We start from the raw sequence: 57,671 nt of genomic DNA on the forward strand, positions 1-57,671 counted from the left end.
TTGGCGGATTGAGAGAAGATTTTCAGCCTGATACAGATTAAATCAGAACGCAGAAGCGGTCTGATGAAACAGAATTTGCCTGGCGGCCTTAGCGCGGTGGTCCCACCTGACCCCATGCCGAACTCAGAAGTGAAACGCCGTAGCGCCGATGGTAGTGTGGGGTCTCCCCATGCGAGAGTAGGGAACTGCCAGGCATCAAATTTAGCGTGCTGATATGGCTCAGTTGGTAGAGCGCACCCTTGGTAAGGGTGAGGTCCCCAGTTCGACTCTGGGTATCAGCACCACTTTTTAGGTTAAAGTTCGGCAGATTAGAAAAGAATTTGTCTGGCGGCAGTAGCGCGGTGGTCCCACCTGATCCCATGCCGAACTCAGAAGTGAAACGCCGTAGCGCCGATGGTAGTGTGGGGTCTCCCCATGCGAGAGTAGGGAACTGCCAGACATCAAATAAAACAAAAGGCTCAGTCGGAAGACTGGGCCTTTTGTTTTATTTGTTGTTTGTCGGTGAACACTCTCCCGAGTAGGACAAATCCGCCGGGAGCGGATTTGAACGTTGCGAAGCAACGGCCCGGAGGGTGGCGGGCAGGACGCCCGCCATAAACTGCCAGACATCAAATCAAGCGAAAGGCCATCCGAAAGGATGGCCTTTTTGCTTTTCGAACTAACATTCAATTAATGGATCACCTGCGATAAAAATGCCCTCGTACGCTCTGATTTAGGATGCGCAAAAAACTCATCCGGTGCAGCTTGTTCCACTATCTCCCCACGATCCATAAAAATCACCCTGTCAGCGACGGTTCGTGCAAACCCCATCTCATGTGTTACACACAACATTGTCATACCCGACTGCGCCAGCCCAATCATCGTATCCAGCACTTCTTTCACCATCTCCGGATCGAGCGCTGACGTAGGTTCATCAAATAGCATGATCTTTGGTTTCATACAAAGTGAACGTGCTATGGCAACGCGTTGCTGCTGACCACCAGAAATCTGTCCGGGAAACTTCTGGGCATGTTCGGCAATTCTCACCCGCTCAAGGTAATGCAACGCCAGATCTTCAGCCTCTTTCTTAGGCATCTTGCGTACCCAAATCGGTGCCAGGGCACAGTTCTGTAGAACGGTCAGATGAGGGAAGAGATTGAAATGCTGAAAGACCATTCCCACTTCCTGCCTGACGCGCTCAATATTGCGGATATCTTCATTAAGTTCGATGCCATCCACCACGATCCGTCCCTGTTGATGTTCTTCCAGATGATTAATACAACGAATGGTTGTCGATTTACCGGAACCAGAAGGGCCACACAGAACGATCCGTTCTCCCGGTTGCACGGTTAAATTTATATTTTTCAAAACATGGAATTGCCCATACCATTTATTGACGTTTTCCAGCGTAATCATCGCGTTAGCAGGTTGCAGTAAAATTTGGCTCATAGTGTCCTCAATGCGGTGTACGCCCGGTGTTAAAACGTTTTTCCAGATGTTGGCTATAACGTGACATGCTGAAACAGAAGATCCAGTAGATCAGTGCGGCGAAAACATACCCTTCCGTCGACATACCCAACCAGGCGGGATCAACGGTTGCCTGCTGAACGCTACTGAAAAGATCGAACAACCCGATGATGATCACCAGGCTGGTATCTTTGAAGAGTGCGATGATGGTATTTACCAGCCCAGGAATCACCAGCTTCAACGCCTGTGGCAGAATAACCAGCCCCTGGGTTTTCCAGTAACCCAACGCCAGCGACTCTGCCGCTTCATATTGCCCTTTAGGCAGCGCCTGTAATCCGCCTCGCACGACTTCCGCAACATATGCTGACTGAAACAGGATCACGCCAACCAGCGCGCGGATCAATTTGTCGATACTGGTGCCTTCTGCCATAAACAACGGCAGCATGACCGAAGACATAAACAGAACGGTAATCAGCGGTACACCGCGCCAGAACTCGATAAAAATGACCGATAAGATACGCACAATCGGCATATGGGAGCGGCGACCTAACGCCAGTAAGATCCCCCACGGCAGCGCCCCCGCAATCCCAACTGATGCAATAATTAAAGTTAGCGTCAGCCCGCCCCATTGCCGGGTTTCAACCCGCTCAAGACCAAGAAACCCGCCATACATCAGCCACCAGACAATCAGTGGGTAAATCACCGCCCATACCGCAATATAGCGACCGCGATTCGGGAGTATTTTCCAGAACATTGGTGCGATCGACACAAGCCCAATCAGTAATGCGAGGTTAATTCGCCAGCGTTGGTCGTGTGGGTAAAGCCCATACATAAACTGACCAAATCGTTCGTGGATGAAGACCCAACAGGCACCGGCTTTTGTGCAGTCGGTACGCGTTGAGCCAACCCAGTTAGCCTGCAAAAATGCCCAGTTCAGCAACGGTGGAATCAGTTCCCACATCAACCATATGCAGCCAATAGTCAGCAGGCTATTGCTCCAGCTGGAGAACAGATTTTTTCGCACCCACACCATCGCGCGGCTTGAGTTATGGCTCGCCGGGCGCGGGGGATGAGACAGCAATACTTTTGTCATCATGACTCCTTAGCGTTCAACGATCGCGATGCGGCGGTTATAGATATTCATCAGCAGCGAGATAGTCAGGCTGATAATCAGATAGACCGACATGGTCATGGCTATCGTCTCGATGGCTTGCCCCGTCTGGTTCAGCACGGTGCCAGCAAACAGCGAAACCATATCCGGATAGCCAATCGCGGCGGCAAGAGAGGAGTTTTTGACGATGTTGAGATACTGGCTGGTTAACGGCGGAATAATCACTCGCAGTGCCTGGGGAATAATGACCTGGCGTAGCGTAACCGGATTGGGTAATCCCAGTGACCGAGCCGCTTCATGTTGACCATAAGGCACTGCCTGGATCCCAGCGCGGATAATCTCGGCGATAAATGCAGAGGTATAAACCGAAAGCGCCAGCGTTAAGGCTGCCAGTTCAGGAATTAAAACCATCCCGCCACGGAAGTTAAAGCCTCGTAGGGCTGGAACATCCCAGTGTAGTGCTGCGCCAAAAAGCCATTGCGCCAGTAAAGGCAAACCTATGATCAACATAACGGCGACCGGCCAGGTTCGGCGCAATTGTCCGGTCTTTATCTGGTACGTTTTATTAAAACGGAATAGTCCAACAGAAATGGCTATAGCAATAACAACAGTCACGATAAACGCAATAAATCCGTCTCCCAGCTGCGGCGATGGAATATAAAGCCCACGATTGCTCAAAAAGGCCAGATCAAACGCACTCACTGCCTGGCGTGGTCCGGGCAAATTGCGCAACACGGCAAAGTACCAGAAGAAGATTTGCAGCAGCGGCGGAATATTACGGAAGATCTCAATATAAATTGTGGAAAGCTTTCGTAGCAGCCAGTTATCCGAAAGTCGCGCCAGACCGATAAAGAAGCCCAGAACAGAAGCGAATACAATACACAATGCAGAAACCAGTAGCGTATTGAGTAAGCCAACAATGAAAACGCGTCCGTAGGTATCACCCTGCTGGTAATCGATCAAATGCTGGACAATACCGAAGCCAGCGCCGCGATCCAGAAAGGCAAAACCTGAAGTAATGCCACGATTACTGAGATTCGTCACAGTGTTGTGAAATAGCCAACCAACAATTCCGACAACAGCAACAACGGCAAAGATCTGGAATAACCAGGCGCGAACCGTAGGGTTGGCAAAGGAGAGTGAGCCTTTAACGGTTGAGCGGCGATGAGACATAGAAACCTCGGAAAGCATAACGCTGAAGAGAGCGCCGCCGTAGCGACGCTCGTTACCTCACACCGACTTAACGCACGGGCGGCGCGTACTGAATACCGCCGTTATTCCAGAGATTATTTTGCCCACGTTTAATTTTCAGCGGGCTTTCTGAACCTACGTTACGCTCAAAAATTTCCGAGTAGTTACCCACCTGTTTGATGATGTTGTAAGCCCATTTATTATCCAGCTTCAGATCCTTGCCGTAATCGCCCTCTTTACCCAGCAGATGTGCCATATCGGGCGTTGCTGGATTAGCCGCTTTTTCATCGACGTTTTGCGAGTTAACGCCCATCTCTTCAGCATTCAGCATGGCGAAAAGCGTCCAGCGTACAATTGAGAACCATTCATCATCGCCACGACGAACTACCGGCCCAAGCGGTTCTTTAGAGATAACTTCCGGTAAGACAATCCATTCAGCTGGGTTGCTTAATTTGATGCGCAGGGCATACAGTTGTGATTGATCCGAGGCCAACGTATCGCAGCGACCAGATTCCAGTGCCTTCGCTGATTCGTCAGAGCGATCGAAAGTCACTGGTGTGTACTTCATATTGTTTGCCTTGAAGTAATCAGCAACATTGAGTTCGGTATCAGTACCCGCCTGAATACAGACGGTAGCGCCATCCAGTTCTTTCGCGCTTTTTAGCCCCGCTTTATCGTGCGTCAGGAAGCCAATGCCGTCGTAATAAGTGACGCCAGTAAATGCCATTCCCATCCCGGCATCGCGAGATGAAGTCCAGGTCGTATTACGGGAGAGCAAATCCACCTCCCCTGACTGTAAAGCCGTGAAGCGTTCTTTTGCAGTGAGCGGGGTATATTTCACTTTCGTGTCGTCACCAAATACAGCTGCCGCAACACCACGACAAACATCTACATCAATACCTGAAAACTTACCGTCAGCATCGGCATAAGAGAACCCAGGTAATCCATCACTGATCCCGCATTGCACAAAACCTTTTTTCTGAACGGCATCAAGCGTCGCGCCAGCATGCGCCTGATTTGCAACGGCAAGCAGCACGCTGGCGGCAGCCAGTGTGGCTATCATCATCTTTTTCATAATGCTTCCTGTGAGGCGAAAATTATCGTTATAGGACGTTTGGGAAACGTCTTTTACCTGTCTGTGGCCATCCTCTTATAAGCAAAAGTAGTGCCAGTTTTTGCGCACGATTTCGCGTCGCAATAAGCTGAGTGTAGACAGGAAATAATAAAAACAGCGCCCCGCAATGGTGCGAAAATGAAACATGCGCCACATTTTGGCGCAAAATATTTACGCGTTTTTTACTAAGCAGAATAATGATTGTTAGCGTGAGTATAATTCTGGTGTGAAGTGTGAAAATTAAATTGATGCGTTATTTCGAAAGCAGCGAAATAACGCGATATAACATGCTAAATCAGCAGGGAATTAGCCAGCAGAATATAGCAATATTTTATCTTATGGTGAGATACTGTATCGTTAAACAGAGCGCGGTACTCCGCGCTCTGTTCAGTTATTTCGACAGCGCGATGATCCCCATCGTCAGGCCAGCAACAGCTGCTGCCCCGCCAGCAATAGCCCCAGCCGTTTCCCAGTTATCCTGAGTCGTGCCTTTCATACAGGTATTAGTGTGAACCAGTCGACCCTGATCGTCATAAACCGGAACGCAGGGCGAATCGTGAGCACAGCCCGCCAGCAATGCGGTGAGCAATGCCACAGGAATTAATCTTTTCATGGTGTTACCTCAGTAATAAACGCTAACGCTTAATAAGTTAACTCTCTTATTAACGAGCTGAATGCCATTTTATCACTGGAGGTTATAAATCTTGCGGAATGAATAATGACAAATTATGTGAATTGTAAAAATAGTGAAGGGAGCGGGAACTATAGAAAGTTTTTAAAAAGTGAGTAGAGGAATATCTTATTAATTTTTATGGGTTTCACTGGAAATAATAAAGGCACCCGAAAGTGCCTTTATGTTTCTGATTTATCCTTTAAAGCAACGGCGGATCACCACAAAGAACACCGGCACGAAGAAGATTGCCAGCAACGTTGCAGAAACCATCCCGCCCATTACCCCGATACCCACTGCGTTCTGCGCGCCACTGCCGGCACCGTTACTGATAGCTAGCGGTAATACGCCGAGAATAAAGGCGAGAGAGGTCATCAGGATAGGACGCAGACGCATACGTACTGCCATCAGTGTCGCTTCAACAACACCTTTACCCTCTTTCTCCATGAGATCTTTAGCGAACTCAACAATCAAAATAGCGTTTTTAGCCGACAAGCCAATTGTCGTTAGCAAGCCCACCATAAAGTAGACGTCATTTTTTTGATTAAAGAGTGTCGCCGCCAGTAGCACGCCGACAATCCCTAACGGCACGACCAACATAACCGAGACAGGAATTGACCAGCTTTCATAGAGTGCAGCAAGGCACAGGAAAACAACCACAAAGGAAATTGCTACCAGAGCGGGAGCCTGGTTTCCCGATAAGCGTTCCTGATATGACATACCCGTCCAGTCATAACCAATGCCAGCTGGTAATTGTGATGCAAGGTTTTCCATCAACGCCATGGCATCGCCGGAACTGGTTCCTGGCGCGGCTTCCCCCTGAATCTCCATTGACGGCAGACCGTTGTAGCGCTCCAGTCGCGGAGAGCCATACACCCAATGTGCAGTGGTAAAGGCCGAGAATGGCACCATTTCGCCGTTGGCGCTGCGGACATAAAGTTTATCGACATCTTCTGGCAGCATACGGAATTTGGCATCCGCCTGAACATACACCTTTTTCACGCGACCACGGTCAATGAAGTCGTTAACGTAAGTCCCACCCAACGCCGTTGAAATGGTCTGATTGATGTCAGAAAGTGAAACACCTAATGCCTGCGCCTTTTCCTGGTCAACTTCCAGTTTAAACTGCGCGGTGTCTTCCAGACCATTAGGACGCACGCTGACTAAGCTGGCAGGATGTTGCGCCGCCATGCCAAGCAACTGGTTACGGGCCTGGGTCAGGGCATCATGACCCAGCCCAGCCTGATCAATTAACTCAAAGTCGAAACCCGTTGCCGTGCCCAGTTCAACAATGGCTGGCATATTGAATGGAATGACAAAACCGTCGCGGATCTTGCCCAATTCCATTTTGGCACGATGGATTACCGCTTCCGCACTGTTTTCGTCACCGCTACGCTCTTCCCACGGTTTCAGACTGACGAAAGCCATACCGGCGTTTTGTGCCTGGCCGCTGAAGCTAAAGCCGTTAACCGTAAAGACACTTTCTACGTTCGCTTTCTCGTTCTTCAGATAGTAATCCGTCACTTGATCCAACACTTTTTGCGTTCGCTCTTGCGTCGCGCCAGCGGGTAACTGAATCATAGTCAGAAAGACACCCTGATCCTCTTCAGGTAAGAAGGAAGACGGAAGACGTAAAAACAACACCACCATTCCAGCAACAATTAGTGCATAGATCAGTAAATATCGTCCTGTGGAACCGAGGATTTTGCCGACGCTGTTGGTGTAGTGGTTAACGCTATGATCGAAGGTGGTATTAAACCAGCCGAAGAAACCGCCCTTATTTTCGTGATGCTCAGCAGAGACGGGTTTGAGCAGTGTTGCACATAACGCTGGGGTAAGAATCAATGCCACCAGAACAGAAAGCGCCATTGCCGAAACGATGGTGATAGAGAACTGGCGGTAAATTGCCCCAGTAGAACCGCCGAAGAATGCCATTGGAATAAATACCGCTGACAGCACCATCGCGATACCCACCAGTGCGCCCTGGATTTGCGACATTGATTTTTCCGTCGCTTCTTTTGGCGGGAGCTTATCCTCCATCATCACGCGCTCGACGTTCTCCACCACCACTATCGCATCATCGACGAGCAGCCCGATGGCAAGCACCATCCCGAACATCGTTAGTGTGTTGATGGAGTAACCAAAAGCGGCGAGGATGGCAAACGTCCCTAACAACACCACGGGTACCGCAATGGTGGGGATCAGCGTTGCTCGCATATTCTGCAAGAACAGATACATCACCAGGAACACCAGCATAATGGCTTCGAACAGCGTTTTTACCACTTCGTGAATAGAAAGCTGGACGAATGGTGTGGTGTCATAAGGGTAGAGAACCTTCATTCCCTGCGGGAAGAATGGCTGTAATTCCGCCAGTTTTGCCTTAATGGCTTTCGCGGTATCGAGAGCATTCGCGCCGGTTGCCAGCTTAATCCCCAGGCCCGCCGCCGGTTTACCGTTGATGCGAGCGATAACGTTATAGTTTTCACCGCCAAGTTCAACCCGTGCGACATCTTTCAGGCGTACCACCGAGCCGTCACTGTTTACGCGCAAGGTCACTTTGCCGAATTCTTCCGGATTTTTTAACCGCGTCTGAGCAATAATCGAGGCGTTCAACTGTTGCCCTGGTAACGCTGGCGTTCCGCCCAACTGTCCGGCAGCGATCTGATCGTTCTGTACCTTCAACTGGTTAATCACATCAACCGGCGTCAGTTTATATTTGTTTAGCAGATCGGCGTCCAACCAGATACGCATCGCATACTGTGCGCCGAAAAGCTGTACGTCACCGACGCCATTCAGACGGCTAAGCGTATCTTTAACGTTAGAGGCCACATAGTCCGATATATCGTCCTGTGTGGTGCCTGGGTTATCAGAGACAAAGCCCGCCACCATCAAATAGCTGCTACTGGACTTTTCAACACTGATCCCCTGCTGCTGAACCTCCTGCGGCAGCAACGGCATGGCGAGCTGGAGTTTGTTCTGCACCTGCACTTGCGCGATATCTGGATCGGTCCCGGACTGGAAGGTAAGGGTAATTGTCACGCTACCGGCGGAATCGCTGGTGGAGGACATATACATCAGGTTATCGATACCGTTCATATTCTGTTCGATAACCTGCGTCACCGTATCCTGCACGGTCTGCGCATCAGCGCCCGGATAGTTTGCTGAAACAGAAACCGCAGGCGGTGCAATGGTTGGATACTGAGCGACGGGCAATTGTAGGATCGCCAGTGCGCCCGCCATCATCAGAATAATGGCCAGCACCCATGCAAATATCGGTCGTCGAATAAAAAAGTTTGCCATGTCAGATTGCCTTACTTCGATGCAGAATCTGCGGGGGTATCGGTAGTGGCTTTAACCTGCTCTCCCGGACGCGCTTTTTGCAGGCCGCTGACAATGACTTGATCGCCAGATTTCAGCCCTTCGCTAATCAACCATTTATCGCCAATCGCCTGGCTGGCAACGACAGGGCGCGCTTCAACCTGACTTTTATCGTTAACAATCAGCACGGTTGCATCACCACGCGGTGTGCGGCTAACGCCTTGTTGCGGGATAAGAATGGCATCAGATTGGACGCCTTCATCAATCCGTGCGCGCACAAACATACCAGGTAAAAGCGTATGTTGCGGGTTAGGGAAGACGGCACGTAGGGTTATGGAGCCGGTGCTTTCATCAACGGTAACATCGGAGAATTGAAGAGTACCTTTCAGGGGATAGGTTTGACCGTTCTCCATGACCAACTCTACGTTGCTGGCGGCGTTTTCCTTATGCAGATTTCCTTGCTCTACGGATTGCTTCAGCCTCATAAAATCGTTGCTGGATTGGGTCACATCAACGTAGATAGGATCGAGCTGCTGGACAGTCGCCAGTTCGGTCGTTTGCCCATTAGTGACAAGAGCGCCTTCGGTCACAGTCGATTTGCCGATACGTCCACTAATTGGCGCAGTCACTTTGGTATAAGCGAGATTGATGCGAGCGCTTTCGACCGTGGCTTTTGCGGCAATCACGGCGGCATCGGCCTGGCGAGCATCAGCAATGGCCTGGTCGTACTCCTGCTGACTGATGTATTTCGTACCCACGAGCGGAACGTAACGTTTTACCGTCAAATGCGCGATGGCGGCGGCGGCTTCACTTTTCGCCAGTTCGCCTTTCGCGCTGTCATAACTTGCCTGATAGGTCGCGGGATCGATCTGGTACAGAGACTGGCCTGCTTGCACATCGCTGCCTTCAGTGAAATTGCGACTCAGTACGATCCCGCTAACCTGTGGGCGAACTTCGGCTATACGGTAAGCATTGGTGCGGCCTGGTAATTCAGTCTTAACTTCTAACGGGGCCGTTTTCACAATATGAACGGTAACCTGCGGTTCACCGACGTGAGCTTTCTCTTCTCCCTTATCGTTACAACCGGCGATTAAAGCCGCGGAGATCAGAATAAAGGAGGGCAGGAGGAAAAACCTGGCATGTTTCGTCATTACTATTCCTCAAAAAACCAAAAGCGCGTTATTTACCCAAAAAGGCAACGCGTTAACTCGCAGAAAGAAAAATACAGTTCGCTATCCTACAAATTATCATTCGTCGATGTAAGGAATAGTTATGAATACTGGCGTCTCAAGGCATATAAACACAAAAAAAGATTAATATTCTACTGTTTTATTTTGACGCGGGTTGAAAGAGGTAGAATCAAATCCTCGTAAATTGAAATATATATTTATAGAGTGAATGTATTTTAAGTAAATAATAAGTGTTATTTATTTGACGATTTATAGTAACTCAATATTAGCCTCTCGTATAAATACACATTAGGTGATAGATTAACCTTCGCTATTTTCTCATCCTGTGTCGAATATATTTATTTCCTGAATAATTAATCATGGCAAAAAGAACCAAAGCTGAAGCCCTGAAGACCCGGCAAGAACTGATTGAAACTGCCATCGCCCAGTTTGCGCAGCATGGCGTAAGCAAGACGACGCTCAACGACATTGCCGACGCCGCTAACGTTACGCGTGGCGCTATCTACTGGCACTTCGAGAACAAGACCCAACTGTTTAATGAGATGTGGTTGCAACAGCCTTCTTGCGGGAGTTAATCCAGGATCACTTGACTGCTGGGTTAGAGCATGACCCGTTTCAGCAATTGCGTGAAAAATTGATTGTTGGCTTGCAATATATTGCCAAAATTCCCCGCCAGCAGGCGTTGCTGAAAATCTTATATCACAAATGTGAATTTAATGATGAGATGCTGGCAGAGGGAGTGATACGCGAAAAGATGGGTTTTAATCCGCAGACTCTCCGCGAAGTATTGCAGGCATGTCAGCAACAAGGTTGTATAGCAAATAATCTCGATTTAGATGTTGTGATGATTATTATTGATGGTGCCTTCAGCGGAATTGTTCAAAACTGGTTAATGAATATGGCGGGTTATGATCTTTATAAACAAGCACCCGCACTGGTCGATAACGTATTAAGAATGTTCATGCCAGATGAAAACATAACGAAATTAATTCATCAAGCGAATGAATTAAGTGTCATATAAATTCACATTCTGTCCTGAAAATCCAGTTCGTCACAGTTAACCAGTTTTAGTGGATTAACTGAGTTCATATTGCGGCATTTGTCTGTTTCTGTTGCCAGCAGTTCAATCCACTGCATCAGTAAAGTATCAAACAGAAAAACGAAGACAGCGAAAACGACGAGCCACCAATACTTGCGAATCATTACCTGAGCCTGTGCATGTTTAACCAAGTCTGGCAGGAAATATACACGAAATGAATAATCTGAAAACCAGGCTTACACTTCCTTTACTTTGCAATGAGATCGGGGTCAACTTCGCTTAACCTGCTTCGTTTTGACAGGTTGCCGGTCTTTCTTTTTTTCACTTTCGCCAGTTCTTCCGCAGAGTAATGCGACGTGACATCCAGCCGTCGAAGCCCCATTTTGATGTACTCGCTGTTGATCTCAATACCAATGAATTTTCGCCCGCTGGCGACGGCTACGGCACCGGTAGTAAAGCTACCGGCAAACGGGTCGAGAACGATATCGCCTGGGTTGGAAGAGGCGAGAATAATACGTTTCAGTAAGGCTTCCGGTTTTTGTGTCGGGTGGTTTTCATATTCATCCATCAAATAACGCACGCGCGGAAAATCCCAGACGTTACCCGGTACTTTTTGATGATTGTAAGGCTGTGGAGGATTTTTGCGATAATCGATCAACGCGCGCTGCGATCCGGTTTTGGCTTCTACCAGAATAGCATCACCGTTGAATGTGTAGTTCTTTGCGTCTTTCACCATCATCAGGATGGGTTCGTACATGGAGCCGTAGTGTTTTTTCGCCTGCACTCCAGAACTGTCATATGACCAGACGATGCGACTTTTGATGGTAAAAAGCTTGCGGCACTGGAGATCGATAAAGGGCATGTTTTCCGTGCTGTTCATGATGTACATGCTGCCCTGCTTTTTCAGAACGCGGTGGCACTCTGCAATCACTTCAAACAGCCAGTCGATAAACAGATCTTCTTTCCAGGCTTCGATCAGACCATCAAAATTTTTACCGATGTTATACGGTGGGTCGGCAAAGATCAGATCGACACTTTCAGTAGGTAGCTTTTTAAGTTCGGCAAGCGCATCACCGTGAATAATGGTCTTAGCTTCATTACCAAACCGGGTCGGTTCACATCCTGTTCTCATGGTCACTCCCTTTGTGACACCTATAAAAAAGGCGCTTCCCCATGCCGAGTAGCGCCTTTTTAATCAAGCATTTAGCTAACCTGAATTAGTTCATGCCGTATTTTTTCAATTTTTTACGCAGCGTACCACGGTTGATGCCCATCATCAGCGCAGCACGGGTCTGGTTACCACGGGTGTATTGCATCACCATGTCCAACAGGGGCTGTTCTACTTCAGCCAGTACCAGCTCATAGAGGTCATTCACATCCTGACCATTCAGTTGAGCAAAATAGTTCTTCAGTGCCTGTTTAACCGAGTCACGCAGGGGTTTTTGGGTTACCTGATCCTGAGAGTTAACGGTAGAAACGGTCAGTACGTCAGAATTTACGCGTTGTTCGAACATAGTTCTGTCAGCTCTTTATTTCTGTTTACGCAAAATTTTCGAAGTATGCCTCCAACGCCTCCAGCTGTTCGCTGGCATCCTCAATGGCGTTGAATGTGCGCCGAAACTGGTCATTTGGAGCGTGTTCCTGGAGATACCAGGAAACGTGTTTACGTGCAATTCGGTACCCTTTTGCCGGACCATAAAAGTCATGCAGTTCCCGAACGTGCGCGCAAAGCAAGCGCTTAACCTCTGCCAAAGGCAGCGGGGGCAGCAACTCCCCAGTGTCCAGATAATGCTGGATTTCCCGAAAGATCCAGGGTCTTCCCTGAGCTGCGCGGCCTATCATCAGGGCATCCGCCCCTGTATAGTCGAGCACAGCTCTGGCTTTAAGCGGGTCAGTAATGTCGCCATTCGCGATAACCGGAATGGAAACTTTCTGCTTAACTGCCCGAATACTGTCGTACTCAGCTTCTCCATTGAACAAACAGGCGCGTGTACGGCCATGAATGGTCAGAGCCTGAATGCCACAGTCTTCAGCCAGTTGGGCAATCTCTTCGCAGTTACGGTGTTCCGGTGCCCAGCCAGTGCGAATTTTCAGGGTAACAGGAACGTCCACTGCATTGACGACCTCGGTAAGGATCGATTTAACGACATCCGGGTACTGCAAGAGGGCTGAACCTGCGAGCTTGCGATTCACTTTTTTAGCCGGGCAACCCATATTGATATCAATAATCTGGGCACCGCTTTCCACGTTAATACGTGCTGCATCTGCCATTTCTTTCGGATCGCTACCAGCAATTTGCACGGTGCGAATACCGGGTTCATCAATGTGCACCATCCGTAAACGAGATTTGTCGCTTTCCCAAACCTGTGGGTTAGAAGACATCATCTCGGATACTGTCAATCCGGCTCCCATCTCGTAGCACAACGTCCGAAAAGGTCTGTCTGTAATGCCAGCCATGGGCGCTGCGATCAGGCGATTTCTGAGCTGATATTGTCCGATGCGCATGAGTTAAGAAATGACCATACTGTGACTGCAAGGCGGCGTATATTACGCATTTTTTGCACGAGATGAAAGGCCAAACTTTGACCAATCCTCTGAGATGGATCAAAGAATTGCATTTAAAATGAGCGTGGCGCGATAATTACTCATAAAAATCATCATATTAGAAAATGTTGACTAAAATTTACACTCAAAGAAATTTGAGTAAGTTCTCAATTTTTCTTTATGAATGAAAATTTTGGCACGCAAATTTGCGTAAATAATCGGCAAATTAACGTGCCTTTTGTGACATCGCTCGCACTTCGCTCTGCGTCGCCATACGGCGATGCGAAGGTTAATTCTTACGACCGGTAATGCGGCACCACTCTTCTTTTTCCACGACCGGGTCCAGAGCGAAGCTGTCGGCATAAGCTTCGCAAACGCTCTCTGCCTGGCTTGCCAGAATACCGGAAAGGCCCAGCAAACCGCCTGAAACTGGCAGGACGCTGATTAACGGTGCCAGTTCACGTAATGGGCCTGCAAGGATGTTAGCGACCACCACGTCGGCTTTCATTTCTTCTGGCTGATCTTTCGGTAAGTAGAGTTCCAGACGATCAGAAACGCCATTACGTTCGGCGTTATCGTGGCTGGCCTGGATCGCCTGCGGATCGATATCAATACCAATGGCTTTTGCTGCACCCAGTTTCAGCGCCGCGATAGCCAGAATGCCGGAACCACAGCCAAAGTCGATGACTGTTTTATCGGTTAAATCGAGGCTGTCGAGCCATTGCAGGCACAGAGAGGTAGTTGGATGGGTACCCGTACCAAACGCCAGCCCAGGGTCTAACATCACGTTGACGGCGTTTTCGTCCGGCACATCACGCCAGCTTGGGCAGATCCACAGTCGTTCACCAAAGCGCATCGGGTGGAAATTATCCATCCATTCGCGCTCCCAGTCTTTATCTTCCAGTTGTTCGATTTTATGCGCGAAGCCTGCGCCGAGCAGCGGATGGTTTTCCAGAATCGCCACCACGTCGTTCATATCGGTTTCAGCATCGAACAGACCAATCACATCGGTGTCGCCCCACAGGCGCGTTTCGCCCGGCAGCGGCTCAAATACAGGCGTATCGTGGGTATCCTGAAAAGTGATAGAAACGGCACCCGCTTCCATCAGCGCATCGCTAAGATCTTCCGCGTTCGCGCCGGTAGTGTTCAGTTTCAGTTGGATCCAAGGCATGGCAAAACTCTTTATTTATCAGTAGTCAAAACGGTAGCTTGCGGGACGGGTGTACCGAAACGGTTTCCGACCAGGAAAGCCAGCAAACTTAGTAGTAACGAGGGCACGATAGGGTGGAAGCCCAGGTACTGAATATTCAGCGTCGCGAGTACGGCATACAGTACGCCGCCAACGATCATCGCACTTAGCGCGCCTTTGGCGTTGGCGCGTTCCCAGTAAAGACCCAGCACCAGCGGCCACAGGAAAACGGCTTCCAGCCCACCGAAGGCCAGCAAATTCAGCCAGATGATCATTTCTGGCGGCTTCCAGGCGGCAAGCAGCAGCAACGCACCGAGAACTAACGTAATTACCGCCGACATCCGCTTCAGACGCGTCTCATTTTGCATTTGATCCGGACGGATATTCAGATAGAGATCTTTAATGATCGTAGCGGAACTTTGCAGCAACTGGGCATTGATCGTCGACATGATCGCAGCCATAGGTGCAGCCAGGAAGATCCCGGCAGCAAACGGTGGCAACACTTTTACCATTAACGTCGGGATCACCAGGTCCGGTACGGTGAGATCGGGGATCACCGCCCGACCTAACGCTCCGGCCAGGTGCATACCGAACATCAGGATTGCGACCACAATCGTACCGATGATGATCCCCCGATGTACGGCTTTGCTGTCTTTATAAGAGATACAGCGCACCGCAGTATGCGGCAGGCCAATCACGCCAAAGCACACCAGTACCCAGAACGACGTCATAAAGGCAGGCGACAGAATATCGTCAGCGCCTTGTGGCGTAACCAGTTGCGGATCGATGGTTTGCAACGTCTCTACTGCGTTGCTTAAGCCACCTGCGGCATGTACCACGCCAATAAGCAGCACAATGGTGCCAATCAGCATCACCAGCCCTTGCATAGTGTCGTTCAGCACGCTGGCGCGAAAGCCACCAAAGGCGGTATACAACGCAATGCTGATACCGAAAATCAGCAGCCCGGTTTCATAAGGAATACCCGCCGCGGTTTCCAGCAGGCGCGCGCCGCCGATAAACTGCACGGTCATCGCGCCAATAAACGCGACCAGCAAACTCAAACTCGCCAGCCACACCAAAAGACGACTCTGGTAGCGGGCAAACAGCATGTCGTTCAGTGTCACCGCATTGTAGCGGCGCGCAAGAATCGCGAACTTCTTGCCGAGAATACCAAGCGAAAGCCAGACCGCAGGAAGCTGAATCATCGCCAGTAATACCCAACCCAGGCCGTATTTATAAGCAGCTCCAGGCCCGCCGATAAACGAACTGGCACTGATATAGGTCGCGGTGAGCGTCATCGCCAGCACAATACCGCCCATAGAGCGGCTGCCGAGGAAATACTCATTAAGGAAGGTGCCGGTGCTCCGTTTACGCATCGCATAAACAGAGATACCGAACACCACCACCAGATAGGCGACCAGCGGTAGAATCACTTCAAGCTGCATCGTCATCCTCCAGTGGGATATCGCGATAGATAAATTTCACCATCGCCCAGCACAGTCCAATAAATAGCAGCGGCGTCAGGATGCAGGCCATCTCAAACCAGCGCGGAAAGCCGGTAAAACCGGGGGCAACGCCAGGTAAGTAAGCGGCTACTAACCATACCGCCAGATACAAAAGGGTCAGCCCCAGCGCCCAGCGCGCCTCTTTATGGGCCTGAACAAAACGAGTGTCCATTTTTTGTCCCTGATGGGTGAAGAAAGCGGGGATTGTACCTTATGGGGGTTGTCGATCCCCAGTAATAAAAAAGGCCGGAAAATCCGGCCTTTTGACGCTTTTGCAGTCTTATTTTTCCTGAAGACCGAGTTTTTTCTCCAGATAGTGGATGTTAGTGCCACCATGCTGGAAGTTCTCGTCATTCATGATGCGGATCTGCAGATCAACGTTGGTTTTGATACCGTCGATGATCAGCTCCTGCAGCGCATTCTTCATGCGGGCAATCGCCACGTCACGGTTTTCACCGTAGCAAATCAGCTTACCGATCATTGAGTCATAGTACGGCGGTACGGTGTAGCCCGCGTAGATATGAGACTCCCAACGTACGCCAAAACCGCCAGGTGCGTGGAAACGGGTGATTTTGCCCGGACTTGGCAGGAAGGTGTTCGGATCTTCGGCGTTGATACGACATTCCACCGCATGGCCGCGAACGTGAACTTCTTCTTGCTTTATCGACAGCGGTTGACCGGCAGCGATACGCAGCTGTTCTTTGATCAGGTCAACGCCGGTGATCATTTCAGTAACCGGGTGTTCTACCTGAATACGGGTGTTCATTTCGATGAAATAGAACTCGCCGTTTTCGAACAGGAACTCGAAAGTACCTGCACCGCGATAGCCGATATCAACACACGCTTTAGCGCAACGTTCGCCGATGTAGCGACGCAGTTCCGGGGTAATGCCCGGTGCTGGTGCTTCTTCGACCACTTTCTGGTGGCGGCGCTGCATGGAGCAGTCACGTTCCGCCAGATAGATAGCGTTGCCCTGACCGTCAGCCAGTACCTGAATCTCGACGTGGCGAGGATTTTCCAGGTATTTCTCCATGTAAACCATATCGTTGCTGAAAGCAGCTTTCGCTTCCGCACGGGTCATGGAGATGGATTGTGCCAGTTCAGCGTCGCCGCGCACTACGCGCATACCGCGACCGCCGCCGCCGCCGGAGGCTTTGATAATTACCGGATAACCAATGCGTTTAGCAATGGCGCGGTTTTTATCCATATCGTCGCCCAGCGGGCCGTCAGAACCCGGTACGCAAGGAACGCCCGCTTTTTTCATCGCCGCGATTGCGGATACTTTGTCGCCCATCAGGCGAATGGTTTCTGCTTTCGGGCCGATGAAGATAAAGCCGGAGCGCTCAACCTGCTCGGCAAAGTTGGCGTTTTCGGAGAGGAAGCCGTAGCCCGGATGGATTGCTACTGCGCCGGTGATTTCAGCGGCGCTGATGATTGCCGGGATGTTCAGATAACTTTTTACTGATGGAGCAGGGCCGATACAGACCGTTTCATCTGCCAGTAATACGTGTTTTAGATCGCGATCCGCGCTGGAGTGCACAGCGACAGTCTTGATGCCCAGTTCTTTACAGGCACGAAGAATACGCAATGCAATCTCGCCGCGGTTGGCAATAACAATTTTATCCAGCATGTTCGCCTCGTTACTCGATGACGACCAGCGGCTCGTCAAATTCTACCGGTTGTCCACTTTCGACCAGAATTGCTTTCACGGTACCGGATTTGTCCGCTTCGATCTGGTTCATCATTTTCATGGCTTCAACGATGCACAGGGTATCGCCCACGTTGACTTTCTGACCCACTTCGATGAACGCTTTCGCGTCCGGGCTTGGGGTGCGGTAGAAAGTACCAACCATCGGGGAACGTACGATGTGACCACTGATTTCCGCTGCTGCTGGCGCTTCCATTGAAGGAACGGTCGCCGGAGCGGCTGCGTTAGATTGAGCTGGCTGCTGCATCATTGGTGCAGCGTAAGCTTGTTGCATCACAGGGAAACTTGCGGCAGGAGCTGCACGGCTAATGCGTACTGACTCTTCGCCTTCAGAAATTTCCAGTTCGGAGATGCCTGATTCTTCAACCAGCTCGATCAGTTTTTTAATCTTACGAATATCCATGAGTGGGTTCCGTACTCTTTGTTTAGTGTGATTGTGACAGGCGTTTCACCGCCGTCTGTAAAGCGTATGCCCCGACAGCTGTATGCATAGCGATAAATTCCAGCAGGCCGGGACGCCGGTCTATTTTGCCCCAGAGTGTCAATGTTAGACTTGACGGACATTGTGCAGCGATCTGCTGCTATCCTCCGGCAAAAAACAAAATATACCTTCGTTGCGCCAATGTCACCTTTTCCGCAGCGCAAAAACTGCGTCAGGGAGGACGAGGTCGCACATTATAACGATTTCGTAGCAATTGGCAGCTAAATACTGGTCTTATCAGGGAAGATAATCAACAGCTAACATGTAAATAACCTTCAACACCGTGTAATTTGCAACAAGCCGCACAATTCACGAAATTAGCGCCATCATCGACGGAACTTCTTATAACGTAAGGCTAAAAGCTGTAAAGCCAGCCCTGCGAAGATGAGGGGCTGCAATGAGATAATCTTCACAGACCACAAATAATGTAGGGATGCCAGGATCGCGACAAGATAGACGACATTACGCAGCGGTTGCTGGGGATTACGCAATTTTCACTTCATCGTCTGGATAGATGTGAATGCTAAAGCACGCAAAATCAACCGTCTGACAATGCTCAGCATCAAATACGTTCGAGTGGTTAATTTGTAGGCAAATAAAATCAGATTATTCACCCCATGGTACCAGAAATCAGTAACAGGTTAAGCGTAGCGTCGCCCAGGCAAAGCACCATAAACCTAACAGGCGACGGAGGCGTATCAATAATGGCTGTTTAGTGGAGTAACAGTGCGCATCAATTTATGGTCAGTCGAAATCATGACTTTCCAGTTTGGATGATGTTGTACAACTTCATGACCAAGATGTTCGACGAAAGCTGTCCGGCTAACCGCTTTTCCCGTTAACCGATTGAATAATGGTTTCAAAATGAGTTCCCTCTCTTATTAATCCTTGCTAAATGGTTAGTTAACCTTCACCAGCGTGCGCCCCTGGATCTGGTTATTAATGATGGCCTCGGCAAACTTCGGTGCCTCTGCCAGAGATATCTCTTTTGCCGCCTGGGTATAGAATGATTCCGGTAAATCGGCGACCAATCGCTGCCAGGCTTGTGCGCGGCGTGCTGGTGGCGTCATCACTGAATCCACCCCCTGTAAACGGACATTACGCAGAATAAATGGCATGACCGTGGTTGGCAGAGTAAAACCACCCGCCAGACCACAGGCCGCCACGCAGCCGCCGTAATTCATTTGCGCCAGCACTTTCGCCAGCACTTTGTCGCCAACGGTGTCAATTGCCCCAGCCCAGAGTTGTTTTTCCAGAGGACGGGATTCGGCAAACTCATCGCGAGGGAGAATACGGCTGGCACCTAAACTTTTCAGATATTCATGGGTACTTTCGCGACCGGAAACGGCAACGACCTGATAACTCAATTTATGCAGCAGCGCCACGGCGGTACTGCCGACGCCACCACTGGCACCCGTTACGACAATCTCGCCGTCCTGCGGGCGAACACCGGCATCTTCCAGCGCCATCACACACAGCATGGCGGTAAAACCGGCAGTACCGATAATCATTGCTTTACGCGCGTCCAGCCCTTGCGGCATGGCAACCAGCCAGTCACCTTTCACTCGCGCCTGCTCCGCCAGCCCACCCCAGTGGTTTTCACCAACGCCCCAGCCAGTGAGTAATACCTCCTGACCGGCATGAAAACGCGGATCTTCGCTGGTGCGTACAGTTCCGGCAAAATCGATCCCAGGAATCATCGGAAAATTACGGATGATTTTTCCCTTACCGGTAATTGCCAGCGCATCTTTGTAGTTCAGGCTCGACCAGTGAACATCAACCGTGACATCGCCCTCCGGCAGGCGACTTTCGTCCAGAGTCTGTACCGATGCGAGAGTTTTGCCGTCCTGCTGTTCTAAAAGTAACGCCTGCATAAGTGGTCCTCATGTGCATGATGGATTGGAAAATAATTTCTGAAGACTATACTCGCTAATGGAAAAGCAAAGCCGATGAAGCGCAATAAATTGCGAGATAAATCTGATTTGCTAGTATGCCCGCTTCCTCACTATCGGAGTTAACACAAGGATGAGATTAACGACGAAATTTTCGGCCTTTGTTACGCTGCTCACCGGGTTAACAATTTTTGTGACTTTGCTGGGCTGTTCGCTAAGTTTCTACAATGCAATTCAGTATAAGTTTAGTCATCGCGTTCAGGCGGTGGCGACGGCAATTGATACCCACCTTGTGTCGAATGACTTCAGCGCATTAAGGCCACAAATTACCGAATTAATGATGTCGGCAGATATCGTTCGTGTAGACCTGCTGCATGGTGATAAACAGGTTTATACCCTCGCCAGAAATGGAAGTTATCGTCCGGTTGGCACCAGCGATCTGTTTCGCGAACTGAGCGTTCCGTTGATAAAGCATCCGGGGATGTCGCTGCGTCTGGTTTATCAGGATCCGATGGGCAACTATTTCCATTCGTTGATGACCACCGCGCCGCTCACGGGGGCGATTGGCTTTATCATTCTTATGCTCTTCCTGGCGGTACGCTGGTTACAACGGCAACTTGCCGGGCAAGAATTGCTGGAAACCCGGGCTACTCGTATCTTAAACGGTGAGCGTGGCTCTAATGTGTTGGGAACCATCTATGAATGGCCGCCCAGAACCAGCAGTGCGCTGGATACGCTGCTTCGTGAAATTCAGAACGCACGCGAACAACACAGCCGTCTTGATACGCTGATCCGCTCTTATGCCGCCCAGGACATGAAAACCGGCCTCAATAACCGACTCTTCTTCGATAATCAGTTAGCAACGTTACTGGAAGATCAGGAGAAAGTAGGTACCCACGGGATCGTGATGATGATTCGTCTACCGGATTTCAATATGTTGAGCGATACCTGGGGGCACAGCCAGGTTGAAGAACAGTTCTTCACTCTGACGAATCTGCTGTCGACATTTATGATGCGCTATCCTGGCGCACTGCTGGCGCGTTACCACCGCAGTGATTTTGCTGCGCTGTTGCCGCACCGGACGTTAAAAGAGGCTGAGAGCATAGCCAGTCAGTTAATCAAAGCCGTCGATACCTTGCCGAACAATAAAATGCTCGATCGCGACGATATGATCCACATTGGTATCTGTGCCTGGCGTAGTGGTCAGGATACCGAGCAGGTAATGGAACATGCAGAGTCTGCCACGCGTAATGCGGGATTGCAGGGCGGCAATAGCTGGGCTATTTACGATGACTCGTTGCCTGAAAAAGGACGCGGTAATGTTCGCTGGCGTACGCTTATCGAGCAAATGCTGAGTCGCGGCGGCCCGCGCCTTTATCAAAAACCGGCGGTTACTCGCGAAGGTCAGGTTCATCATCGCGAACTCATGTGCCGCATCTTCGATGGTAACGAAGAGGTTAGCTCGGCGGAGTATATGCCGATGGTCTTGCAGTTTGGCTTATCGGAAGAGTATGACCGCCTGCAAATCAGCCGTCTGATTCCACTATTGCATTACTGGCCGGAGGAAAATCTGGCGATTCAGGTTACCGTTGAGTCGCTGATTCGCCCGCGTTTTCAGCATTGGCTGCGAGATACGTTAATGCAATGTGAAAGATCGCAACGAAAACGCATAATTATTGAACTTGCAGAGGCCGATGTAGGTCAACATATCAGTCGCTTACAACCTGTTATTCGTTTAGTGAATGCTTTAGGGGTACGGGTAGCCGTCAACCAGGCTGGTTTGACGCTGGTAAGCACCAGTTGGATCAAAGAACTTAATGTTGAGTTACTCAAGCTCCATCCGGGGCTGGTCAGAAACATTGAGAAGCGAACGGAGAACCAGCTGCTGGTTCAAAGCCTGGTGGAAGCCTGCTCCGGGACCAGCACCCAGGTTTACGCCACCGGCGTGCGTTCGCGAAGCGAGTGGCAGACCCTGATTCAGCGCGGTGTTACAGGTGGGCAAGGGGATTTTTTCGCGTCCTCACAGCCACTTGATACTAACGTGAAAAAATATTCACAAAGATACTCGGTTTAACCTGCCGTTTAATCCGTTTTCACGTAGAATAACGCGCGCTGCGTCTCATGGGAGTGTGCTTGTCTGCTCGCCAGATTGTTGCAGCACATATGCAGATGAATGACCTTACGCGGTTGCAAACAGGCGAGGAATGCTGCTGATGCATTAAGCCTTTCTGGACTCAGGCAGAGATTTGTAACAAAGGAAACGAACTGCACTAATTTTCACCGTAGCAGATGATTTTTGCGCCTTGTCGCTGCTGCGTGTGGTTGGTAAAGTAAGCGGATTTTCTTTTCCGCCCCAGCTTTCAGGATTATCCCTTAGTATGTTGAAAAAATTTCGTGGCATGTTTTCCAATGACTTGTCCATTGACCTGGGTACTGCGAATACCCTCATTTATGTAAAAGGACAAGGCATCGTATTGAATGAGCCTTCCGTGGTGGCCATTCGTCAGGATCGTGCCGGTTCACCGAAAAGCGTAGCTGCAGTAGGTCATGACGCGAAGCAGATGCTGGGCCGTACGCCGGGCAATATTGCTGCCATTCGCCCAATGAAAGACGGCGTTATCGCCGACTTCTTCGTGACTGAAAAAATGCTCCAGCACTTCATCAAACAAGTGCACAGCAACAGCTTTATGCGTCCAAGCCCGCGCGTTCTGGTTTGTGTGCCGGTTGGCGCGACCCAGGTTGAACGCCGCGCAATTCGTGAATCCGCGCAGGGCGCTGGTGCCCGTGAAGTCTTCCTGATTGAAGAACCGATGGCTGCCGCAATTGGTGCTGGCCTGCCGGTTTCTGAAGCGACCGGTTCTATGGTGGTTGATATCGGTGGTGGTACCACTGAAGTTGCTGTTATCTCCTTGAACGGCGTGGTTTACTCCTCTTCCGTGCGCATTGGTGGTGACCGTTTCGACGAAGCTATCATCAACTATGTGCGTCGTAATTACGGTTCTCTGATCGGTGAAGCCACCGCAGAACGTATCAAGCACGAAATCGGTTCGGCTTATCCGGGCGATGAAGTCCGTGAAATCGAAGTTCGTGGCCGTAACCTGGCAGAAGGTGTTCCACGCGGTTTTACCCTGAACTCCAACGAAATCCTCGAAGCACTGCAGGAACCGCTGACCGGTATTGTGAGCGCGGTAATGGTTGCACTGGAACAGTGCCCGCCGGAACTGGCTTCCGACATCTCCGAGCGCGGCATGGTGCTCACCGGTGGTGGCGCACTGCTGCGTAACCTTGACCGTTTGTTAATGGAAGAAACCGGCATTCCAGTCGTTGTTGCTGAAGACCCGCTGACCTGTGTGGCGCGCGGTGGCGGCAAAGCGCTGGAAATGATCGACATGCACGGCGGCGACCTGTTCAGCGAAGAGTAATCGGATGCAGGCAGGGGAAATGTCTGTTTACCCTGCCTGGTCTGATACGAGAATACGCATAACTTATGAAGCCAATTTTTAGCCGTGGCCCGTCGCTACAGATTCGCCTTATTCTGGCGGTGCTGGTGGCGCTCGGCATTATTATTGCCGACAGCCGCCTGGGGACGTTCAGTCAAATCCGTACTTATATGGATACCGCCGTCAGTCCTTTCTACTTTGTTTCCAATGCTCCTCGTGAATTGCTGGATGGCGTATCGCAGACGCTGGCCTCGCGTGACCAACTAGAACTTGAAAACCGGGCGTTACGTCAGGAACTGTTGCTGAAAAACAGTGAACTGCTGATGCTTGGACAATACAAACAGGAGAACGCGCGTCTGCGCGAACTGCTGGGTTCCCCGCTGCGTCAGGATGAGCAGAAAATGGTGACTCAGGTTATCTCCACGGTTAACGATCCTTATAGCGATCAAGTTGTTATCGATAAAGGTAGCGTTAATGGCGTTTATGAAGGCCAGCCGGTCATCAGCGACAAAGGTGTTGTTGGTCAGGTGGTGGCCGTCGCTAAACTGACCAGTCGCGTGCTGCTGATTTGTGATGCGACCCACGCGCTGCCAATCCAGGTGCTGCGCAACGATATCCGCGTGATTGCAGCCGGTAACGGTTGTACGGATGATTTGCAGCTTGAGCATCTGCCAGCGAATACGGATATTCGTGTTGGTGATGTGCTGGTGACTTCCGGTCTGGGCGGTCGTTTCCCGGAAGGCTATCCGGTCGCGGTTGTCTCTTCCGTAAAACTCGATACCCAGCGCGCTTATACTGTGATTCAGGCGCGTCCGACTGCAGGGCTGCAACGTTTGCGTTATCTGCTGCTGCTGTGGGGCGCGGATCGTAACGGCGCTAACCCGATGACGCCGGAAGAGGTGCATCGTGTTGCTAATGAACGTCTGATGCAGATGATGCCGCAGGTATTGCCTTCGCCAGACGCGATGGGGCCAAAGTTACCTGAACCGGCAACGGGGATCGCTCAGCCGACTCCGCAGCAACCGGCGACAGGAAATACAGCTACTGCGCCTGCTGCGCCGACACAGCCCGCTGCTAATCGCTCTCCACAAAGGGCTACGCCGCCGCAAAGTGGTGCTCAACCGCCTGCGCGTGCGCCGGGAGGGCAATAGTGGCGAGCTATCGTAGCCAGGGACGCTGGGTAATCTGGCTCTCTTTCCTCATTGCGCTGTTGCTGCAAATCATGCCCTGGCCGGATAACCTGATTGTTTTCCGGCCAAACTGGGTGTTACTCATCTTGTTGTATTGGATCCTGGCCTTGCCTCATCGCGTAAATGTGGGCACAGGTTTTGTGATGGGTGCCATACTGGATCTGATCAGCGGCTCGACACTTGGCGTACGCGTATTGGCGATGAGCATCATTGCTTACCTGGTGGCGCTGAAATATCAGCTTTTCCGCAACCTCGCATTATGGCAGCAGGCGCTGGTCGTCATGTTGCTTTCGCTGGTGGTGGATATTATTGTTTTCTGGGCAGAGTTTTTAGTGATTAACGTCTCTTTCAGACCGGAAGTGTTCTGGAGTAGTGTAGTCAATGGAGTGCTCTGGCCGTGGATTTTCTTGCTGATGCGTAAAGTCCGTCAGCAGTTTGCAGTGCAATAAAGGTTTCTATGACTTCTCTGTATTTAGCTTCCGGTTCTCCGCGTCGTCAGGAGTTACTTGCGCAACTTGGCGTGACCTTTGAACGTATTGTTACGGGCATTGAGGAGCAGCGTCAGCCGCAGGAGAGCGCGCAGCAATATGTTGTGCGTCTGGCGCGCGAGAAAGCACAGGCGGGTGTCACGCACACGGCGCAGGATCTCCCGGTGCTGGGTGCGGATACTATCGTTATCCTGAATGGAGAAGTGCTGGAGAAACCGCGCGACGCAGAACATGCGGCGCAGATGTTGCGCAAATTATCGGGGCAGACCCATCAGGTGATGACGGCAGTGGCGTTGGCCGACAGTCAGCACATTCTCGATTGCCTGGTGGTCACCGATGTGACTTTCAGAACGTTAACAGACGAAGACATCGCGGGCTATGTCGCCAGCGGTGAACCGTTAGATAAAGCAGGTGCATACGGTATTCAGGGGCTGGGTGGCTGTTTTGTCAGGAAGATAAATGGCAGCTATCACGCCGTAGTCGGCTTACCGCTGGTTGAAACGTATGAATTATTAAGTAATTTTAACGCACTGCGTGAGAAAAGGGATAAACATGACGGCTGAATTGTTGGTAAACGTAACGCCTTCGGAAACGCGAGTGGCGTATATTGATGGCGGTATTCTGCAGGAAATTCATATTGAACGTGAGGCGCGACGCGGAATAGTAGGCAATATCTACAAGGGTCGTGTAAGTCGTGTACTTCCGGGTATGCAGGCGGCTTTTGTAGATATTGGGCTGGATAAAGCCGCGTTTCTTCATGCATCCGATATCATGCCGCACACTGAATGTGTGGCGGGTGAAGAACAAAAGCAATTCACGGTGCGCGACATCTCGGAACTGGTCCGTCAGGGGCAAGATCTGATGGTGCAGGTGGTGAAAGATCCGCTTGGCACTAAAGGTGCGCGCCTGACTACCGATATCACGCTGCCTTCTCGCTATCTGGTGTTTATGCCAGGGGCTTCTCACGTTGGGGTTTCCCAACGTATTGAAAGCGAATCAGAACGTGAACGCCTGAAAAAAGTGGTCGCAGAGTATTGCGACGAGCAGGGCGGGTTTATCATCCGTACCGCAGCGGAAGGGGTTGGCGAGGCTGAACTGGCCTCCGATGCCGCTTATCTGAAACGCGTCTGGACCAAAGTGATGGAGCGTAAAAAGCGCCCGCAGACTCGTTATCAGCTGTACGGCGAACTGGCGCTGGCGCAGCGTGTTCTGCGTGATTTCGCCGACGCCGAACTGGATCGCATTCGCGTTGACTCACGCCTGACTTACGAAGCATTGCTGGAGTTTACCTCGGAGTACATTCCCGAGATGACCAGCAAGCTGGAGCATTACACCGGACGCCAACCGATTTTCGATCTCTTTGATGTCGAAAACGAAATCCAGCGAGCGCTGGAACGCAAAGTTGAACTGAAATCCGGTGGTTATCTGATTATCGACCAGACCGAAGCGATGACCACCGTGGACATCAATACCGGAGCGTTTGTCGGTCATCGCAATCTGGACGACACCATTTTCAATACCAATATTGAAGCGACGCAGGCTATCGCTCGCCAGTTACGGTTGCGCAATCTGGGCGGGATTATCATTATTGATTTCATCGACATGAATAATGAAGATCACCGTCGCCGCGTGTTGCATTCGCTGGAGCAGGCGTTGAGCAAAGACCGGGTGAAAACCAGCGTTAATGGTTTTTCGGCGCTGGGGCTGGTGGAGATGACGCGTAAACGCACCCGCGAAAGCATTGAGCACGTACTATGTAACGAATGCCCAACCTGCCACGGTCGCGGAACGGTGAAAACCGTGGAAACGGTATGCTATGAAATCATGCGCGAGATTGTTCGTGTACACCATGCTTACGATTCCGACCGTTTCCTGGTCTATGCTTCTCCGGCAGTAGCCGAAGCCTTGAAAGGCGAAGAGTCACACTCGCTGGCGGAAGTGGAAATTTTCGTTGGCAAACAGGTTAAAGTACAAATTGAACCGCTCTATAACCAGGAGCAGTTTGACGTCGTAATGATGTAAACAGATGCTGGGCCGCCATCCGGCAAAGGGTTTTTGAGTCACATTTTTAGCAGACAAGGAGTGACGGGTGAGGCGATTGCCGGGGATTTTACTGCTTACTGGAGCCGCGCTCGTTGTGATCGCTGCCCTGCTGGTTAGCGGCCTGCGTATTGCTTTACCGCATCTTGACGCCTGGCGTCCGGAAATCCTCAACAAAATAGAATCCGCGACTGGCATGCCGGTAGAAGCCAGTCAGCTCTCAGCCAGCTGGCAGAATTTTGGCCCGACGCTTGAAGCGCACGACATCCGTGCAGAACTAAAAGATGGCGGCGAATTTTCGGTTAAACGCGTTACTCTGGCGCTGGATGTCTGGCAAAGCCTGTTACATATGCGCTGGCAATTTCGTGATCTCACTTTCTGGCAGCTGCGCTTTCGCACCAACACTCCTATCACCAGCGGTGGTGGTAATGATAGCCTGGAAGCCAGTCACATCAGCGATCTGTTTCTTCGTCAGTTCGACCATTTTGATCTCCGCGACAGTGAAGTCAGTTTCCTGACGCCATCCGGTCAGCGCGCCGAGCTGGCGATCCCACAACTCACCTGGCTGAACGATCCACGTCGACACCGTGCAGAAGGCCTGGTAAGCCTCTCCAGCCTTACCGGACAGCACGGCGTGATGCAGGTGCGCATGGATTTGCGTGATGATGAGGGGTTGTTAAGCAATGGTCGCGTCTGGCTCCAGGCGGATGACATCGACCTGAAGCCGTGGCTCGGTAAATGGATGCAGGACAATATTGCGCTGGAAACGGCGCAGTTCTCCCTTGAAGGCTGGATGACGATCGATAAAGGCGATGTAACCGGTGGCGACGTCTGGCTGAAACAGGGCGGTGCCAGCTGGTTGGGCGAGAAGGAAACGCATACGCTGTCGGTGGATAATCTGACCGCGCATATTACGCGTGAAAATCCGGGATGGCAGTTCTCTATTCCCGATACACGGATCACGATGGACGGCAAACCCTGGCCGAGCGGAGCATTGACGCTGGCCTGGATACCGGAACAGGACGTTGGCGGCAAAGACAATAAACGCAGTGACGAACTCCGGATTCGCGCCAGTAATCTGGAGCTGGCAGGCCTGGAGGGCATACGCCCGCTGGCCGCGAAACTTTCACCTGCACTGGGTGATGTTTGGCGCTCCACACAACCGAGCGGCAAGATTAACACGCTGGCGCTGGATATCCCGCTTCAGGCGGCAGACAAGACCCGTTTTCAGGCATCGTGGAGCGATCTGGCCTGGAAGCAATGGAAATTATTACCGGGTGCGGAACACTTCTCCGGGACGCTTTCCGGCAGCGTTGAAAATGGTTTGCTTACCGCGTCGATGAAGCAGGCAAAGATGCCTTACGAAACGGTATTCCGTGCGCCACTGGAAATCGCCGACGGCCAGGCAACTATAAGCTGGCTGAACAATGACAAAGGTTTCCAGCTGGATGGGCGTAATATTGACGTTAAAGCCAAAGCCGTCCATGCGCGCGGCGGTTTTCGTTACCTGCAACCTGCTAACGATGAACCCTGGCTGGGTATTCTGGCTGGCATCAGTACCGATGATGGTTCACAAGCCTGGCGCTATTTCCCGGAAAACTTGATGGGTAAAGACCTGGTTGATTACTTAAGTGGCGCGATTCAGGGCGGTGAAGCGGATAACGCGACGCTGGTTTATGGTGGCAATCCGCAACTCTTCCCCTATAAACACAACGAAGGTCAGTTTGAAGTGCTGGTGCCGCTGCGCAACGCGAAGTTTGCCTTCCAGCCGGACTGGCCTGCATTAACTAACCTTGATATTGAACTGGACTTTATTAACGACGGTTTATGGATGAAAACCGATGGCGTTAATCTGGGCGGCGTGCGCGCGAGTAATCTCACCGCAGTGATCCCTGACTACTCGAAAGAAAAACTGCTGATTGACGCTGACATTAAAGGTCCGGGTAAAGCCGTTGGCCCTTACTTTGATGAGACACCGCTGAAAGATTCTCTGGGTGCGACCCTGCAAGAACTCCAGCTCGATGGCGATGTGAATGCTCGCTTACATCTTGATATCCCGCTGAACGGCGAGCTGGTAACCGCGAAAGGTGAAGTGACGCTGCGTAATAACAGTCTGTTTATCAAACCACTCGACAGCACCCTGAAAAATTTGAGCGGTAAATTCAGCTTTATCAATGGCGATCTGCAAAGTGAACCGCTGACAGCAAGCTGGTTTAATCAGCCGTTGAACGTGGATTTTTCCACCAAAGAAGGGGCAAAAGCCTACCAGGTAGCGGTAAACCTCAACGGTAACTGGCAACCGGCGAAAACCGGCGTTCTGCCTGAAGCGGTGAACGAAGCATTGAGTGGCAGCGTGGCGTGGGATGGTAAAGTGGGCATTGATCTGCCTTATCATGCTGGTGCGACCTATAACGTAGAGCTGAACGGCGATCTAAAGAATGTGAGCAGTCACTTACCTTCACCGTTAGCCAAACCTGCGGGTGAACCACTAGCGGTAAACGTTAAGGTTGATGGCAATCTCAACAGCTTTGAATTAACCGGACAGGCTGGTGCGGATAATCATTTCAATAGCCGCTGGTTGCTCGGTCAAAAGCTCACGCTCGACCGTGCTATTTGGGCGGCAGACAGTAAAACGCTCCCGCCGTTGCCGGAACAAAGTGGCGTTGAACTCAATATGCCGCCGATGAATGGTGCCGAGTGGCTGGCCCTGTTTCAGAAAGGTGCGGCGGAGAGTGTCGGTGGTGCAGCGAGTTTCCCACAACACATAACGTTACGTACGCCTATGTTGTCGCTGGGAAATCAGCAATGGAATAACCTGAGTATTGTTTCGCAACCGACGGCAAATGGCACCCAGGTTGAGGCGCAAGGGCGTGAAATCAACGCCACGCTGGCGATGCGTAATAACGCGCCGTGGCTGGCGAATATCAAATATCTTTATTACAACCCGAGCGTGGCGAAAACTCGTGGTGATTCAACACAGTCATCACCTTTCCCGACAACGGAACGCATTAACTTCCGTGGCTGGCCGGACGCCCAAATACGATGCGCAGAGTGCTGGTTCTGGGGGCAAAAATTCGGGCGCATTGACAGTGATATCACCATTTCTGGCAATACATTAACGCTTACTAATGGACTGATTGATACTGGTTTTTCGCGGCTCACTGCCGATGGTGAATGGATTAACAATCCGGGGAATGAACGTACCTCGCTGAAAGGAAAACTGCGCGGGCAGAAAATTGATGCCGCCGCAGAATTTTTTGGTGTCACGACGCCCATACGCCAGTCGTCATTTAATGTGGATTACGATTTACACTGGCGCAAAGCACCGTGGCAGCCAGATGAGGCGACGTTGAATGGCATCATTCATACTCAACTGGGTAAAGGCGAAATTACCGAAATCAATACCGGACATGCCGGGCAATTGCTGCGCTTATTGAGCGTAGATGCCCTGATGCGTAAGCTGCGTTTTGATTTCAGAGACACTTTTGGCGAAGGGTTCTATTTTGACTCCATTCGCAGCACCGCGTGGATTAAAGACGGCGTTATGCACACCGACGACACGTTGGTGGATGGCCTGGAGGCGGATATCGCCATGAAAGGGTCGGTAAATCTGGTACGTCGCGACCTGAATATGGAAGCGGTTGTCGCACCAGAGATTTCTGCGACGGTGGGCGTGGCTGCGGCTTTTGCGGTTAACCCCATTGTTGGCGCGGCAGTATTTGCCGCCAGTAAAGTGCTGGGGCCGCTGTGGAGCAAAGTCTCCATTTTGCGCTATCACATTTCGGGTCCGCTGGACGATCCGCAAATCAACGAAGTGTTGCGCCAACCGCGTAAAGAAAAAGCGCAATGATTTGACGAGGGCGCGTAATTGCCCCAATCTCATATGATAATCGTTGCCAAAGGCCAACGAGCCAGAACATAACCGTAGGCCGGATAGGGCGTTCACGCCGCATCCGGCAGCCGTAAAAAATCCTCTACTGCAGTAACTAACGAGTAGCAAAAACGATGAGTCTGAACCTGGTAAGTGAACAATTGCTAGCGACGAACGGCCTGAAACATCAGGACTTGTTCGCGATCCTCGGTCAACTGGCCGAACGTCGCCTTGATTATGGCGATCTCTATTTTCAGTCGAGCTATCACGAATCCTGGGTTTTAGAAGACCGCATTATTAAAGATGGTTCTTACAACATCGATCAGGGCGTTGGCGTACGTGCAATCAGCGGTGAAAAAACCGGATTTGCTTACGCAGACCAAATCAGCCTGCTGGCGCTGGAACAAAGTGCGCAAGCGGCGCGCACCATCGTCCGTGATAGTGGTGATGGCAAAGTACAGACGCTGGGCGCGGTAGAGCATAGCCCGTTGTATACCTCGGTAGATCCGTTGCAAAGCATGAGCCGTGAAGAGAAGCTGGATATCCTGCGTCGAGTCGATAAGGTTGCCCGCGAAGCGGACAAGCGCGTACAGGAAGTGACTGCCAGCCTCAGCGGTGTCTATGAATTAATTCTGGTTGCGGCCACCGACGGCACGCTAGCGGCGGATGTCCGTCCGCTGGTGCGTCTTTCCGTGAGCGTTCTGGTCGAAGAAGATGGCAAACGCGAACGCGGTGCCAGTGGCGGCGGCGGTCGTTTTGGTTATGAGTTCTTCCTTGCCGATCTTGACGGTGAAGTCCGTGCGGATGCATGGGCAAAAGAAGCAGTGCGTATGGCGCTGGTCAATCTTTCTGCCGTCGCCGCACCAGCAGGCACCATGCCGGTAGTACTTGGCGCAGGTTGGCCGGGCGTGCTGTTGCATGAAGCGGTGGGGCACGGTCTGGAAGGCGACTTCAACCGCCGTGGCACTTCAGTATTTAGTGGACAGGTCGGGGAGCTGGTGGCTTCTGAACTGTGTACCGTGGTTGATGACGGCACGATGGTCGATCGCCGTGGTTCGGTGGCGATTGATGACGAAGGTACGCCAGGTCAGTACAACGTGCTGATTGAGAATGGCATCCTGAAAGGCTACATGCAGGATAAACTCAACGCGCGTTTGATGGGGATGACGCCGACTGGCAACGGTCGCCGTGAATCCTACGCTCATCTGCCGATGCCGCGTATGACTAACACCTATATGCTGCCGGGTAAATCGACCCCGCAAGAAATTATTGAATCCGTTGAGTACGGTATCTATGCACCGAACTTTGGTGGCGGTCAGGTGGATATTACATCCGGCAAATTCGTTTTCTCCACTTCAGAAGCGTATCTGATTGAAAACGGTAAAGTAACGAAGCCGGTGAAAGGCGCAACGTTGATTGGTTCCGGTATCGAAACCATGCAGCAGATTTCGATGGTTGGCAACGACCTGAAACTGGATAACGGTGTGGGTGTCTGCGGTAAAGAAGGGCAAAGTTTGCCGGTTGGCGTGGGCCAGCCAACGCTGAAAGTTGATAATCTGACTGTTGGCGGTACCGCGTAATAATTTCAGTATGTTCAGAAGGATAATTAATCCTTCCACGTGCATGAACGGTCCCCTTGCCCCTCTGTGGAGAAGGTTAGGGGAACCCGTTGGCACAGGTTTGTACAACGTAACAGTACAATATTAATTACTTCTCTTTCCCGCGCCCGTGCATCTCCTGAAACAATTTACCGACCTCAACAAAATAATCCGTTAGCGAGTTGATCACGACTTGTACCTTCAGCGGCAGCTTATCTTTTTCGGTATATAACGCATAAACCGGGCGTGGATCTGACTGATAACGCGGCAGCAGGATCTCCAGCTCCCCACGATTGATCTCGTTGATCACCCACATCAGCGGCACGTAGGCGATCCCGGCACCCGCCGTCAGCCAGCGCACCAGCGTCATCGGATCATTAGTCACAAATCTTCCTTGTGGGATCAGGCGAGTCGAGATCCCTTCCGGTGCGATCAGTTCAAATTCATTGTCGGGCCGCACGCTGTATTCAAGCCATGAATGACTACTCAAATCGGCGGGTTTTTCCGGTATGCCGTATTGTGTGAGATAGCTTTTCGCGGCGCACACCACCATCGGCATCGCGCCCAGACGGCGGGAAAACAGGCTGGAATCCTGCAACGCGCCGACGCGGATCACCACATCCAGACCATCGGCAATCAGGTCGGGGGCAGGAATTCCGGTAACCAGATTGACGCTCAAACCTGGGTATTCTTTCAGCATTTTTGCTGTCAGCCCGGCGAGAACATTTTGTGCCATAGTTGAAGAACAGCCAATGCGCAGCGTCCCGATGGGGGTGTTATTGAAGGCATACAGTTGCTCATGAACATCCTGCACTTCATGGAGCATCCGACGGCAGCCCTGGTAGTAAATTCTGCCGGCTTCAGTCAGGCCAATGCTGCGTGTACTACGGTTTAACAGCTTTACCTGTAACTCATCTTCCAGTTTTGACACCGTCTGACTGATGGACGAAACGCTCATCTGTAGTTGTCTGGCGGCGGCGGTAAAAGAGCCAAATTCAACTACTTTGGCAAACACCGACATGCGTTTTAGTCGTTCCATTATTCACTCTGACTTAAAAGTGATTTAGATCACATAATATAGATAACAGCATAACAGTTACGCTAATATATTAAATATCAATCTACAGCAATGTTGCTCTCGCCCGGCTTTCCATGCCCTTCTCTGCGGCGACAGATGCTGAAAATAATAACGCCTGCTCTCTCTATACAACCAAGGTCAACATGAGTCTGTTTCCCGTTATCGTGGTGTTTGGGCTGTCCTTCCCACCGATATTTTTCGAATTGCTTTTATCACTGGCGATTTTCTGGCTGGTGCGCCGGGTACTTGTGCCAACAGGTATCTACGACTTTGTCTGGCATCCGGCGTTGTTCAACACCGCGCTCTATTGCTGCTTGTTTTATTTGATATCGCGACTGTTCGTTTGAGGTTGAAGTGAAAACACTAATAAGAAAATTCTCCCGTACGGCCATCACGGTCGTATTAGTCATTCTGGCCTTCATCGCAATTTTTAATGCCTGGGTCTATTACACCGAATCCCCGTGGACGCGTGACGCGCGCTTTAGCGCTGACGTCGTTGCGATCGCGCCGGACGTTTCTGGACTTATCACCCAGGTGAATGTTCATGATAACCAGCTGGTGAAAAAAGGACAGGTACTGTTCACCATCGACCAGCCGCGCTATCAAAAGGCGCTTGAGGAAGCGCAAGCCGATGTTGCTTATTATCAGGTACTGGCACAGGAGAAACGCCAGGAGGCAGGACGTCGTAACCGTCTCGGTGTGCAGGCGATGTCCCGCGAAGAGATCGACCAGGCCAACAACGTACTACAAACAGTTCTGCATCAGTTAGCGAAAGCGCAGGCGACCCGCGATCTGGCAAAACTGGATCTTGAACGCACGGTGATCCGCGCGCCAGCAGATGGCTGGGTGACCAACCTCAACGTCTATACCGGTGAGTTTATTACCCGTGGATCAACGGCGGTTGCGCTGGTGAAACAGAACTCCTTCTATGTACTGGCCTATATGGAAGAAACTAAGCTGGAAGGGGTGCGCCCTGGGTATCGTGCAGAGATCACGCCGCTTGGCAGTAACAAAGTGCTAAAAGGGACTGTTGATAGTGTTGCCGCAGGGGTCACCAACGCCAGCAGCACGCGTGACGACAAAGGGATGGCGACCATCGACTCTAACCTTGAATGGGTGCGTTTGGCGCAACGTGTTCCGGTTCGTATTCGTCTCGACAACCAGCAAGAGAACATCTGGCCTGCGGGCACCACTGCTACAGTGGTGGTCACTGGCAAACAAGATCGCGACGAAAGCCAGGATTCGTTCTTCCGTAAAATGGCCCATCGCCTGCGTGAGTTTGGTTAATCACGATGGGTATTTTCTCCATTGCTAACCAACATATTCGCTTTGCGGTAAAACTGGCGACCGCCATTGTACTGGCGCTGTTTGTTGGCTTTCACTTCCAGCTGGAAACGCCACGCTGGGCAGTACTGACAGCGGCGATTGTTGCCGCCGGTCCGGCCTTTGCTGCGGGAGGTGAACCGTATTCTGGCGCTATTCGCTATCGTGGCTTTTTGCGCATCATCGGCACATTTATTGGCTGTATTGCCGGACTGGTGATCATCATTGCGATGATCCGCGCACCATTATTGATGATTCTGGTGTGCTGTATCTGGGCCGGTTTTTGTACCTGGATATCCTCGCTGGTACGAATAGAAAACTCGTATGCGTGGGGGCTGGCCGGTTATACCGCGCTGATCATTGTGATCACCATTCAGCCGGAACCATTGCTTACGCCGCAGTTTGCCGTCGAACGTTGTAGCGAGATCGTTATCGGTATTGTGTGTGCGATTATGGCGGATTTGCTCTTTTCTCCGCGATCGATCAAACAAGAAGTGGATCGAGAGCTGGAAAGTTTGCTGGTCGCGCAATATCAATTAATGCAACTCTGTATTAAGCATGGCGATGGTGAAGTTGTCGATAAAGCCTGGGGCGATCTGGTGCGACGCACCACGGCGTTACAAGGTATGCGCAGCAACCTGAATATGGAATCTTCCCGCTGGGCGCGGGCCAATCGACGTTTAAAAGCGATCAATACGCTATCGCTGACGCTGATTACACAATCCTGCGAAACTTATCTTATTCAGAATACGCGCCCGGAATTGATCACTGATACTTTCCGCGAATTTTTTGACACGCCGGTAGAAACCGCGCAGGACGTCCACAAGCAACTCAAACGCCTGCGGAGAGTTATCGCCTGGACCGGGGAACGGGAAACGCCTGTCACCATTTATAGCTGGGTCGCGGCGGCAACGCGTTATCAGCTTCTCAAGCGCGGCGTTATCAGTAACACAAAAATCAACGCCACCGAAGAAGAGATCCTGCAAGGCGAACCGGAAGTCAAAGTAGAGTCAGCCGAACGTCATCATGCGATGGTTAACTTCTGGCGAACCACTCTTTCCTGCATTCTGGGGACGCTTTTCTGGCTGTGGACGGGCTGGACTTCCGGCAGTGGTGCAATGGTGATGATTGCGGTAGTGACGTCACTGGCAATGCGTTTGCCAAATCCACGCATGGTGGCGATCGACTTTATCTACGGGACGCTGGCCGCGCTGCCGTTAGGGCTGCTCTACTTTTTGGTGATTATCCCTAATACTCAACAGAGCATGTTGCTGCTGTGTATTAGCCTGGCAGTGCTGGGATTCTTCCTCGGTATAGAAGTACAGAAACGGCGATTGGGCTCGATGGGGGCGCTGGCCAGCACCATAAATATTATCGTGCTGGATAACCCGATGACTTTCCATTTCAGTCAGTTTCTCGACAGCGCATTAGGGCAAATCGTCGGCTGTGTGCTCGCGTTCACCGTTATTTTGCTGGTGCGGGATAAATCGCGCGACAGGACTGGACGTGTACTGCTTAATCAGTTCGTTTCTGCTGCTGTTTCCGCGATGACTACCAATGTGGCACGTCGTAAAGAGAACCACCTCCCGGCACTTTATCAGCAGCTGTTTTTGCTGATGAATAAGTTCCCAGGGGATTTGCCGAAATTTCGCCTGGCGCTGACGATGATTATCGCGCACCAGCGCCTGCGTGATGCGCCGATCCCGGTTAACGAGGATTTATCGGCGTTTCACCGACAAATGCGCCGCACAGCAGACCATGTGATATCTGCCCGTAGCGATGATAAACGTCGTCGGTACTTTGGCCAGTTGCTGGAAGAACTTGAAATCTATCAGGAAAAGCTACGCATCTGGCAAGCGCCACCGCAGGTGACGGAACCGGTTCATCGGCTGGCGGGGATGCTCCATAAGTATCAACATGCGTTGACCGATAGTTAAGTCAAAACCGACGCCAAAAGCGTCGGTTTTTTCATGGCTATACTTAGCGATGAACGGCAGAACTCGCCGCGAAACGTGACGGTGGCAACAGATGAATATTTATACCTTTGATTTTGATGAGATTGAGAGTCAGGAGGATTTTTATCGCGACTTCAGCCAAGCCTTTGGTCTGGCGAAAGATAAGGTACGCGATCTCGACTCACTATGGGATGTGTTAATGAACGATGTCCTGCCGCTACCACTTGAGATTGAATTTGTTCATCTGGGAGAGAAAACGCGTCGCCGTTTTGGCGCGTTAATATTGCTGTTTGATGAGGCAGAGGAAGAGCTGGAAGGGCATTTGCGTTTTAATGTTCGTCATTAGCGCAAAAAAAAGCCCCCGAACCGGGGGCAATATCGTCGGACAAGACGATGAGGGTTTATTTGTACAGTTCAGCAGTAGCGTGCCAGGTGTCACCGCTACGAGCTTCAGTAATCTGGTAGGCCGTTGCGCCTTTCTCTTCCGCTTTTTTGTTCAGCATTTCACGCATATCCATTGGCGAAGACGCCACACCACTTACGGATACGGTCCCGATTGCTTCACGATTTTGTGCTTGTGCAGCATCAATGGAGTCGGCAGCGAATGCACCGAAAGAGAGAACAGAAAGTACGCTTAATGCAGCAACAGTGGTTTTGATTTTCATGATTTTTACCTCGACATAATCTTTTAGCTGGGCCTTTGTTTCGTGACCCATATCACAAAATCAAGTATACACTAATTATTGAACTAATTAATACCACGCTAACTGTTTCAGTTGATGCTAAGTGTTAAAAATGTGAGTTTTAATAACAAAAAAGAATTAAAAACACGATTATTTATTATTAATTCTATTTTTTTCAATTAGATAATGAATTTTGCATAATGTGCTTTTTTTAACTCATGTATTCATTATGTGAATGATATGTCGCGGTAAAACGCACTATTCGTTAAATTAATCGCAGGAGAAAGCAGGGGGGGGAGAGGGAAAAGCAACATTTTCCCCGCCGCCAGAAGCGACGGGGCAGAGATTAAAGCTCCTGGTCGAACAGCTCTAAAATCGCTTCGTACAGGTCTTTGACGGTGAAACCGTTAGCAGGGGTGGTAAAGATGGTGTCATCGCCAGCGATGGTGCCCAGAATACCTTCTGCTTTGCCCAGTGAGTCCAGCAGGCGAGCAATTAACTGCGCCGCGCCAGGGCTGGTATGAATCACGACAACTGCATCGTTGTAGTCGATATCCAGCACCAGATTTTTCAATGGACTGGAGGTGGTTGGTACACCCAGTTCAGCTGGCAGGCAGTAAACCATTTCCATTTTGGCATTGCGTGTACGTACAGCACCAAACTTGGTCAACATCCGCGAGACTTTAGACTGATTAATATTGTCAAAGCCTTGCTCCTGCAACGCGGCGACGATTTCGCCCTGGGAGCTAAATTTCTCTTCTTTAAGTAATGCTTTAAATGCTTTAACTAGTTCTTCTTGCTTAGCCGAGCTTCGCATAAGTCACCCGATATGGTGGTTGATACAACATTATTGTGCATACAGATGAATTTTTATGCAAACAGTCAGCCCTGAAGAAGGCTGAAATAATGTTATGAAAGAGCGGGATTTTATCAAATTTCGTTATTGAGAAACATGCCTGCATCACGGCATGCAAATTCTGCTTAAAAGTAAATTAATTGTTATCAAATTGATGTTGTTTTGGCTGAACGGTAGGGTATATTGTCACCACCTGTTGGAATGTTGCGCTAATGCATAAGCGACTGTTAATTACGTAAGTTAGGTTCCTGATTACGGCAATTAAATGCATAAACGCTAAACTTGCGTGACTACACATTCTTGAGATGTGGTCATTGTAAACGGCAATTTTGTGGATTAAGGTCGCGGCAGCGGAGCAACATATCTTAGTTTATCAATATAATAAGGAGTTTAGGATGAAAGTCGCAGTCCTCGGCGCTGCTGGCGGTATTGGCCAGGCGCTTGCACTACTGTTAAAAACCCAACTGCCTTCAGGTTCAGAACTCTCTCTGTATGATATCGCTCCAGTGACTCCCGGTGTGGCTGTCGATCTGAGCCATATCCCTACTGCTGTGAAAATCAAAGGTTTTTCTGGTGAAGATGCGACTCCGGCGCTGGAAGGCGCAGATGTCGTTCTTATCTCTGCAGGTGTAGCGCGTAAACCGGGTATGGATCGTTCCGACCTGTTTAACGTTAACGCCGGCATCGTGAAAAATCTGGTACAGCAAGTTGCGAAAACCTGCCCAAAAGCGTGCATTGGTATTATCACTAACCCGGTTAACACCACAGTTGCGATTGCTGCTGAAGTGCTGAAAAAAGCCGGTGTTTATGACAAAAATAAACTGTTCGGCGTTACAACACTGGATATCATTCGTTCCAACACCTTTGTTGCGGAACTGAAAGGCAAACAGCCAGGCGAAGTTGAAGTGCCGGTTATTGGCGGTCACTCTGGTGTTACCATTCTGCCGCTGCTGTCACAGGTTCCTGGCGTTAGCTTTACCGAGCAGGAAGTGGCTGATCTGACCAAACGTATCCAGAACGCGGGTACTGAGGTGGTTGAAGCGAAAGCCGGTGGCGGGTCTGCAACCCTGTCTATGGGCCAGGCAGCTGCACGTTTTGGTCTGTCTCTGGTTCGCGCACTGCAGGGCGAACAAGGCGTTGTCGAATGTGCCTACGTTGAAGGCGACGGTCAGTACGCACGTTTCTTCTCTCAACCGCTGCTGCTGGGTAAAAACGGCGTGGAAGAGCGTAAATTTATCGGCACCCTGAGCGCATTTGAACAGAACGCGCTGGAAGGTATGCTGGATACGCTGAAGAAAGATATCGCCCTGGGCGAAGAGTTCGTTAATAAGTAATTGATTAGCGGATAATAAAAAACCGGAGCACAGACTCCGGTTTTTTGTTTTGAGCGCACGACTTAATTGGTTGCCGGATATTCCTGAATGGTGACCTGCAGCGTTAACTGCTTATCATCACGCATCACTACAACCGGGATCACCGAGCCAGGGCGAATTTCCGCCACCTGATCCATCGTCTCCAGAGCAGAGATGGCCGGTTTGTTATCCACCGAAATAATCAAATCATTGACCTGAATACCCGCATTCGCCGCCGGGCCGTCAGGTGACACTTCATTAACCACGATCCCTTGCAGTTGATCTATACCACCGCCTTGCGCGTGCAGTGGTGCGATCTCACGTCCGCCGATACCAATGTAGCCGCGGATCACGCGACCATCGCGGATCAGCTTATCCATAATTTTGGTTGCCAACTGGAAAGGAATCGCAAAGCCGATACCTTCCGGCGTTTCGCCATCGTTACTCTTATCAAACGACAGCGTGTTAATGCCCATCAGTTCGCCCAGCGAGTTCACCAGCGCGCCGCCAGAGTTACCGTGGTTAATGGAAGCATCGGTTTGCAGGAAGTTTTGCCGCCCGGTCGGGTTCAGACCAATTCGACCCGTGGCACTAATAATCCCCTGGGTAATGGTCTGCCCGAGGTTGTACGGGTTACCGATCGCCAGTACCACGTCACCAATGTGCGGTACGCGACGTGCATTGATTGGAATGGTAGGTAAACCGCCAGTGGCATTAATTTTAAGTACCGCCAGATCGGTTAGAGAGTCAGATCCCACCAGTAATGCTTCAAATACACGTCCATCCTGTAAGGCGACGATGATCTGATCGGCGTCGTTGATGACGTGTTTATTGGTGATGATATAACCGCGTTGATCCATGATTACACCGGATCCCAGGGTGCGGATCTCAAGCTGGTTGTGAGAGTTGGTGTTCAAACCACGGTTGTAAACGTTAACCACCGCTGGCGCGGCGCGGCGAACCGCCAGATTATAGCTGGCAGGCGTCTCATCGGTACTGTCAAATTGCGGAGTGGAAAGCGGGTTAAGGCTGCGCAGCGAAGGCATGGCAACCAGCAGAATAGCGCCGACAATTAATCCAATCGCAACGGAACGTAAGAGCTTCACAAACATGATGGAGGCGTCATTAAAAAAGGGAACGGCAGCAGCATACCACGAGTTAACCGGACATCACACGTCAGCCTGATGCCCGGTTTACGACATTAACGCATCAGCAGATAGATGCTTTCATTGCCGCGTACAATTTGCAGGGCGATGATGGCCGGTTTTGCCGCCAGCACTTTACGCATTTCAGCAATCGAGTTCACCCGATCGCGGTTGACGCCAATGATCACATCGTCTTTTTGCAAGCCTGCCTGAGCAGCTGGGCTTCCTTTGACAACCTCATCGATCTTAATACCTTTGCCGCCATCTTTTAGCTGACCATCGCTCAACGTTGCACCTTCCAGCGCTGGCGTGATCATTTCAGCGCTGGCCGACGAAGAGGTGCTGGTATCGAGCGTCACTTCTACTTCCAGTGGTTTGCCGTTACGCAGCAGGCCTAGCTTCACTTTCGTGCCCGGCTCGGTGGTTGCGATACGAGAGCGCAACTCAGCAAAGCTATTCAGCGGTTTGCCGTTGAGGCTGGTAATAATATCGCCCGCTTTGATGCCCGCTTTTGCCGAGCCAGAACCTGGCAACACTTCGCTGACAAACGCGCCACGCTGCACGTCAAGGTTGAAGGCTTTGGCGATATCGGCACTCATCTCTGTGCCTTTGATGCCTAACAGACCGCGTTTGATTTCACCAAAGTCGATAAGCTGCTGCGCCAGTGTTCGCGCCATATTACTGGGGATGGCAAATCCAATCCCGACGCTCCCGCCGCCAGGCGCAAGGATTGCCGTGTTGATGCCAATTAACTCACCGTTAAGGTTTAACAGTGCACCGCCGGAGTTACCGCGGTTAATGGAAGCATCTGTCTGGATAAAGTTTTCCAGACCTTCAAGATTCAACCCACTGCGGCCTAATGCGGAAACAATGCCAGAGGTGGCGGTTTGCCCAAGGCCAAATGGGTTACCGACCGCCACGGCAAAATCACCGACGCGCAATTTATCGGAGTCGGCAATAGCGATTTGCGTTAATTTGCTCGGGTTTTGAATTTGCAACAGGGCGATATCGCTCTGGTCATCGCTACCAATCAGTTTTGCATCAAACTCGCGCCCATCATTGAGCTGAATACTGATTTTCTGTGCCTGATTAATCACATGGTTGTTAGTCAGCACATAGCCTTTACTGGCGTTGATGATGACACCGGAGCCTAAACCTTCGAAGGGTTGTGCCGGTTGATCCGGTAAATCATCACCAAAAAACTTTTTGAATTCTTCCGGGATTTTCTGTCCCTGACTGGCCGTTCCTTCCACCCGTACGCTCACCACTGCCGGAAGCACTTTTTCCAGCATTGGGGCCAGACTGGGGAGAGGGGCCTGATCGGCAACCTGGCCTGGAATCGACGCAACGGCCTGAAATGACGCCGAGAGAGTTAACCCGACACTTAACGCTAATGCACTCAACAGCTGGGTTTGTTTTTTCATTATTCCTGCTCTCGTACCTGAATGATAAGAAAAGAGATTCAAAACAGTTTGATGTTATTGAATTTTCAGACGGCTAACAATGAGACACCAGATTAAATGATAGTCGGGGAGGGAAAGAAGAGGAGGGCGCAATGGCTGCGCCCGAAAAATAAATTAGTCGCGCTTCGCGCCAGTACGCAGCAGGCCGGACGCGCCTTCAGAATAGTCGCGAGGCATCTGCACCGGTGCCTGATCGTTGCTGGCTTCAGACTCTGCCAGACGATTACGGAACGGGTTTGCTTCAGCAGACAGTTCCGGCAGCAGGCTGCTGGAGCTTTTCGCCATGTGTTGATACAGCTGGCGATAGTCGTGCGCCATGGTATCCAGTAATTCCGCGCTGCGGGCAAAGTGGCTAACCAGCTCTTCGCGATACTCGTCCAGTTCAGCTTTATTCTTTTCCAGTTCGTACTGCAACGCCTGTTGCTGGCGTAGTTTACGATTACCAAAACGCATGGCCACAGCACCAATAATGATGCCGACGACTAACCCAATTAGCGCATATTCCCAGGTCATGAACATCTCCCGTTGTCTTTTGTTTCCGTAGGGTGTTGGCTTCAGGCTCCATGCCTGCGGCTGATTATGCCACTATAACCGTTAATTCCACAGAAGTGGAATCCCGACTGCATATCGCGTAGTGTAGAACGGCCTTTTTTTCGTCAACCGTGAACAACGGCGCACCGATTATTCAAGGAATAACAATAAGATCATGCAAAGCGTTACCCCAACATCGCAATACCTGAAGGCGCTCAATGAAGGCAGCCATCAACCCGACGACGTTCAAAAAGAGGCCGTCAGCCGCCTGGAAATTATTTATCAGGAACTCATCAATAGCACGCCTCCAGCCCCCAGGACGAGTGGGCTAATGGCACGGGTTGGTAAGCTGTGGGGTAAACGTGAAGACACAAAGCATACGCCAGTGCGTGGCTTATATATGTGGGGCGGGGTAGGACGCGGGAAAACCTGGCTGATGGACCTTTTCTATCAAAGCCTGCCGGGAGAGCGGAAACAGCGTCTGCACTTTCACCGTTTTATGCTGCGGGTACATGAAGAGCTAACTGCTTTGCAGGGGCAGACCGATCCGCTGGAAATTATTGCCGATCGCTTTAAAGCAGAAACTGACGTGCTCTGTTTTGACGAATTTTTTGTTTCTGATATTACCGATGCCATGCTACTTGGCGGTCTGATGAAAGCCCTGTTCGCCCGCGGTATTACCCTGGTAGCGACGTCAAATATTCCGCCGGACGAACTTTATCGAAATGGCCTACAACGTGCGTGTTTTTTGCCTGCAATCGATGCCATTAAACAGCATTGTGATGTAATGAACGTGGACGCTGGTGTTGACTATCGACTGCGTACGCTTACTCAGGCGCATCTGTGGCTTTCACCCCTCAACGATGAAACCCGGGCGCAAATGGATAAACTATGGTTGGCGCTGGCGGGGGCGAAACGAGAAAATTCACCGACGTTAGAAATCAACCATCGACCGTTGGCGACAATGGGCGTCGAGAACCAGACGCTGGCGGTCTCTTTTACTACGCTGTGCGTTGATGCCCGCAGTCAGCATGACTATATTGCGCTCTCACGCCTCTTTCACACGGTCATGTTGTTTGATGTGCCGGTCATGACGCGGTTGATGGAGAGCGAAGCGCGGCGCTTTATTGCGCTGGTGGATGAGTTTTACGAGCGCCATGTCAAATTAGTGGTGAGTGCAGAAGTGCCGCTATATGACATTTATCAGGGCGAGCGGCTGAAGTTTGAGTTCCAGCGTTGCCTGTCACGTCTGCAAGAGATGCAAAGCGAAGAGTATTTGAAGCGCGAGCATTTAGCGGGTTAAAACCTGCCACAAATCACAAAAAGGGGTCGATCTTTGACCCCGACTTCTCTATAATCCTGCGACCCCACGTTACAAGAAAGTTTTTTTCCCAAAACTTTTTGTGTGCTGGCATAGGCTATTCGAAGGGGTAGGTTTGCCGGACTTTGTCGTGTGAACCTCAACAATTGAAGACGTTTGGGTGTTCACCAACGTGTAACTATTTATTGGGTAAGCTTTTAATGAAAACTTTTACAGCTAAACCAGAAACCGTAAAACGCGACTGGTATGTTGTTGACGCGACCGGTAAAACTCTGGGCCGTCTGGCTACTGAACTGGCTCGTCGCCTGCGCGGTAAGCACAAAGCGGAATACACTCCGCACGTAGATACCGGTGATTACATCATCGTTCTGAACGCTGACAAAGTTGCTGTAACCGGCAACAAGCGTACTGACAAAGTGTACTATCACCACACCGGCCACATCGGTGGTATCAAACAAGCGACCTTTGAAGAGATGATTGCTCGCCGTCCTGAGCGTGTGATTGAAATCGCGGTTAAAGGCATGTTGCCAAAAGGCCCGCTGGGTCGTGCTATGTTCCGTAAACTGAAAGTTTACGCGGGTAACGAGCACAACCACGCGGCACAGCAACCGCAAGTTCTTGACATCTAATCGGGATTATAGGCAATGGCTGAAAATCAATACTACGGCACTGGTCGCCGCAAAAGTTCCGCAGCTCGCGTTTTCATCAAACCGGGCAACGGTAAAATCGTAATCAACCAACGTTCTCTGGAACAGTACTTCGGTCGTGAAACTGCCCGCATGGTAGTTCGTCAGCCGCTGGAACTGGTCGACATGGTTGAGAAACTGGACCTGTACATCACCGTTAAAGGTGGTGGTATCTCTGGTCAGGCTGGTGCGATCCGTCACGGTATCACCCGCGCTCTGATGGAATACGACGAGTCCCTGCGTTCTGAACTGCGTAAAGCTGGCTTCGTTACTCGTGACGCTCGTCAGGTTGAACGTAAGAAAGTCGGTCTGCGTAAAGCACGTCGTCGTCCGCAGTTCTCCAAACGTTAATTGGCTTCTGCTCCGGCAGAAAACAATTTGCGAAAAAACCCGCTTCGGCGGGTTTTTTTATGGCTAAATTCTGAATCAGCGTAAAAAATGGAAAGTTGCTTTTTGCTGCCGTCTGACAGACAGGTAAAACAAAAACCACATCGCCAATAAGGGACTAAGTCAACTATTTCAGACTAAAGCGCATCTCTTTTTCCCCATTTCCGGCATCGACTCACCACAAAGGTCGCAAAATCTGGTAAACTATCATCCAATTTTCTGCCCAAATGTCGGGTATTGCTCATTTTTTGTTTGATTTTCGAACAAAGAGAGTCGTTCCTTACTGGGTAACACAACTTCTGACTGGCCACCTGGTGGCTGGTAGCAGTAAAAATTCTGACTATACCTGGAGGTTTTCATGGCTGTCGCTGCCAACAAACGTTCGGTAATGACGCTGTTTTCCGGTCCTACTGACATCTATAGCCATCAGGTCCGCATTGTGCTGGCTGAGAAAGGTGTAAGTTTCGAGATCGAACACGTGGAAAAGGACAATCCGCCTCAGGATCTGATTGACCTCAACCCGAATCAGAGCGTTCCGACCCTGGTGGATCGTGAGCTGACCCTGTGGGAATCTCGCATCATTATGGAATATCTGGATGAGCGTTTCCCGCATCCGCCACTGATGCCTGTTTACCCGGTAGCTCGCGGTGAAAGCCGTCTGTACATGCATCGCATCGAAAAAGATTGGTACACGCTGATGAACACCATCATCAACGGTTCAGCTTCTGAAGCAGATGCCGCACGTAAGCAACTGCGCGAAGAACTGCTGGCGATTGCGCCGGTCTTCGGTCAGAAGCCGTACTTCCTGAGCGATGAGTTCAGCCTGGTCGATTGCTACCTTGCTCCGCTGCTGTGGCGTTTGCCGCAACTGGGCATCGAGTTCAGCGGCCCGGGTGCGAAAGAGCTGAAAGGCTATATGACCCGCGTCTTTGAGCGTGACTCTTTCCTTGCTTCTTTAACTGAAGCTGAACGTGAAATGCGTCTGGGCCGGAGTTAATCTGTATGGATTTGTCACAGCTAACACCACGTCGTCCCTATCTGCTGCGTGCATTCTATGAGTGGTTGCTGGATAACCAGCTCACGCCGCACCTGGTGGTGGATGTGACGCTCCCTGGCGTGCAGGTTCCTATGGAATATGCGCGTGACGGGCAAATCGTACTCAACATTGCGCCGCGAGCTGTCGGCAATCTGGAACTGGCGAATGATGAGGTGCGCTTTAACGCGCGCTTTGGTGGCATTCCGCGTCAGGTTTCTGTGCCGCTGGCTGCCGTGCTGGCTATCTACGCCCGTGAAAATGGCGCAGGCACGATGTTTGAACCTGAAGCTGCCTACGATGAAGATGCCAGCATCATGAATGATGAAGAGGCATCGGCAGACAACGAAACCGTTATGTCGGTTATTGATGGCGACAAGCCAGATCACGATGATGACACTCATCCTGACGATGAACCACCGCAGCCACCACGTGGTGGTCGACCAGCATTACGCGTTGTGAAGTAATACTAAAACAGGCCCTGGCGGCCTGTTTTGTCTTTTTAATGACTTAATAAAATAGCGTGATTGTGGCAATCATATTCACCACGAAACCGACTGCCATGGGGATCGCTGTCCGCTTCACTACCGCAAAAGGCGAAACGCCTGCAATTCCTGACGTAACGACCACCACCGCAGTAATCGGCGAAACAGCGCGCGCTAGCGTCGTGGCAAAATGCATCGGCATAATCATTACAACCGCTGGTACATGTAGTCCGGCTGCGATATTCGGAATAAGACTGGCAAATGACATAAACGGCGCATTGCCTGAGCCCATCACAATGGCACAAATGGCAATGACCAGCGCCATAATAATCATCACGCCAATACCGCCCAGGCCAGAATGCTCCGCACCCCTGATAACCGCATCGACAGTGCCAATCGTCGTTAAGCCTTTCGCAAATATTTCACCCGCGACCACCAGCGTTACCACGTTGGCAAACTGCGTACCCATGCCGTCAAAAAACGCCTGCACATCGTCCATTGTTTCGCGCAAGTTATGCTTGCGGAAGAACTCAACAAACATCGTCACCGTCAAACTCAGTAACATCACCACCACCAGATGCAGTTCTGACTGCATCAGCCCGACGTGGGCAAGGAACAGCGAGCCGAGCATCAGGATTAACGGCATCACCGGTAAAATGGCGTAATAGAGCGGCGGGACATTATCGAGAGCTTTTTGCTCTGCCTGTTCGTGATTGATATTTTTATCTTTTTTGTCGAAAGCGCGTTGCACGAAAAAGTGGGAGATCGCCACCGAGATAATGACACAAGAGGCGACCGGAAGCTGGTAGTGGAAGAAGTAAGTGGCAATTTTCATTCCCGCTACCTGGGCAGCAAAAATGGAGTTCGTTTCCAGAATCCCCCACTCAATGGACATCGTGGTTGCGATAACCGCCACCGCAGAGAGGCGACTTACTCCCAGACTCACCAGCGTCGGAAATAAGGTGACCATCAGCAACATACCCAGACCGGAGGCGCTGGTAATAAACTGCGCCATGATTTGGCCGATGACGTAAGTTGCCGACAGAATAATATACGGCGAGCGAATGAGTTTTAACGGGCGGCTTAACAAGCTCACCATCGCGCGACTTGCCCCTATGCGCTCCATATAGCGGGCATAACCGCCCACTGCCATAATCGACAGCCCCAATCCGGCAATGCGGTTGGACAGCATGCGCAGGATTTCATTATAAATATCGACGATCAAGTAGCCGCTGCTTTTGGCGGGATCGAGCACACCACCGAACCCTAACCAGACACCGCACATCATCAGGAAGATACCTGCGGCAGCCAGCACCACCTGAGGTTTGTAGTTTTTCAGGATCAAATAGCCCATCGTAATTAATACGATGACAGATATAATTATGCCGAACATTGTTGAACTCCGTGTCAAAAGAAAACGGTCAATCCCATAAACGGCAGATTGAAAACAATGATGTTATATTTTTTGCAAGGCTATTTATGGTGCGGATGTCGTGTTTTTAATTGTAGGTGAGGTGATTTTTCATTAAAAAATATGCGCTTATGATTATTTTGTAAGAACACATTCATAATATTCATAATGCTCGTGAATAGTCTTATAAATAATTCAATCGGGATGTTTTTATCTGCGTTACATTAATTTTTCGCAATAGTTAATTATTCCGTTAATTATGGTAATGATGAGGCACAAAGAGAAAACCCTGCCATTTTCCCCTACTTTCAATCCTGTGATAGGATGTCACTGATGATGTTAATCACACTGACCTTACAGAATGGGCCTTATGAACGCATTTGATTCGCAAACCGAAGATTCTTCACCTGCAATTGGTCGCAACTTGCGTAGCCGCCCGCTGGCGCGTAAAAAACTCTCCGAAATGGTGGAAGAAGAGCTGGAACAGATGATCCGCCGTCGTGAATTTGGCGAAGGTGAACAATTACCGTCTGAACGCGAACTGATGGCGTTCTTTAATGTCGGGCGTCCTTCGGTGCGTGAAGCGCTGGCAGCGTTAAAACGTAAAGGTCTGGTGCAAATAAACAACGGCGAACGCGCTCGCGTCTCACGTCCTTCTGCGGACACCATCATCGGCGAGCTTTCCGGCATGGCGAAAGATTTCCTTTCTCATCCTGGCGGGATTGCCCATTTCGAACAATTACGTCTGTTCTTTGAATCCAGCCTGGTGCGCTATGCGGCTGAACACGCCACCGATGAGCAAATCGATTTGCTGGCAAAAGCACTGGAAATCAACAGTCAGTCGCTTGATAACAACGCGGCATTCATTCGTTCAGACGTTGATTTCCACCGCGTGCTGGCGGAGATCCCCGGTAACCCAATCTTCATGGCGATCCACGTTGCCCTGCTCGACTGGCTGATCGCCGCACGTCCAACCGTGGCTGATCAGGCTCTGCACGAGCATAATAACGTTAGCTATCAACAGCATATTGCGATCGTTGACGCGATCCGCCGCCACGATCCCGATGAAGCCGATCGCGCGTTGCAATCGCATCTCAACAGCGTCTCTGCTACCTGGCACGCCTTCGGTCAGACCACCAACAAAAAGAAATAATGCCACTTTAGTGAAGCAGATCGCATTATAAGCTTTCTGTATGGGGTGTTGCTTAATTGATCTGGTATAACAGGTATAAAGGTATATCGTTTATCAGACAAGCATCACTTCAGAGGTATTTATGGCAACGAATTTACGTGGCGTAATGGCCGCACTCCTGACTCCTTTTGACCAACAACAAGCACTGGATAAAGCGAGTCTGCGTCGCCTGGTTCAGTTCAATATTCAGCAGGGCATCGACGGTTTATACGTGGGTGGTTCTACCGGCGAAGCCTTTGTACAAAGCCTTTCCGAGCGTGAACAGGTACTGGAAATCGTCGCCGAAGAGGCGAAAGGCAAGATTAAACTCATCGCCCACGTTGGTTGCGTCAGCACTGCTGAAAGCCAACAACTTGCGGCATCGGCTAAACGTTATGGCTTCGATGCCGTCTCCGCCGTCACGCCGTTCTACTATCCTTTCAGCTTTGAAGAACACTGCGATCACTATCGGGCAATTATTGATTCGGCGGATGGGTTGCCGATGGTGGTGTACAACATTCCTGCCCTGAGCGGGGTAAAACTAACCCTGGATCAGATCAACACCCTGGTTACGCTGCCTGGTGTCGGCGCGCTGAAACAGACCTCTGGCGATCTCTATCAGATGGAACAGATCCGTCGTGAACATCCTGATCTGGTGCTCTATAACGGTTACGACGAAATCTTCGCCTCTGGTCTTCTGGCGGGCGCTGATGGTGGTATCGGTAGTACCTACAACATTATGGGCTGGCGTTATCAGGGGATTGTGAAGGCGCTGAAAGAAGGCGATATCCAGACCGGGCAGAAGCTGCAAACCGAATGTAATAAAGTCATTGATTTACTGATCAAAACGGGCGTATTCCGCGGCCTGAAAACGGTCCTGCATTATATGGATGTCGTTTCTGTGCCGCTGTGCCGCAAACCGTTTGGTCCGGTAGATGAAAAATATCTGCCAGAACTGAAAGCGCTGGCCCAGCAGTTGATGCAAGAGCGCGGGTGAGTTGTTTCCCCTCGCTCGCCCCTACCGGGTGAGGGGAAATAAACGCATCTGTACCCTACAATTTTCATACCAAAGCGTGTGGGCATCGCCCACCGCGGGAGACTCACAATGAGTACTACAACCCAGAATATCCCGTGGTATCGCCATCTCAATCGTGCACAATGGCGGGCATTTTCCGCTGCCTGGTTGGGATATCTGCTTGACGGTTTTGATTTCGTTTTAATCGCCCTGGTACTCACCGAAGTACAAGGTGAATTCGGGCTGACGACGGTGCAGGCGGCAAGTCTGATCTCCGCAGCCTTTATCTCTCGCTGGTTCGGCGGCCTGATGCTCGGCGCTATGGGTGACCGCTACGGGCGTCGTCTGGCAATGGTCACCAGCATCGTTCTCTTCTCGGCCGGGACGCTGGCCTGCGGCTTTGCGCCAGGCTACATCACCATGTTTATCGCTCGTCTGGTCATCGGCATGGGGATGGCGGGTGAATACGGTTCCAGCGCCACCTATGTCATTGAAAGCTGGCCAAAACATCTGCGTAATAAAGCCAGTGGTTTTCTGATTTCCGGCTTCTCTGTGGGGGCCGTCGTTGCCGCTCAGGTCTATAGCCTGGTGGTTCCGGTCTGGGGCTGGCGTGCGCTGTTCTTTATCGGCATTTTGCCAATCATCTTTGCTCTCTGGCTGCGTAAAAACATCCCGGAAGCGGAAGACTGGAAAGAGAAACATGCTGGTAAAGCACCAGTACGCACGATGGTAGATATTCTCTACCGTGGTGAACATCGCATTGCCAATATCGTAATGACACTGGCGGCGGCTACTGCGCTGTGGTTCTGCTTCGCCGGTAACCTGCAAAATGCCGCAATCGTCGCTGTTCTCGGGCTGTTATGCGCCGCAATCTTTATCAGCTTTATGGTACAGAGTACGGGCAAACGCTGGCCAACGGGCGTAATGCTGATGGTGGTCGTGTTGTTTGCTTTCCTCTATTCATGGCCGATTCAGGCACTGCTGCCAACGTATCTGAAAACCGATCTGGCTTATAACCCGCATACTGTCGCCAATGTGCTGTTCTTTAGTGGCTTTGGCGCGGCGGTGGGGTGCTGCGTCGGTGGCTTCCTCGGTGACTGGCTGGGAACCCGCAAAGCGTACGTTTGTAGTCTGCTGGCCTCGCAGCTACTGATTATTCCAGTATTTGCGATTGGCGGCGCAAACGTCTGGGTGCTCGGTCTGTTACTGTTCTTCCAGCAAATGCTTGGACAAGGGATCGCCGGGATCTTACCGAAACTGATTGGCGGTTATTTCGATACCGACCAGCGTGCAGCGGGCCTGGGCTTTACCTACAACGTCGGCGCATTGGGCGGTGCACTGGCCCCAATCATCGGCGCGTTGATCGCTCAACGTCTGGATCTGGGTACTGCGCTGGCATCGCTCTCGTTCAGTCTGACATTTGTGGTGATCCTGCTGATTGGTCTGGATATGCCTTCCCGCGTTCAGCGTTGGCTGCGCCCGGAAGCATTGCGTACTCATGACGCTATCGACGGCAAACCATTTAGCGGTGCCGTGCCATTTGGCCGCGCCAAAAACGATTTAGTCAAAACCAAAAGTTAATCCTGTTGCCCGGTCTCTGTACCGGGCCTTTCGCTAAGGGAAGATGTATGTCGTTACTTGCACAACTGGATCAAAAAATCGCTGCTAACGGTGGCCTGATTGTCTCCTGCCAGCCGGTTCCGGACAGCCCGCTCGATAAACCCGAAATCGTCGCCGCCATGGCATTAGCTGCAGAGCAGGCGGGTGCGGTCGCCATTCGCATTGAAGGTGTGGCAAATCTGCAAGCCACGCGTGCGGTGGTGAGTGTGCCGATTATCGGGATTGTGAAACGCGATCTGGAGGATTCTCCGGTACGCATCACGGCCTATATTGAAGATGTCGATGCGCTGGCGCAGGCAGGCGCGGACATTATCGCCATTGACGGCACCGATCGTCCGCGTCCGGTGCCTGTTGAAACGTTGCTGGCACGTATTCACCATCACGGTTTACTGGCGATGACCGACTGTTCCACGCCGGAAGACGGCCTGGCATGCCAAAAGCTGGGAGCCGAAATTATTGGCACTACGCTTTCTGGCTATACCACGCCTGAAACGCCAGAAGAGCCGGATCTGGCGCTGGTGAAAACGTTGAGCGACGCCGGATGTCGGGTGATTGCCGAAGGGCGTTACAACACGCCTGCTCAGGCGGCAGATGCGATGCGCCACGGCGCGTGGGCGGTGACGGTCGGTTCTGCCATAACGCGTCTTGAACACATTTGTCAGTGGTACAACACAGCGATGAAAAAGGCGGTGCTATGACCACACTGGCGATTGATATCGGCGGTACTAAACTTGCCGCCGCGCTGATTGGCGCTGACGGGCAGATCCGCGATCGTCGTGAGCTTCCTACGCCAGCCAGCCAGACACCAGAAGCCTTGCGTGATGCCTTATCCGCATTAGTCTCTCCGTTGCAAGCTCATGCGCAGAGGGTTGCTATCGCTTCAACCGGAATTATTCGCGACGGCAGCTTGCTGGCGCTAAATCCGCATAATCTTGGTGGATTGCTACACTTTCCGTTAGTCAAAACACTGGAGCAGCTTACCGATTTGCCGACCATTGCCATTAACGACGCGCAGGCCGCAGCATGGGCGGAGTATCAGGCGCTGGAAGGCGATATAACCGAGATGGTGTTTATCACCGTTTCCACTGGCGTCGGCGGCGGTGTAGTGAGCGGCGGCAAACTGCTTACCGGCCCTGGCGGTCTGGCGGGGCATATCGGGCATACGCTTGCCGATCCGCATGGTCCAGTCTGCGGCTGTGGACGCACAGGTTGCGTGGAGGCGATTGCTTCTGGTCGCGGCATTGCAGCGGCAGCGCAGGGGGAGTTGGCTGGTGCGAATGCGAAAACTATTTTCACGCACGCCGGGCAGGGCGATGAGCAGGCGCAGCAACTGATTCACCGCTCCGCGCATGTGCTGGCAAGGCTGATCGCTGATATTAAAGCCACAACTGATTGCCAGTGCGTGGTGGTCGGTGGCAGCGTTGGTCTGGCAGAAGGGTATCTGGCGTTGGTGGAAACGTATCTGGCACAGGAGCCAGCGGCATTTCATGTTGATTTACTGGCGGCGCACTACCGCCATGATGCAGGTTTACTTGGGGCTGCGCTGTTGGCCCAGGGAGAAAAATTATGATGATGGGTGAAGTACAGTCATTACCGTCTGCCGGATTACATCCTGCGTTACAGGACGCGTTAACACTAGCCTTAGCTGCCAGACCGCAAGAAAAAGCGCCGGGTCGTTACGAATTACAGGGCGACAATATCTTTATGAATGTCATGACGTTTAACACTCAATCGCCCGTTGAGAAAAAAGCGGAGCTGCACGAGCAATACATTGATATCCAGCTGTTATTAAACGGTGAGGAACGGATTCTGTTTGGCACGGCAGGCACTGCGCGTCAGTGTGAAGAGTTCCACCATGAGGATGATTACCAGCTTTGCAGCGCCATTGAGAACGAGCAAACCATCATCTTAAAACCGGGAATGTTTGCCGTGTTTATGCCTGGAGAACCGCATAAGCCGGGATGCGTTGTCGGCGAACCTGGTGAGATTAAAAAGGTGGTAGTGAAGGTTAAGGCTGATTTAATGGCTTAAAACTTAGTTCGTTTTAAAGATTCTGCAGACACTGTCTGCAGAATTCGAAATTGCTGAAATTATCGGCGTCTATAGCCTTCCTCTAGCACCGCCTGTGTTCGAACGAGTTCATCCGCGAGTCGTTTTTCATCAGGTAGTTGCATCTTATATTCGCTCGCCAGAACGGTGTTAGGCAAACCTGCCAGAGCATAATGTGCTTCTCCGGCTCCTTTCTCTGCACAGAGAACCAGACCGATGGGCGGATTTTCATCCGGTAGCGTCCAGTGCTCTTTGGCGTAGTTGAGATACATATTCATCTGTCCGGCATCGCTATAGCTAAATTTGCCCACTTTTAGATCGACGATTAGCAGGCAGCGTAAACGGCGGTGGAAAAACAGCAGATCGACCCGAAACCAGTTGTCATCAATGCGTAACCTTCGCTGCCGACCAACAAAGGCAAAATCATCCCCAAGTTCCAGCATGAAATCCATCAGGTGGTTGATCAGCGCCTCCTCAAAATCAGATTCTGAGTATTCATCTTTCAACTCCAGAAATTCGAGCACAAAGGGATCGCGTATCGCCTGTTGCGGAAGAATATGCATCTCGGCAGGAGCGTGTTGTTGCAGCATGGCTGATTTGTCATGTGACAGTAGTGTTCGCTCATAAAATTGGGTCGCAATTTGCCGCTCTAGCTGGCGAACAGACCAGCCACAGCGGAGCGTCTCTTTTTCATAAAAGCTGCGGGCGTCAGCGTTTTTAACAGAAAGCAAACGGACGTAAGTGGACCAGGGCAGGGGGAAAGATTTGGCAGACAGCGTCTGCCAAATCTTTGCCGATGGGAATTCTGCAGATGGTGTCTGCGGAATTCCCAATGGTGTTAATTCGCCAGACACTGTCTGGCGAATTTCAACATGTTGAAAAAAGAGGTAAAAAAGCCTCATTTGGCGTAAGTTTTTTGCAGAGAACCCACGCTTAAACCTTAGACTTAAATCCTTTGATAGTCGCTTGATTAGCTGCGCACCATACGCAGCCCTGGCCTCGCCACCTTGTTCAAATTCGACAATTCGTCGGCCAATTTCCCAGTATGTCGCGGTCATCAGCGCGTTAACGCTACGTACCGTTTCCGTTCGGGCGCTATCGACCAGATGAATAATGCCGTCGTGGATTTGCTGGTAGCCTGCTGTGGTTCCTTCTGAGAGCGATTCCATTATCTGTCCCTTAATATGGCGCAGTGTTGAATAATGGAATCAGCTATACGCCGGGCATCTGCCGGTAACAATCCAGATGTGCGTATTACATTGGTTTTCTTCAGATTATGCGAGGCGCTTTCCAGAACGAAAGGAGAATTTCAGCGCCGACTCTTTTCTGAGGAGGCGGCGCTGGGACAGAGCTTAAACTTCCAGCCAGTTCATAATGCCGTCTGCCGCTTTGCGACCTTCGGCGATGGCGGTAACGACCAGATCGGAACCACGGACGATATCGCCGCCAGCAAAGATTTTCGGGTTACTGGTCTGGAAGGCGTTGTCGCTGCCTTCCGGGGCGATGATGCGGCCTTGTGAATCCAGCTCGACGCTGTGTTTTGCCAGCCATTCCATGTTGTGTGGACGGAAACCAAACGCCATGATCACCGCATCTGCCGGAACGATATGTTCGGAACCTGCCACGATCTCCGCGCGGCGACGGCCTTTGGCATCCGGTTCGCCCATTTCGGTACGTACCATTTTTACGCCGCTGACTTTGCCGTTACCGTTCACTTCAATCCCCAGTGGCTGGACATTGAATTTGAACTCTACGCCTTCTTCTCGCGCGTTTTTCACTTCGCGGCGGGAACCTGGCATGTTCTCTTCATCACGACGATAGGCACAGGTAACGTGCTTCGCTCCCTGGCGTACAGACGTACGCACGCAGTCCATCGCAGTGTCGCCACCGCCAAGTACCACCACGCGTTTGCCTTCCATGCTGACGAACGGTTCTTCGCGGGTTTCGCCAAAGCCCATTAACTGTTTGGTGTTGGCGATAAGGAACGGCAGCGCTGCGTACACGCCATCGGCGTCTTCGTTTTCCAGCCCGCCGCGCATTGACTGATAAGTCCCGACGCCAAGGAACACGGCATCGTAATCACTCAGCAGATCGTCCAGCTGTACGTCGCGGCCCACTTCGGTATTGAGTTTGAATTCAATACCCATGCCGGTGAAGATTTCACGGCGGCGCGTCATTACCTCTTTTTCCAGCTTGAAAGCCGGAATACCGAAGGTCAGCAATCCGCCAATTTCCGGGTGACGGTCGAAGACGACCGCTTTTACGCCGTTGCGCGTCAGAACATCCGCACACGCCAGACCCGCCGGGCCAGCGCCGATAATCGCCACTTTTTTACCGGTCTGTTTCACGCCGGACAGATCCGGACGCCAGCCCATTTCGAACGCTTTATCGTTGATATAACGCTCAATGTTGCCGATGGTCACAGCGCCAAACTCATCGTTCAGGGTGCAGGAACCTTCGCACAGACGGTCTTGCGGGCAGACACGTCCGCATACTTCCGGCAGGGTGTTGGTCTGGTGCGACAGTTCCGCCGCTTCAAAAATACGCCCCTCGTTGGCGAGCTTCAGCCAGTTCGGGATGTAGTTGTGTACCGGGCATTTCCACTCGCAGTATGGGTTGCCGCACGACAGGCAGCGGTCAGCCTGCGCTTTGGCCTGGCCTTCGGAAAACGGCTCGTAAATTTCAACAAACTCAATTTTACGGATCTTCAGCGGTTTCTTTGGCGGATCAACGCGCTGCAGGTCGATAAATTGATAAACATTCTGACTCATTGTTGCTACCCCTTACTGCGCCTGCACGCGCAACTCTGCTGCGCTACGACTACGGTGACCCAGCAGTGCTTTTACATCACTGGACTTCGGTTTAACCAGCGCGAATTTCGTGGCGAAGGTTGACCAGTTCGCCAGAATCTCTTCACCGCGCTGGGAACCGGTATGCTGCACATGCTCGGTGATAAGACCGCGCAGATGCTCTTCATGGATCGCCAGATCGTCAACGCTTAAGACCTCGACCAGTTCCGGGTTAACGCGTTTGCGGAAATCGCCGCTTTCATCGAGAACGTAAGCGAAGCCTCCGGTCATAC

At 51.1% G+C, this 57,671-nt stretch carries 51 protein-coding genes, 1 tRNA gene, 2 rRNA genes and 1 pseudogene (1 of these 55 running past the window's edge); 28 read left to right on the top strand and 27 right to left on the bottom strand.

Going from position 1 to position 57,671, the window contains the following annotated elements; all coding sequences use genetic code 11:
- Window positions 1-78 precede the first annotated feature (78 nt).
- The 3 genes from rrf (ACJHX3_RS02340) to rrf (ACJHX3_RS02350) all read left to right on the top strand — a co-directional run bounded on the left by rrf (ACJHX3_RS02340) (window position 79) and on the right by rrf (ACJHX3_RS02350) (window position 439).
- Window positions 79-194, top strand: a 5S ribosomal RNA gene (gene rrf, locus ACJHX3_RS02340).
- A 14-nt stretch (window positions 195-208) separates the two neighbouring features.
- Window positions 209-284, top strand: a tRNA-Thr gene (locus ACJHX3_RS02345).
- A gap of 39 nt (window positions 285-323) precedes the next feature.
- A 5S ribosomal RNA gene (gene rrf / locus ACJHX3_RS02350) occupies window positions 324-439 on the top strand.
- A gap of 230 nt (window positions 440-669) precedes the next feature.
- On the opposite strand, the gene ACJHX3_RS02355 is transcribed toward rrf (ACJHX3_RS02350), so the two are convergent.
- The 7 genes from ACJHX3_RS02355 to acrE form a co-directional block, all read right to left on the bottom strand.
- A complete protein-coding gene (locus ACJHX3_RS02355) occupies window positions 670-1,428 on the bottom strand; it encodes an amino acid ABC transporter ATP-binding protein (protein WP_094321970.1) in 759 nt (252 codons plus the stop codon).
- A 7-nt stretch (window positions 1,429-1,435) separates the two neighbouring features.
- Entirely contained in the window at window positions 1,436-2,539 is a 1,104-nt protein-coding gene (locus ACJHX3_RS02360) for an amino acid ABC transporter permease (protein WP_001309793.1), read from the bottom strand.
- Window positions 2,540-2,548: 9 nt separating this feature from the next.
- Window positions 2,549-3,730 (bottom strand): amino acid ABC transporter permease, encoded by a 1,182-nt coding sequence (locus ACJHX3_RS02365; RefSeq protein WP_001389430.1) that lies wholly within the window; start codon window positions 3,728-3,730, stop codon window positions 2,549-2,551.
- A 67-nt stretch (window positions 3,731-3,797) separates the two neighbouring features.
- Window positions 3,798-4,823 (bottom strand): amino acid ABC transporter substrate-binding protein, encoded by a 1,026-nt coding sequence (locus tag ACJHX3_RS02370; RefSeq protein WP_000738584.1) that lies wholly within the window; start codon window positions 4,821-4,823, stop codon window positions 3,798-3,800.
- Window positions 4,824-5,253: 430 nt separating this feature from the next.
- Window positions 5,254-5,475 carry a membrane protein gene (locus ACJHX3_RS02375; protein ID WP_000825639.1) on the bottom strand — a complete coding sequence of 74 codons (222 nt, stop codon included), beginning with the start codon at window positions 5,473-5,475 and terminating at the stop codon, window positions 5,254-5,256.
- A 252-nt stretch (window positions 5,476-5,727) separates the two neighbouring features.
- Window positions 5,728-8,832, bottom strand: coding sequence for a multidrug efflux RND transporter permease subunit AcrF (gene acrF / locus ACJHX3_RS02380; protein ID WP_024046369.1), 3,105 nt, complete (start codon window positions 8,830-8,832; stop codon window positions 5,728-5,730).
- A gap of 11 nt (window positions 8,833-8,843) precedes the next feature.
- Window positions 8,844-10,001 (bottom strand): multidrug efflux RND transporter periplasmic adaptor subunit AcrE, encoded by a 1,158-nt coding sequence (gene acrE, locus ACJHX3_RS02385; RefSeq protein ID WP_000160358.1) that lies wholly within the window; start codon window positions 9,999-10,001, stop codon window positions 8,844-8,846.
- A gap of 398 nt (window positions 10,002-10,399) precedes the next feature.
- Here acrE and acrS point away from each other — a divergent pair.
- Window positions 10,400-11,061: pseudogene (gene acrS / locus ACJHX3_RS02390) on the top strand (multidrug efflux transporter transcriptional repressor AcrS).
- 2 nt (window positions 11,062-11,063) lie between these two features.
- On the opposite strand, the gene ACJHX3_RS02395 reads toward acrS, so the two are convergent.
- The 10 genes from ACJHX3_RS02395 to ACJHX3_RS02440 all read right to left on the bottom strand — a co-directional run bounded on the left by ACJHX3_RS02395 (window position 11,064) and on the right by ACJHX3_RS02440 (window position 20,380).
- Window positions 11,064-11,243, bottom strand: coding sequence for a DUF2556 family protein (locus ACJHX3_RS02395; RefSeq protein WP_001389431.1), 180 nt, complete (start codon window positions 11,241-11,243; stop codon window positions 11,064-11,066).
- 83 nt (window positions 11,244-11,326) lie between these two features.
- Window positions 11,327-12,211 (bottom strand): adenine-specific DNA-methyltransferase, encoded by an 885-nt coding sequence (gene yhdJ / locus ACJHX3_RS02400; protein ID WP_033560578.1) that lies wholly within the window; start codon window positions 12,209-12,211, stop codon window positions 11,327-11,329.
- An 85-nt stretch (window positions 12,212-12,296) separates the two neighbouring features.
- Entirely contained in the window at window positions 12,297-12,593 is a 297-nt protein-coding gene (gene fis / locus ACJHX3_RS02405; RefSeq protein WP_000462905.1) for a DNA-binding transcriptional regulator Fis, read from the bottom strand.
- A gap of 25 nt (window positions 12,594-12,618) precedes the next feature.
- Window positions 12,619-13,584: a tRNA dihydrouridine synthase DusB gene (gene dusB, locus ACJHX3_RS02410; RefSeq protein WP_001219652.1), complete on the bottom strand. Its 966-nt coding sequence runs from the start codon at window positions 13,582-13,584 to the stop codon at window positions 12,619-12,621.
- Window positions 13,585-13,912: 328 nt separating this feature from the next.
- Window positions 13,913-14,794: a 50S ribosomal protein L11 methyltransferase gene (prmA, locus tag ACJHX3_RS02415; protein WP_094321972.1), complete on the bottom strand. Its 882-nt coding sequence runs from the start codon at window positions 14,792-14,794 to the stop codon at window positions 13,913-13,915.
- Between the two features lie 11 nt (window positions 14,795-14,805).
- The gene (panF, locus tag ACJHX3_RS02420) at window positions 14,806-16,257 is read right to left on the bottom strand and encodes a sodium/pantothenate symporter (protein ID WP_001175706.1); all 1,452 of its coding nucleotides are present in this window, start codon (window positions 16,255-16,257) and stop codon (window positions 14,806-14,808) included.
- Window positions 16,247-16,489 carry a YhdT family protein gene (locus ACJHX3_RS02425; RefSeq protein ID WP_000381170.1) on the bottom strand — a complete coding sequence of 81 codons (243 nt, stop codon included), beginning with the start codon at window positions 16,487-16,489 and terminating at the stop codon, window positions 16,247-16,249. Before ACJHX3_RS02425 ends, panF begins: the two co-directional genes overlap by 11 nt.
- Window positions 16,490-16,597: 108 nt before the next feature.
- On the bottom strand, window positions 16,598-17,947 hold the full coding sequence (accC, locus tag ACJHX3_RS02430) for an acetyl-CoA carboxylase biotin carboxylase subunit (RefSeq protein ID WP_000884639.1): 1,350 nt from the start codon (window positions 17,945-17,947) through the stop codon (window positions 16,598-16,600).
- 10 nt (window positions 17,948-17,957) lie between these two features.
- Window positions 17,958-18,428, bottom strand: coding sequence for an acetyl-CoA carboxylase biotin carboxyl carrier protein (accB, locus tag ACJHX3_RS02435; protein ID WP_000354622.1), 471 nt, complete (start codon window positions 18,426-18,428; stop codon window positions 17,958-17,960).
- Between the two features lie 977 nt (window positions 18,429-19,405).
- A complete protein-coding gene (locus tag ACJHX3_RS02440) occupies window positions 19,406-20,380 on the bottom strand; it encodes an MDR family oxidoreductase (RefSeq protein ID WP_001148482.1) in 975 nt (324 codons plus the stop codon).
- Window positions 20,381-20,531: 151 nt separating this feature from the next.
- Here ACJHX3_RS02440 and csrD point away from each other — a divergent pair, with 151 nt between their 5' ends.
- From csrD to tldD, 8 genes are all read left to right on the top strand, one after another.
- The gene (gene csrD, locus ACJHX3_RS02445; protein ID WP_094308706.1) at window positions 20,532-22,472 is read left to right on the top strand and encodes an RNase E specificity factor CsrD; all 1,941 of its coding nucleotides are present in this window, start codon (window positions 20,532-20,534) and stop codon (window positions 22,470-22,472) included.
- Between the two features lie 304 nt (window positions 22,473-22,776).
- Window positions 22,777-23,820, top strand: a complete 1,044-nt coding sequence (gene mreB / locus ACJHX3_RS02450; RefSeq protein WP_000913396.1) for a rod shape-determining protein MreB — start codon at window positions 22,777-22,779, stop codon at window positions 23,818-23,820.
- A gap of 65 nt (window positions 23,821-23,885) precedes the next feature.
- Window positions 23,886-24,989, top strand: a complete 1,104-nt coding sequence (gene mreC, locus ACJHX3_RS02455) for a rod shape-determining protein MreC (protein ID WP_094321973.1) — start codon at window positions 23,886-23,888, stop codon at window positions 24,987-24,989.
- The gene (gene mreD / locus ACJHX3_RS02460) at window positions 24,989-25,477 is read left to right on the top strand and encodes a rod shape-determining protein MreD (protein WP_000179409.1); all 489 of its coding nucleotides are present in this window, start codon (window positions 24,989-24,991) and stop codon (window positions 25,475-25,477) included. Before mreC ends, mreD begins: the two co-directional genes overlap by 1 nt.
- Before the next feature lie 8 nt (window positions 25,478-25,485).
- Window positions 25,486-26,079 (top strand): nucleoside triphosphate pyrophosphatase YhdE, encoded by a 594-nt coding sequence (gene yhdE / locus ACJHX3_RS02465; RefSeq protein WP_000203103.1) that lies wholly within the window; start codon window positions 25,486-25,488, stop codon window positions 26,077-26,079.
- The gene (gene rng, locus ACJHX3_RS02470) at window positions 26,069-27,538 is read left to right on the top strand and encodes a ribonuclease G (protein WP_000123197.1); all 1,470 of its coding nucleotides are present in this window, start codon (window positions 26,069-26,071) and stop codon (window positions 27,536-27,538) included. The genes yhdE and rng overlap by 11 nt, the downstream gene beginning before the upstream one ends.
- Window positions 27,539-27,605: 67 nt before the next feature.
- Window positions 27,606-31,406, top strand: a complete 3,801-nt coding sequence (yhdP, locus tag ACJHX3_RS02475) for an AsmA2 domain-containing protein YhdP (protein ID WP_001253531.1) — start codon at window positions 27,606-27,608, stop codon at window positions 31,404-31,406.
- A 155-nt stretch (window positions 31,407-31,561) separates the two neighbouring features.
- Window positions 31,562-33,007, top strand: coding sequence for a metalloprotease TldD (tldD, locus tag ACJHX3_RS02480; RefSeq protein ID WP_024044662.1), 1,446 nt, complete (start codon window positions 31,562-31,564; stop codon window positions 33,005-33,007).
- A gap of 127 nt (window positions 33,008-33,134) precedes the next feature.
- Here tldD and aaeR read toward each other — a convergent pair whose 3' ends face one another.
- The gene (gene aaeR / locus ACJHX3_RS02485; RefSeq protein ID WP_000440317.1) at window positions 33,135-34,064 is read right to left on the bottom strand and encodes an HTH-type transcriptional activator AaeR; all 930 of its coding nucleotides are present in this window, start codon (window positions 34,062-34,064) and stop codon (window positions 33,135-33,137) included.
- Window positions 34,065-34,246: 182 nt separating this feature from the next.
- Here aaeR and aaeX point away from each other — a divergent pair, with 182 nt between their 5' ends.
- The 4 genes from aaeX (at window position 34,247) to ACJHX3_RS02505 (ending at window position 37,727) form a co-directional block, all read left to right on the top strand.
- Complete coding sequence (gene aaeX / locus ACJHX3_RS02490; RefSeq protein ID WP_000051841.1) at window positions 34,247-34,450, top strand: p-hydroxybenzoic acid efflux pump operon protein AaeX; 204 nt, start codon at window positions 34,247-34,249, stop codon at window positions 34,448-34,450.
- 7 nt (window positions 34,451-34,457) lie between these two features.
- On the top strand, window positions 34,458-35,390 hold the full coding sequence (gene aaeA / locus ACJHX3_RS02495; protein ID WP_000854033.1) for a p-hydroxybenzoic acid efflux pump subunit AaeA: 933 nt from the start codon (window positions 34,458-34,460) through the stop codon (window positions 35,388-35,390).
- A 5-nt stretch (window positions 35,391-35,395) separates the two neighbouring features.
- Window positions 35,396-37,363 (top strand): p-hydroxybenzoic acid efflux pump subunit AaeB, encoded by a 1,968-nt coding sequence (gene aaeB, locus ACJHX3_RS02500; protein WP_000510962.1) that lies wholly within the window; start codon window positions 35,396-35,398, stop codon window positions 37,361-37,363.
- A 91-nt stretch (window positions 37,364-37,454) separates the two neighbouring features.
- Window positions 37,455-37,727, top strand: a complete 273-nt coding sequence (locus ACJHX3_RS02505) for a barstar family protein (protein WP_001029005.1) — start codon at window positions 37,455-37,457, stop codon at window positions 37,725-37,727.
- A 55-nt stretch (window positions 37,728-37,782) separates the two neighbouring features.
- Here the strand turns inward: ACJHX3_RS02505 and yhcN are convergent, their stop codons facing one another.
- Both yhcN and argR read right to left on the bottom strand, forming a co-directional pair.
- Entirely contained in the window at window positions 37,783-38,046 is a 264-nt protein-coding gene (gene yhcN / locus ACJHX3_RS02510; protein WP_000695690.1) for a peroxide/acid stress response protein YhcN, read from the bottom strand.
- A gap of 364 nt (window positions 38,047-38,410) precedes the next feature.
- Window positions 38,411-38,881, bottom strand: a complete 471-nt coding sequence (gene argR, locus ACJHX3_RS02515; protein ID WP_001257846.1) for a transcriptional regulator ArgR — start codon at window positions 38,879-38,881, stop codon at window positions 38,411-38,413.
- A gap of 434 nt (window positions 38,882-39,315) precedes the next feature.
- Between argR and mdh the strand changes: the two genes are divergently transcribed.
- Entirely contained in the window at window positions 39,316-40,254 is a 939-nt protein-coding gene (gene mdh, locus ACJHX3_RS02520; RefSeq protein WP_001469265.1) for a malate dehydrogenase, read from the top strand.
- A gap of 62 nt (window positions 40,255-40,316) precedes the next feature.
- On the opposite strand, the gene degS is transcribed toward mdh, so the two are convergent.
- From degS to zapG, 3 genes are all read right to left on the bottom strand, one after another.
- The gene (gene degS, locus ACJHX3_RS02525; RefSeq protein ID WP_000497723.1) at window positions 40,317-41,384 is read right to left on the bottom strand and encodes an outer membrane-stress sensor serine endopeptidase DegS; all 1,068 of its coding nucleotides are present in this window, start codon (window positions 41,382-41,384) and stop codon (window positions 40,317-40,319) included.
- An 89-nt stretch (window positions 41,385-41,473) separates the two neighbouring features.
- On the bottom strand, window positions 41,474-42,841 hold the full coding sequence (degQ, locus tag ACJHX3_RS02530) for a serine endoprotease DegQ (protein WP_001316675.1): 1,368 nt from the start codon (window positions 42,839-42,841) through the stop codon (window positions 41,474-41,476).
- Window positions 42,842-42,994: 153 nt separating this feature from the next.
- Window positions 42,995-43,393: a Z-ring associated protein ZapG gene (gene zapG, locus ACJHX3_RS02535; protein ID WP_001295270.1), complete on the bottom strand. Its 399-nt coding sequence runs from the start codon at window positions 43,391-43,393 to the stop codon at window positions 42,995-42,997.
- Window positions 43,394-43,586: 193 nt separating this feature from the next.
- Here zapG and zapE point away from each other — a divergent pair, with 193 nt between their 5' ends.
- The 5 genes from zapE (at window position 43,587) to sspB (ending at window position 47,305) form a co-directional block, all read left to right on the top strand.
- Entirely contained in the window at window positions 43,587-44,714 is a 1,128-nt protein-coding gene (gene zapE, locus ACJHX3_RS02540; protein ID WP_001192328.1) for a cell division protein ZapE, read from the top strand.
- Window positions 44,715-44,932: 218 nt separating this feature from the next.
- On the top strand, window positions 44,933-45,361 hold the full coding sequence (rplM, locus tag ACJHX3_RS02545) for a 50S ribosomal protein L13 (RefSeq protein WP_000847559.1): 429 nt from the start codon (window positions 44,933-44,935) through the stop codon (window positions 45,359-45,361).
- A gap of 15 nt (window positions 45,362-45,376) precedes the next feature.
- On the top strand, window positions 45,377-45,769 hold the full coding sequence (gene rpsI, locus ACJHX3_RS02550; protein ID WP_000829818.1) for a 30S ribosomal protein S9: 393 nt from the start codon (window positions 45,377-45,379) through the stop codon (window positions 45,767-45,769).
- Between the two features lie 394 nt (window positions 45,770-46,163).
- The gene (gene sspA, locus ACJHX3_RS02555; RefSeq protein ID WP_000257293.1) at window positions 46,164-46,802 is read left to right on the top strand and encodes a stringent starvation protein SspA; all 639 of its coding nucleotides are present in this window, start codon (window positions 46,164-46,166) and stop codon (window positions 46,800-46,802) included.
- Window positions 46,803-46,807: 5 nt separating this feature from the next.
- Window positions 46,808-47,305 carry a ClpXP protease specificity-enhancing factor gene (sspB, locus tag ACJHX3_RS02560; RefSeq protein WP_000366126.1) on the top strand — a complete coding sequence of 166 codons (498 nt, stop codon included), beginning with the start codon at window positions 46,808-46,810 and terminating at the stop codon, window positions 47,303-47,305.
- Window positions 47,306-47,348: 43 nt separating this feature from the next.
- On the opposite strand, the gene dcuC is transcribed toward sspB, so the two are convergent.
- Window positions 47,349-48,716, bottom strand: coding sequence for an anaerobic C4-dicarboxylate transporter DcuC (dcuC, locus tag ACJHX3_RS02565; protein ID WP_000466989.1), 1,368 nt, complete (start codon window positions 48,714-48,716; stop codon window positions 47,349-47,351).
- A 379-nt stretch (window positions 48,717-49,095) separates the two neighbouring features.
- Here dcuC and nanR point away from each other — a divergent pair, with 379 nt between their 5' ends.
- From nanR to nanQ, 6 genes are all read left to right on the top strand, one after another.
- Window positions 49,096-49,887 (top strand): transcriptional regulator NanR, encoded by a 792-nt coding sequence (gene nanR / locus ACJHX3_RS02570; protein ID WP_000523844.1) that lies wholly within the window; start codon window positions 49,096-49,098, stop codon window positions 49,885-49,887.
- A 121-nt stretch (window positions 49,888-50,008) separates the two neighbouring features.
- The gene (gene nanA, locus ACJHX3_RS02575; RefSeq protein ID WP_094321974.1) at window positions 50,009-50,902 is read left to right on the top strand and encodes an N-acetylneuraminate lyase; all 894 of its coding nucleotides are present in this window, start codon (window positions 50,009-50,011) and stop codon (window positions 50,900-50,902) included.
- A 108-nt stretch (window positions 50,903-51,010) separates the two neighbouring features.
- Window positions 51,011-52,501 (top strand): sialic acid transporter NanT, encoded by a 1,491-nt coding sequence (gene nanT, locus ACJHX3_RS02580; RefSeq protein WP_000108458.1) that lies wholly within the window; start codon window positions 51,011-51,013, stop codon window positions 52,499-52,501.
- A gap of 47 nt (window positions 52,502-52,548) precedes the next feature.
- Complete coding sequence (locus ACJHX3_RS02585; protein WP_000054239.1) at window positions 52,549-53,238, top strand: N-acetylmannosamine-6-phosphate 2-epimerase; 690 nt, start codon at window positions 52,549-52,551, stop codon at window positions 53,236-53,238.
- The gene (gene nanK / locus ACJHX3_RS02590; RefSeq protein WP_001559999.1) at window positions 53,235-54,110 is read left to right on the top strand and encodes an N-acetylmannosamine kinase; all 876 of its coding nucleotides are present in this window, start codon (window positions 53,235-53,237) and stop codon (window positions 54,108-54,110) included. Before ACJHX3_RS02585 ends, nanK begins: the two co-directional genes overlap by 4 nt.
- On the top strand, window positions 54,107-54,571 hold the full coding sequence (nanQ, locus tag ACJHX3_RS02595; RefSeq protein ID WP_000979889.1) for an N-acetylneuraminate anomerase: 465 nt from the start codon (window positions 54,107-54,109) through the stop codon (window positions 54,569-54,571). The genes nanK and nanQ overlap by 4 nt, the downstream gene beginning before the upstream one ends.
- Before the next feature lie 59 nt (window positions 54,572-54,630).
- On the opposite strand, the gene ACJHX3_RS02600 is transcribed toward nanQ, so the two are convergent.
- The 3 genes from ACJHX3_RS02600 to gltB all read right to left on the bottom strand — a co-directional run.
- Window positions 54,631-55,758 carry a YhcG family protein gene (locus tag ACJHX3_RS02600; protein WP_000445119.1) on the bottom strand — a complete coding sequence of 376 codons (1,128 nt, stop codon included), beginning with the start codon at window positions 55,756-55,758 and terminating at the stop codon, window positions 54,631-54,633.
- A 183-nt stretch (window positions 55,759-55,941) separates the two neighbouring features.
- Window positions 55,942-57,360, bottom strand: coding sequence for a glutamate synthase subunit GltD (gene gltD, locus ACJHX3_RS02605; RefSeq protein ID WP_000081646.1), 1,419 nt, complete (start codon window positions 57,358-57,360; stop codon window positions 55,942-55,944).
- 12 nt (window positions 57,361-57,372) lie between these two features.
- A protein-coding gene (gltB, locus tag ACJHX3_RS02610) for a glutamate synthase large subunit (RefSeq protein WP_094321975.1) crosses the window boundary here: on the bottom strand, window positions 57,373-57,671 show its end. It continues 4,162 nt past the right edge of the window; 299 of the gene's 4,461 nt are visible here — the last part of the coding sequence; its start codon lies off the right edge, out of view — the gene reads right to left on this strand; the stop codon is at window positions 57,373-57,375.

It is taken from the genome of Escherichia sp. WS1265 (assembly GCF_046487585.1).
GTDB lineage: Bacteria > Pseudomonadota > Gammaproteobacteria > Enterobacterales > Enterobacteriaceae > Escherichia > Escherichia coli.

What these genes read in the sequence shown, in the direction of transcription:
- ACJHX3_RS02355 (WP_094321970.1), bottom strand. Translation starts at nt 1,428, where the DNA reads ATGAGCCAAATTTTACTGCAACCTGCTAACGCGATGATTACGCTGGAA.
- ACJHX3_RS02360 (WP_001309793.1), bottom strand. Translation starts at nt 2,539, where the DNA reads ATGACAAAAGTATTGCTGTCTCATCCCCCGCGCCCGGCGAGCCATAAC.
- ACJHX3_RS02365 (WP_001389430.1), bottom strand. Translation starts at nt 3,730, where the DNA reads ATGTCTCATCGCCGCTCAACCGTTAAAGGCTCACTCTCCTTTGCCAAC.
- ACJHX3_RS02370 (WP_000738584.1), bottom strand. Translation starts at nt 4,823, where the DNA reads ATGAAAAAGATGATGATAGCCACACTGGCTGCCGCCAGCGTGCTGCTT.
- ACJHX3_RS02375 (WP_000825639.1), bottom strand. Translation starts at nt 5,475, where the DNA reads ATGAAAAGATTAATTCCTGTGGCATTGCTCACCGCATTGCTGGCGGGC.
- acrF (WP_024046369.1), bottom strand. Translation starts at nt 8,832, where the DNA reads ATGGCAAACTTTTTTATTCGACGACCGATATTTGCATGGGTGCTGGCC.
- acrE (WP_000160358.1), bottom strand. Translation starts at nt 10,001, where the DNA reads ATGACGAAACATGCCAGGTTTTTCCTCCTGCCCTCCTTTATTCTGATC.
- ACJHX3_RS02395 (WP_001389431.1), bottom strand. Translation starts at nt 11,243, where the DNA reads ATGATTCGCAAGTATTGGTGGCTCGTCGTTTTCGCTGTCTTCGTTTTT.
- yhdJ (WP_033560578.1), bottom strand. Translation starts at nt 12,211, where the DNA reads ATGAGAACAGGATGTGAACCGACCCGGTTTGGTAATGAAGCTAAGACC.
- fis (WP_000462905.1), bottom strand. Translation starts at nt 12,593, where the DNA reads ATGTTCGAACAACGCGTAAATTCTGACGTACTGACCGTTTCTACCGTT.
- dusB (WP_001219652.1), bottom strand. Translation starts at nt 13,584, where the DNA reads ATGCGCATCGGACAATATCAGCTCAGAAATCGCCTGATCGCAGCGCCC.
- prmA (WP_094321972.1), bottom strand. Translation starts at nt 14,794, where the DNA reads ATGCCTTGGATCCAACTGAAACTGAACACTACCGGCGCGAACGCGGAA.
- panF (WP_001175706.1), bottom strand. Translation starts at nt 16,257, where the DNA reads ATGCAGCTTGAAGTGATTCTACCGCTGGTCGCCTATCTGGTGGTGGTG.
- ACJHX3_RS02425 (WP_000381170.1), bottom strand. Translation starts at nt 16,489, where the DNA reads ATGGACACTCGTTTTGTTCAGGCCCATAAAGAGGCGCGCTGGGCGCTG.
- accC (WP_000884639.1), bottom strand. Translation starts at nt 17,947, where the DNA reads ATGCTGGATAAAATTGTTATTGCCAACCGCGGCGAGATTGCATTGCGT.
- accB (WP_000354622.1), bottom strand. Translation starts at nt 18,428, where the DNA reads ATGGATATTCGTAAGATTAAAAAACTGATCGAGCTGGTTGAAGAATCA.
- ACJHX3_RS02440 (WP_001148482.1), bottom strand. Translation starts at nt 20,380, where the DNA reads ATGCAGGCGTTACTTTTAGAACAGCAGGACGGCAAAACTCTCGCATCG.
- csrD (WP_094308706.1), top strand. Translation starts at nt 20,532, where the DNA reads ATGAGATTAACGACGAAATTTTCGGCCTTTGTTACGCTGCTCACCGGG.
- mreB (WP_000913396.1), top strand. Translation starts at nt 22,777, where the DNA reads ATGTTGAAAAAATTTCGTGGCATGTTTTCCAATGACTTGTCCATTGAC.
- mreC (WP_094321973.1), top strand. Translation starts at nt 23,886, where the DNA reads ATGAAGCCAATTTTTAGCCGTGGCCCGTCGCTACAGATTCGCCTTATT.
- yhdE (WP_000203103.1), top strand. Translation starts at nt 25,486, where the DNA reads ATGACTTCTCTGTATTTAGCTTCCGGTTCTCCGCGTCGTCAGGAGTTA.
- rng (WP_000123197.1), top strand. Translation starts at nt 26,069, where the DNA reads ATGACGGCTGAATTGTTGGTAAACGTAACGCCTTCGGAAACGCGAGTG.
- tldD (WP_024044662.1), top strand. Translation starts at nt 31,562, where the DNA reads ATGAGTCTGAACCTGGTAAGTGAACAATTGCTAGCGACGAACGGCCTG.
- aaeR (WP_000440317.1), bottom strand. Translation starts at nt 34,064, where the DNA reads ATGGAACGACTAAAACGCATGTCGGTGTTTGCCAAAGTAGTTGAATTT.
- aaeX (WP_000051841.1), top strand. Translation starts at nt 34,247, where the DNA reads ATGAGTCTGTTTCCCGTTATCGTGGTGTTTGGGCTGTCCTTCCCACCG.
- aaeB (WP_000510962.1), top strand. Translation starts at nt 35,396, where the DNA reads ATGGGTATTTTCTCCATTGCTAACCAACATATTCGCTTTGCGGTAAAA.
- ACJHX3_RS02505 (WP_001029005.1), top strand. Translation starts at nt 37,455, where the DNA reads ATGAATATTTATACCTTTGATTTTGATGAGATTGAGAGTCAGGAGGAT.
- yhcN (WP_000695690.1), bottom strand. Translation starts at nt 38,046, where the DNA reads ATGAAAATCAAAACCACTGTTGCTGCATTAAGCGTACTTTCTGTTCTC.
- argR (WP_001257846.1), bottom strand. Translation starts at nt 38,881, where the DNA reads ATGCGAAGCTCGGCTAAGCAAGAAGAACTAGTTAAAGCATTTAAAGCA.
- mdh (WP_001469265.1), top strand. Translation starts at nt 39,316, where the DNA reads ATGAAAGTCGCAGTCCTCGGCGCTGCTGGCGGTATTGGCCAGGCGCTT.
- degS (WP_000497723.1), bottom strand. Translation starts at nt 41,384, where the DNA reads ATGTTTGTGAAGCTCTTACGTTCCGTTGCGATTGGATTAATTGTCGGC.
- degQ (WP_001316675.1), bottom strand. Translation starts at nt 42,841, where the DNA reads ATGAAAAAACAAACCCAGCTGTTGAGTGCATTAGCGTTAAGTGTCGGG.
- zapG (WP_001295270.1), bottom strand. Translation starts at nt 43,393, where the DNA reads ATGACCTGGGAATATGCGCTAATTGGGTTAGTCGTCGGCATCATTATT.
- zapE (WP_001192328.1), top strand. Translation starts at nt 43,587, where the DNA reads ATGCAAAGCGTTACCCCAACATCGCAATACCTGAAGGCGCTCAATGAA.
- rplM (WP_000847559.1), top strand. Translation starts at nt 44,933, where the DNA reads ATGAAAACTTTTACAGCTAAACCAGAAACCGTAAAACGCGACTGGTAT.
- rpsI (WP_000829818.1), top strand. Translation starts at nt 45,377, where the DNA reads ATGGCTGAAAATCAATACTACGGCACTGGTCGCCGCAAAAGTTCCGCA.
- sspA (WP_000257293.1), top strand. Translation starts at nt 46,164, where the DNA reads ATGGCTGTCGCTGCCAACAAACGTTCGGTAATGACGCTGTTTTCCGGT.
- sspB (WP_000366126.1), top strand. Translation starts at nt 46,808, where the DNA reads ATGGATTTGTCACAGCTAACACCACGTCGTCCCTATCTGCTGCGTGCA.
- dcuC (WP_000466989.1), bottom strand. Translation starts at nt 48,716, where the DNA reads ATGTTCGGCATAATTATATCTGTCATCGTATTAATTACGATGGGCTAT.
- nanR (WP_000523844.1), top strand. Translation starts at nt 49,096, where the DNA reads ATGGGCCTTATGAACGCATTTGATTCGCAAACCGAAGATTCTTCACCT.
- nanA (WP_094321974.1), top strand. Translation starts at nt 50,009, where the DNA reads ATGGCAACGAATTTACGTGGCGTAATGGCCGCACTCCTGACTCCTTTT.
- nanT (WP_000108458.1), top strand. Translation starts at nt 51,011, where the DNA reads ATGAGTACTACAACCCAGAATATCCCGTGGTATCGCCATCTCAATCGT.
- ACJHX3_RS02585 (WP_000054239.1), top strand. Translation starts at nt 52,549, where the DNA reads ATGTCGTTACTTGCACAACTGGATCAAAAAATCGCTGCTAACGGTGGC.
- nanK (WP_001559999.1), top strand. Translation starts at nt 53,235, where the DNA reads ATGACCACACTGGCGATTGATATCGGCGGTACTAAACTTGCCGCCGCG.
- nanQ (WP_000979889.1), top strand. Translation starts at nt 54,107, where the DNA reads ATGATGATGGGTGAAGTACAGTCATTACCGTCTGCCGGATTACATCCT.
- ACJHX3_RS02600 (WP_000445119.1), bottom strand. Translation starts at nt 55,758, where the DNA reads ATGGAATCGCTCTCAGAAGGAACCACAGCAGGCTACCAGCAAATCCAC.
- gltD (WP_000081646.1), bottom strand. Translation starts at nt 57,360, where the DNA reads ATGAGTCAGAATGTTTATCAATTTATCGACCTGCAGCGCGTTGATCCG.